The organism is Micromonospora sp. NPDC000316 (genome assembly GCF_042898885.1).
GTDB lineage: Bacteria > Actinomycetota > Actinomycetes > Mycobacteriales > Micromonosporaceae > Micromonospora.
This window is the reverse complement of sequence record NZ_JBIAZG010000010.1, coordinates 167,821-216,263: the sequence shown is the minus strand read 5'-3', so window position 1 is coordinate 216,263 and position 48,443 is coordinate 167,821. Positions and strand designations below refer to the sequence as shown.

At 71.3% G+C, this 48,443-nt stretch carries 44 protein-coding genes and 1 pseudogene (1 of these 45 running past the window's edge); 26 read left to right on the top strand and 19 right to left on the bottom strand.

Annotated features, from left to right (window positions below; all coding sequences use genetic code 11):
- Positions 1–206: 206 nt before the first annotated feature.
- Together ACFY2Q_RS20720 and ACFY2Q_RS20715 are read left to right on the top strand one after the other, a co-directional pair.
- Positions 207–944 (top strand): SMI1/KNR4 family protein, encoded by a 738-nt coding sequence (locus ACFY2Q_RS20720; RefSeq protein ID WP_387132514.1) that lies wholly within the window; start codon positions 207–209, stop codon positions 942–944.
- A gap of 268 nt (positions 945–1,212) precedes the next feature.
- The gene (locus ACFY2Q_RS20715; protein WP_387132513.1) at positions 1,213–2,364 is read left to right on the top strand and encodes an epoxide hydrolase family protein; all 1,152 of its coding nucleotides are present in this window, start codon (positions 1,213–1,215) and stop codon (positions 2,362–2,364) included.
- 308 nt (positions 2,365–2,672) lie between these two features.
- Here the strand turns inward: ACFY2Q_RS20715 and ACFY2Q_RS20710 are convergent, their stop codons facing one another.
- From ACFY2Q_RS20710 to ACFY2Q_RS20700, 3 genes and pseudogenes are all read right to left on the bottom strand, one after another.
- Positions 2,673–3,185, bottom strand: a complete 513-nt coding sequence (locus ACFY2Q_RS20710) for a tetratricopeptide repeat protein (RefSeq protein ID WP_209273232.1) — start codon at positions 3,183–3,185, stop codon at positions 2,673–2,675.
- A gap of 163 nt (positions 3,186–3,348) precedes the next feature.
- Positions 3,349–3,489: pseudogene (locus ACFY2Q_RS20705) on the bottom strand (transposase family protein); the annotation flags it as partial.
- Positions 3,490–3,724: 235 nt separating this feature from the next.
- Complete coding sequence (locus ACFY2Q_RS20700; RefSeq protein WP_387132510.1) at positions 3,725–4,339, bottom strand: TetR/AcrR family transcriptional regulator; 615 nt, start codon at positions 4,337–4,339, stop codon at positions 3,725–3,727.
- A gap of 72 nt (positions 4,340–4,411) precedes the next feature.
- Between ACFY2Q_RS20700 and ACFY2Q_RS20695 the strand changes: the two genes are divergently transcribed.
- Entirely contained in the window at positions 4,412–5,167 is a 756-nt protein-coding gene (locus ACFY2Q_RS20695) for an NADPH-dependent F420 reductase (RefSeq protein WP_387132509.1), read from the top strand.
- A gap of 591 nt (positions 5,168–5,758) precedes the next feature.
- Here the strand turns inward: ACFY2Q_RS20695 and ACFY2Q_RS20690 are convergent.
- Together ACFY2Q_RS20690 and ACFY2Q_RS20685 are read right to left on the bottom strand one after the other, a co-directional pair.
- Positions 5,759–6,226, bottom strand: a complete 468-nt coding sequence (locus tag ACFY2Q_RS20690; RefSeq protein WP_387132507.1) for an NUDIX domain-containing protein — start codon at positions 6,224–6,226, stop codon at positions 5,759–5,761.
- An 80-nt stretch (positions 6,227–6,306) separates the two neighbouring features.
- Positions 6,307–7,380 carry a glycoside hydrolase family 43 protein gene (locus ACFY2Q_RS20685; protein WP_387132506.1) on the bottom strand — a complete coding sequence of 358 codons (1,074 nt, stop codon included), beginning with the start codon at positions 7,378–7,380 and terminating at the stop codon, positions 6,307–6,309.
- A 77-nt stretch (positions 7,381–7,457) separates the two neighbouring features.
- Here ACFY2Q_RS20685 and ACFY2Q_RS20680 point away from each other — a divergent pair, with 77 nt between their 5' ends.
- The 8 genes from ACFY2Q_RS20680 (at position 7,458) to ACFY2Q_RS20645 (ending at position 14,048) form a co-directional block, all read left to right on the top strand.
- Positions 7,458–8,144: a Type 1 glutamine amidotransferase-like domain-containing protein gene (locus tag ACFY2Q_RS20680; RefSeq protein ID WP_387132504.1), complete on the top strand. Its 687-nt coding sequence runs from the start codon at positions 7,458–7,460 to the stop codon at positions 8,142–8,144.
- Between the two features lie 135 nt (positions 8,145–8,279).
- Entirely contained in the window at positions 8,280–9,278 is a 999-nt protein-coding gene (locus ACFY2Q_RS20675; RefSeq protein WP_387132502.1) for an RNA polymerase subunit sigma-70, read from the top strand.
- A gap of 116 nt (positions 9,279–9,394) precedes the next feature.
- Positions 9,395–10,879 carry a hypothetical protein gene (locus tag ACFY2Q_RS20670; RefSeq protein ID WP_387132500.1) on the top strand — a complete coding sequence of 495 codons (1,485 nt, stop codon included), beginning with the start codon at positions 9,395–9,397 and terminating at the stop codon, positions 10,877–10,879.
- Positions 10,880–10,959: 80 nt separating this feature from the next.
- Entirely contained in the window at positions 10,960–11,583 is a 624-nt protein-coding gene (locus ACFY2Q_RS20665) for a DUF6518 family protein (protein ID WP_387132498.1), read from the top strand.
- Between the two features lie 119 nt (positions 11,584–11,702).
- Positions 11,703–12,176 carry a hypothetical protein gene (locus tag ACFY2Q_RS20660; protein WP_387132496.1) on the top strand — a complete coding sequence of 158 codons (474 nt, stop codon included), beginning with the start codon at positions 11,703–11,705 and terminating at the stop codon, positions 12,174–12,176.
- Positions 12,173–12,928, top strand: coding sequence for a hypothetical protein (locus tag ACFY2Q_RS20655; RefSeq protein ID WP_387132495.1), 756 nt, complete (start codon positions 12,173–12,175; stop codon positions 12,926–12,928). Before ACFY2Q_RS20660 ends, ACFY2Q_RS20655 begins: the two co-directional genes overlap by 4 nt.
- Positions 12,925–13,242, top strand: coding sequence for a hypothetical protein (locus ACFY2Q_RS20650; protein ID WP_387132493.1), 318 nt, complete (start codon positions 12,925–12,927; stop codon positions 13,240–13,242). Before ACFY2Q_RS20655 ends, ACFY2Q_RS20650 begins: the two co-directional genes overlap by 4 nt.
- A gap of 17 nt (positions 13,243–13,259) precedes the next feature.
- Positions 13,260–14,048, top strand: a complete 789-nt coding sequence (locus tag ACFY2Q_RS20645) for a hypothetical protein (RefSeq protein WP_387132491.1) — start codon at positions 13,260–13,262, stop codon at positions 14,046–14,048.
- A gap of 43 nt (positions 14,049–14,091) precedes the next feature.
- On the opposite strand, the gene ACFY2Q_RS20640 is transcribed toward ACFY2Q_RS20645, so the two are convergent.
- The 4 genes from ACFY2Q_RS20640 to ACFY2Q_RS20625 all read right to left on the bottom strand — a co-directional run bounded on the left by ACFY2Q_RS20640 (position 14,092) and on the right by ACFY2Q_RS20625 (position 18,453).
- On the bottom strand, positions 14,092–16,146 hold the full coding sequence (locus ACFY2Q_RS20640) for a glycogen debranching N-terminal domain-containing protein (RefSeq protein WP_387132489.1): 2,055 nt from the start codon (positions 16,144–16,146) through the stop codon (positions 14,092–14,094).
- Positions 16,143–16,505, bottom strand: a complete 363-nt coding sequence (locus ACFY2Q_RS20635) for an SCP2 sterol-binding domain-containing protein (protein ID WP_387132487.1) — start codon at positions 16,503–16,505, stop codon at positions 16,143–16,145. Before ACFY2Q_RS20635 ends, ACFY2Q_RS20640 begins: the two co-directional genes overlap by 4 nt.
- 207 nt (positions 16,506–16,712) lie before the next feature.
- Positions 16,713–17,921: a WD40/YVTN/BNR-like repeat-containing protein gene (locus ACFY2Q_RS20630; protein ID WP_387132486.1), complete on the bottom strand. Its 1,209-nt coding sequence runs from the start codon at positions 17,919–17,921 to the stop codon at positions 16,713–16,715.
- Positions 17,908–18,453 (bottom strand): sigma-70 family RNA polymerase sigma factor, encoded by a 546-nt coding sequence (locus ACFY2Q_RS20625; protein WP_387132483.1) that lies wholly within the window; start codon positions 18,451–18,453, stop codon positions 17,908–17,910. Before ACFY2Q_RS20625 ends, ACFY2Q_RS20630 begins: the two co-directional genes overlap by 14 nt.
- 312 nt (positions 18,454–18,765) lie before the next feature.
- Between ACFY2Q_RS20625 and ACFY2Q_RS20620 the strand changes: the two genes are divergently transcribed.
- Entirely contained in the window at positions 18,766–19,719 is a 954-nt protein-coding gene (locus ACFY2Q_RS20620; RefSeq protein WP_387132481.1) for an SRPBCC family protein, read from the top strand.
- Between the two features lie 26 nt (positions 19,720–19,745).
- A complete protein-coding gene (locus ACFY2Q_RS20615) occupies positions 19,746–20,918 on the top strand; it encodes a zinc-dependent alcohol dehydrogenase (RefSeq protein ID WP_387132478.1) in 1,173 nt (390 codons plus the stop codon).
- 670 nt (positions 20,919–21,588) lie between these two features.
- Here ACFY2Q_RS20615 and ACFY2Q_RS20610 read toward each other — a convergent pair.
- On the bottom strand, positions 21,589–23,067 hold the full coding sequence (locus ACFY2Q_RS20610; RefSeq protein ID WP_387132475.1) for a glutamate--cysteine ligase: 1,479 nt from the start codon (positions 23,065–23,067) through the stop codon (positions 21,589–21,591).
- Between the two features lie 181 nt (positions 23,068–23,248).
- On the opposite strand from ACFY2Q_RS20610, the gene ACFY2Q_RS20605 reads away from it, so the two are divergent.
- Positions 23,249–23,587: a DUF3817 domain-containing protein gene (locus ACFY2Q_RS20605; RefSeq protein WP_387132537.1), complete on the top strand. Its 339-nt coding sequence runs from the start codon at positions 23,249–23,251 to the stop codon at positions 23,585–23,587.
- Positions 23,588–23,646: 59 nt separating this feature from the next.
- On the opposite strand, the gene ACFY2Q_RS20600 is transcribed toward ACFY2Q_RS20605, so the two are convergent.
- Complete coding sequence (locus ACFY2Q_RS20600; protein WP_387132535.1) at positions 23,647–24,195, bottom strand: hypothetical protein; 549 nt, start codon at positions 24,193–24,195, stop codon at positions 23,647–23,649.
- A gap of 142 nt (positions 24,196–24,337) precedes the next feature.
- Between ACFY2Q_RS20600 and ACFY2Q_RS20595 the strand changes: the two genes are divergently transcribed.
- Complete coding sequence (locus tag ACFY2Q_RS20595) at positions 24,338–25,462, top strand: Vms1/Ankzf1 family peptidyl-tRNA hydrolase (RefSeq protein WP_387132473.1); 1,125 nt, start codon at positions 24,338–24,340, stop codon at positions 25,460–25,462.
- Positions 25,455–27,209 (top strand): thiamine pyrophosphate-binding protein, encoded by a 1,755-nt coding sequence (locus ACFY2Q_RS20590; RefSeq protein ID WP_387132470.1) that lies wholly within the window; start codon positions 25,455–25,457, stop codon positions 27,207–27,209. Before ACFY2Q_RS20595 ends, ACFY2Q_RS20590 begins: the two co-directional genes overlap by 8 nt.
- Positions 27,210–27,226: 17 nt before the next feature.
- On the opposite strand, the gene ACFY2Q_RS20585 is transcribed toward ACFY2Q_RS20590, so the two are convergent.
- On the bottom strand, positions 27,227–27,400 hold the full coding sequence (locus ACFY2Q_RS20585) for a hypothetical protein (protein ID WP_387132469.1): 174 nt from the start codon (positions 27,398–27,400) through the stop codon (positions 27,227–27,229).
- An 852-nt stretch (positions 27,401–28,252) separates the two neighbouring features.
- Here ACFY2Q_RS20585 and ACFY2Q_RS20580 point away from each other — a divergent pair.
- Together ACFY2Q_RS20580 and ACFY2Q_RS20575 are read left to right on the top strand one after the other, a co-directional pair.
- Positions 28,253–29,641 (top strand): hypothetical protein, encoded by a 1,389-nt coding sequence (locus tag ACFY2Q_RS20580; protein ID WP_387132533.1) that lies wholly within the window; start codon positions 28,253–28,255, stop codon positions 29,639–29,641.
- Between the two features lie 221 nt (positions 29,642–29,862).
- Positions 29,863–31,005 carry a SigB/SigF/SigG family RNA polymerase sigma factor gene (locus ACFY2Q_RS20575; protein WP_387132467.1) on the top strand — a complete coding sequence of 381 codons (1,143 nt, stop codon included), beginning with the start codon at positions 29,863–29,865 and terminating at the stop codon, positions 31,003–31,005.
- A gap of 73 nt (positions 31,006–31,078) precedes the next feature.
- Here ACFY2Q_RS20575 and ctaD read toward each other — a convergent pair whose 3' ends face one another.
- The 5 genes from ctaD to ACFY2Q_RS20550 form a co-directional block, all read right to left on the bottom strand.
- A complete protein-coding gene (gene ctaD / locus ACFY2Q_RS20570; RefSeq protein ID WP_387132466.1) occupies positions 31,079–33,070 on the bottom strand; it encodes a cytochrome c oxidase subunit I in 1,992 nt (663 codons plus the stop codon).
- A gap of 125 nt (positions 33,071–33,195) precedes the next feature.
- On the bottom strand, positions 33,196–33,924 hold the full coding sequence (locus ACFY2Q_RS20565; RefSeq protein WP_387132465.1) for an ATP-binding protein: 729 nt from the start codon (positions 33,922–33,924) through the stop codon (positions 33,196–33,198).
- Between the two features lie 137 nt (positions 33,925–34,061).
- Positions 34,062–34,520 carry a DUF4383 domain-containing protein gene (locus ACFY2Q_RS20560; RefSeq protein ID WP_387132463.1) on the bottom strand — a complete coding sequence of 153 codons (459 nt, stop codon included), beginning with the start codon at positions 34,518–34,520 and terminating at the stop codon, positions 34,062–34,064.
- Between the two features lie 84 nt (positions 34,521–34,604).
- A complete protein-coding gene (locus ACFY2Q_RS20555) occupies positions 34,605–35,762 on the bottom strand; it encodes a glycosyltransferase (protein WP_387132461.1) in 1,158 nt (385 codons plus the stop codon).
- A gap of 181 nt (positions 35,763–35,943) precedes the next feature.
- Entirely contained in the window at positions 35,944–36,927 is a 984-nt protein-coding gene (locus tag ACFY2Q_RS20550) for a glucosyl-3-phosphoglycerate synthase (protein WP_387132532.1), read from the bottom strand.
- Between the two features lie 225 nt (positions 36,928–37,152).
- On the opposite strand from ACFY2Q_RS20550, the gene ACFY2Q_RS20545 reads away from it, so the two are divergent.
- From ACFY2Q_RS20545 to ACFY2Q_RS20515, 7 genes are all read left to right on the top strand, one after another.
- The gene (locus tag ACFY2Q_RS20545) at positions 37,153–38,160 is read left to right on the top strand and encodes a Gfo/Idh/MocA family protein (RefSeq protein ID WP_387132458.1); all 1,008 of its coding nucleotides are present in this window, start codon (positions 37,153–37,155) and stop codon (positions 38,158–38,160) included.
- Positions 38,153–39,241 carry a zinc-binding dehydrogenase gene (locus ACFY2Q_RS20540; RefSeq protein ID WP_387132456.1) on the top strand — a complete coding sequence of 363 codons (1,089 nt, stop codon included), beginning with the start codon at positions 38,153–38,155 and terminating at the stop codon, positions 39,239–39,241. Before ACFY2Q_RS20545 ends, ACFY2Q_RS20540 begins: the two co-directional genes overlap by 8 nt.
- Positions 39,242–39,282: 41 nt before the next feature.
- Positions 39,283–41,061: an ABC transporter ATP-binding protein gene (locus ACFY2Q_RS20535; protein WP_387132454.1), complete on the top strand. Its 1,779-nt coding sequence runs from the start codon at positions 39,283–39,285 to the stop codon at positions 41,059–41,061.
- An 87-nt stretch (positions 41,062–41,148) separates the two neighbouring features.
- Complete coding sequence (secA2, locus tag ACFY2Q_RS20530; RefSeq protein ID WP_387132453.1) at positions 41,149–43,440, top strand: accessory Sec system translocase SecA2; 2,292 nt, start codon at positions 41,149–41,151, stop codon at positions 43,438–43,440.
- Positions 43,441–43,636: 196 nt separating this feature from the next.
- A complete protein-coding gene (locus ACFY2Q_RS20525) occupies positions 43,637–44,377 on the top strand; it encodes a GAF and ANTAR domain-containing protein (protein WP_387132530.1) in 741 nt (246 codons plus the stop codon).
- Between the two features lie 233 nt (positions 44,378–44,610).
- A complete protein-coding gene (locus ACFY2Q_RS20520; RefSeq protein WP_387132452.1) occupies positions 44,611–45,102 on the top strand; it encodes a DUF2231 domain-containing protein in 492 nt (163 codons plus the stop codon).
- 333 nt (positions 45,103–45,435) lie between these two features.
- On the top strand, positions 45,436–46,194 hold the full coding sequence (locus tag ACFY2Q_RS20515; protein ID WP_387132450.1) for a class I SAM-dependent methyltransferase: 759 nt from the start codon (positions 45,436–45,438) through the stop codon (positions 46,192–46,194).
- 667 nt (positions 46,195–46,861) lie between these two features.
- Here ACFY2Q_RS20515 and ACFY2Q_RS20510 read toward each other — a convergent pair.
- Both ACFY2Q_RS20510 and ACFY2Q_RS20505 read right to left on the bottom strand, forming a co-directional pair.
- A complete protein-coding gene (locus tag ACFY2Q_RS20510) occupies positions 46,862–47,788 on the bottom strand; it encodes a DUF3500 domain-containing protein (RefSeq protein ID WP_387132529.1) in 927 nt (308 codons plus the stop codon).
- A 56-nt stretch (positions 47,789–47,844) separates the two neighbouring features.
- On the bottom strand, positions 47,845–48,237 hold the full coding sequence (locus ACFY2Q_RS20505; RefSeq protein WP_387132449.1) for an ankyrin repeat domain-containing protein: 393 nt from the start codon (positions 48,235–48,237) through the stop codon (positions 47,845–47,847).
- A gap of 63 nt (positions 48,238–48,300) precedes the next feature.
- On the opposite strand from ACFY2Q_RS20505, the gene ACFY2Q_RS20500 reads away from it, so the two are divergent.
- Positions 48,301–48,443 carry the start of a signal peptidase I gene (locus ACFY2Q_RS20500; protein ID WP_387132447.1) on the top strand. The gene runs 235 nt beyond the window's last position, so only the first 143 of its 378 coding nucleotides appear in the window; the start codon lies at positions 48,301–48,303; its stop codon lies beyond the right edge, outside the window.

Here is a 48,443-nt window from a genome sequence, read left to right as displayed (position 1 = left end):
TTGGGCTGCCGCCGTGTACGGGCACTCTACGACACGGCGGGCGGACCAGCCGTTTTCCGCCTCTGGCGGGACGAGGACTGAGCACATGACCGCTCCTCGGCATGTCCGGACACTCCGAGGGCTGCTGGGTGGTCACACTTCGCAGCGCGCGGATCGCGGCAGATGAGGCAGGTGCGCCTGCGGTGGCGATGTCTAGAGTCTGCGTCGTGACAGACACTGGAGCCGGCGTCGACAAGGGCGTTACCGAGGCGTGGAGGCGGATCGAGGCTGGCCTGAGTCGCGTCCTGCCGGCATCCCTACGGCAGCTCAAGGCCCCGGCCCCGGTACAGGCGATCGATGCGGTGGAGGCCGCGTTGGCCGTGCCACTGCCGCAGGATTTCCGCGCCAGCCTCCGCATCCACAACGGAACCAAGTGGAGGTACGACTCGGGTCAGCTCCAGCCCAGCCCGGTGCCGCTGGATTACCTCTACGACACCAACGAGATCATCGAGATGACCCGGATGTGGCGCGACAACTATCACCCGGAGCCGGAATGGGACGATCCTCAGGTCTGGGCATACCTGGTGGACCAAGGCGAACATCTCTGGCTGAACGGACCGGTGCGACCGATCATCGGTTCGCCGGGCGCAGTGGTCGTGGGCGACATGAATGGCGACGTGCGGTGGCTGCTCGACTTTGATCCGGCACCGGGGGGAACGCCCGGACAGGTGGTTCGGGTCGATGTCGAATGCGCCACGTGGGACGTGCTGGCTCCGTCCTGGACGCAGCTGCTCGTCCGCTACGCCGAGGATCTGGAGCTGTTCGCGGCTGATCCTGACAAATCCCCTCTAGAGATCGATCCCCTCGCGGGACCAGAGTGCGAATGGGGCAGCACGCCGTCGGACTCTTGGGGGGTGCGTCCGGCATGGCTGCAGAACGTTCAAGCTCGCAGTCCATGCCCGTGATGACGGCCCCGCTGTACGGCTGTCCTCACGGACGAGTGCGCCGCCGACCGTGAGGCAGCCGATGCCCTCGTGTCGGCACGTCCGGACGGCACTCAGGCCAGCTCGGCGGGCGCGCGCTTCGCGGCAGAAGAGGATGTGTACAGTGACCCCTGTCAGCGATGAGGGGAGGTGAGCCCGGTGAACACCCAATGTCACGTCTGGGCGCTCCACCCGGCTATCCCTGTCCGCTGACCTCGCGTCGGGGAGCGCCCTCCTAACCGGAGGAACAATGACCTTCTCCCCGTTCCGTATCGATGTATCCGACGAGGTACTCGACGACCTTCGGGCCCGACTGGCCCGTACCCGCTTCACCGACCGCAGCGGCGACCAGCCGTGGCAGGCCGGCACCGACCCCGACTACCTGCGACACCTGCTGTCCTACTGGGTCGACGGGTTCGACTGGCGTGCCCGGGAAGCCGAACTCAACGCACTGCCGCATTACCAGGCCCAGATCGGCGGCCGGCGCCTGCACTTCCTTCGCGTACCCGGAACGCGTCCGGAAGGCGCACCCGCACCACTGCCGCTGATCCTGAGCCACGGCTGGCCCAGCAGCTTCGTCGAGATGCTGCCGCTGGCCGATCGCCTGACCAACCCCGCTCGCCACGGGGGCGACCCCGCCGACGCGTTCGATGTGGTGGTTCCCTCGCTGCCCGGCTTCCTGTACTCGGAGCTGCCGAAGGGCCCGCTCACCCGCGCTGCGCTGGCGCAGACGCTGCACCTGTTGATGACCGACGTCCTTGGCTACCAGCGTTACGGCGCCTTCGGTGGCGATGTCGGCGGCGTGGTCACCGGTTGGCTGGGCGCTCTGTACCCCGAGCAGGTGGCCGGCATTCACATGATCCACCCACCGTTCCCGGCCAGCTTCGACTCCCACCCGCTGTCGCCCGCCGAGCAGGCGTATCTCGACGCCGAAGCGGCGTACGACCAAACCGATGGCGGCTACGGCGCCATCATGGGCACCCGGCCGGACACCATCGCCGCGGCGCTGGTCGACTCGCCGGCCGGACTGGCCGCCTGGCTCGTCGACAAGTACCGAGACTGGAGCGACAACCACGGGGACCTGGAAAGCCGGTTCGACCGGGATACCCTGCTCACGACCATCACTCTGTACTGGGCGAGCGGCGCGATCGGCTCCTCGTTCCGGCAGTACTTCGACTTCGACCACAACAGTCCACGACCTGACATCACCGTGCCGGCCGCGTTCACGGTGAGCACCGAACCGTCGCAGGCCAACTTCCCGCGCGAGATCGCCGAACGCGCCTGCACCGACATCCGGCACTGGAGCGAGCCAGGTAGGGGAGGACACTTCATGCCGCTGGAGGAACCGGACCTGCTCGCCGACGAACTGAGGCAGTTCTTCACGTCGCTCCGCCCGTACTGATCAGCAAGGGAGCCGGGTCACACCGGCCCGGCTCCCGCTGCCGGGTTCCGCATGCATCGATCGAGAAGCTACCCGTGAACGCCGTCCCGTTCAACGCACCTGTCAAACGCCCTCAACTCGGCATGTCCGGACACTCCGAGGGCTGCTGGGTGGTCACACTTCGCAGCGCGCGGATCGCGGCAGAAGCGGATATCTAGCCGCTCCGCCGTCGATCACTGCCGTATGCATGCCGGTCGCGGTCGCGCCCACCGGCCAAGGTCACCACGTGTCAATCCCCCTGGGCTGGCCTTGTGCAGGGTAGATGCTTCCTATTCGGGGCGGCCGTCGGCGAGCCACTGGGCGAGGCCGCGCAGCCCGACCGCCCACCGCCCGAGGTCGGTGACCTCCGCGTGCCCGGTGACGACGGTGAGCAACTCGGCCACCGCCTCGTCTGGCCGCTGGGCGTCGTTGAGGGTCAGGGCGCGGAAGACGCGCACGGAGTCGGAGTCGGGGAACTCCCTACGGGCGCGGTCGAGCACCGCCAGCGACTCGTCCAGCTCGCCCAGCCACTTCAGCGTGCTGGCGTACTGGCACAGACACCGGCGCAGGACGTCGCCGTCGAGGCCGAGAGCGAGCGCCCGCTCGTAGTAGCCGCGGGCGGTCTGCTCCTGGCCCGCGGTGTCGTAGGCGCCACCCACCTCGTATACGAGGACAGGGTGGTCAGGGTGTTCGGCGAGCAACGCCTGGAAGTAGGCGATCGTCGGCGCCATGTTCGCGCGGTCGCGCTGGTCGTAGCCGCGCTGGATCGCCTCGGTCAGTTCCGGCGTCACATCGGTCGTCACTCCGGTACCCCTCATGCGTACGGGCCTAAAGATCAATTCACCCTATCGCAGCCTCGTCCGCAGGCGCCTACCTGTGGGCCGGCCTAGCATTTGCAGCGTTTGTATCGGAATTTGACGGGTTGCCTCCTTGCCGCCACGTCGACGGTCGAGCGCAGCGCGCGCAATAGTGCAGTACGAGGATGGCCTGCACGATCGCGGTGGCTCGGCGTGGAAGGCAGCGCAATTTGATCAGGATCTTCCAGGTCTTGAGCGTGGCGATTACGCGCTCACCGCGGGCGCGGATCTTCGCGTGTGCCCGGTTGACCTCCAGTTCTTCTACCTCTTCCGGGTCGCCGAGCGGTTGGCGGCCGCGGCGGACGACGTCGCCGCGGCGGTGCGCGACGGCGCGATGGGAGTGGGCGAGGAGCACGGGCTGCCGCTGCTGCGCTTCCCCCTGGCCGAGACTGCGGCGGCGCACCTCGCCGCGGAGAACGGCGTGGTCGGTAAAGCGCTCGTCGATCTCACGTGACAAGCGTCGCGGGCCCGGCGGCCCGCGACCGTCACGGTCGGGGCCGGGGTGCTGACGGGTGTGCGTCGAAGTGACACACGGAGAGAATGGGCCAGGTCAGCTTGGCCATCTCCGACGGCGTGTGGGCGCAGTCGCGCTGCAGCCAGTCGGCGGCCACCCCGACGATCGCGCCCGCGACGAACGCGGCGGGCACATTGTGCGGATCGTCGGGCGTGGCCGTGCTCTTGCCGGTCGACCTCTGCAACGCGGCGGCCGCCATGCGGCGCCGGATGTGGTCGATGACGCGGGCACTTCCCTGCGGTCCCAGCAAGCTGCGATACAGGCTGGCGTGCTCGGCGAGAGCAGCGAAGAACGTCTGCAGCGATCCGAGCGGGTCCCCGGTCGCCGGGTCGCCGCCCAGGGCGGTCATCACGTCGACCAACTCGTCGATCATCCCCGTGCAAGCGGCCTCGGCCAGCTCGTGCACGTCCCGGTAATGGTCGTAGAAGGTCGAGCGGCTCACGCCCGCCTGCCCGGCGACGTCGGCGACGCTGATCTGCGACAACTCCCGGTCCTCGGCCAGGCGGATCAGCGCACCTCGCAATGCCGCATGGGTACGCCGTACCCGGCGATCGCCCGCGGCGGGGACGCCTTCCGTCCTGGACACATGAGCCAGCCTACATTGCCTACGACTGTAGGTTAACCTACAGTCGTAGGGAAACGTCGACTGGAGGAAGCCATGACCCCCACCCTCGGACTGATCGGCGCCGGCATGATCGGCTCCACTCTGGCCCGCCTAGCCGTGGCCGCCGGCCTGGACGTCGTACTGAGCAACTCCCGCGGCCCCGAGACCCTCGCCGACCTCGTCGCCGACCTCGGCGACCACGCCCGCGCCGGCACCCCCGCCGACGCCGCGCGAGCAGGCGACCTCGTGGTGGCCACCATCCCCCTGAACGCCTACCGTCGGCTCCCCGCGGCGGAACTGGCCGGCAAGATCGTGATCGACACGCTGAACTACTATCCGCAACGCGACGACCGCATGCCGGAGCTGGACTCCAACGAGCTGACCTCAAGCCAGCTCGTGCAACGGCACCTGGCCGGCTCGCGCGTGGTCAAGGCGTTCAACAACATCACCTACCTGAGCCTCGGCAAGCTGGCGCGGCCCGCGGGCGACCCCGACCGCAGCGCCCTGCCCATCGCCGGCGACGACATCGCCGCCAAGGCGGAGGTGTCCGCGCTGCTTGACACCCTGGGCTACGACGCCGTGGACATCGGCACCCTCGCCGACAGCTGGCGCAGCGAACCCAACACCCCGGTCTACGTCCAGATCTACTTCGCCGGAGAGGCACCCAAGGGCCTCGACCGGGAGGAGGCCTACCGGTGGCACGTCACCAACCCCGGCGCCATAGTTTCCGCCGACCAGATCAGAAAACTCACCGAATCGCCCGTACGCGGCACCGCCGGCGGGTACCTGCCCGGGCTGGACGCCACATGAGCGGCGGGACACCGCGCGGCAGCAGAGTGCCGTGATGCTGACTTCACCGGCCAGGCCATCATCATCACCGGCGCGGGGTCGGGAATCGGGGAGCTTGGCGATGTTGACCATGAAGCCCGTCCAACCCGTCCCGTAAGACGATCCGTAACCGGACACGGCGTGCGGGTCACGACGCAGCTCGGAGGGTATCGAGCCGGCGCAGGTCATCGTCGGACAGGCTTAGGTCGGCCGCGGCGACGTTGGAACGCAGGTGGCGGACGCTGGTGGTCCCGGGATCGGGATGACCGGCACACCGTGTACCTGCTGCCGGTGGTGCACCCAGGCCAGTGCGACCTGCCCGCTCGTTGTGGTCGTCTGACCTCAGGGCTCGGCAGGCCGTTCGTGAATCGTGTTAATTGAGGTTGGTTGGCTGGCGGGTGTGACTGACTCGGATGGGCCGCAGGTACGATTACGCCTCGTTGTACGCCTGAATCGGGCCACCGCCCGCCACGCCAATCACGATTCCAGAAATAGTCGGAATGCTCGGCGGGATTCGTCGCGCGGTTCCACCTGAGCCGACGCCATTACGCCAGCCAGCGGCGTTGACCGCCGTCACGTGGCGAGGTGGCCGGTGGCCAGCAGCAGCGCCCGGGAGAACCGGTTGAGATCAACTCCGGGCAGATGCGGCGGGCTGAACCAGCCCAGCTCACTGATCTCCTCGTGATCGGGGACGGGTGTCCCTTCCGCGACGCCAGCCTGGTAGACGGCGGTGACGTAGGCGACCCGGTCGCCGTTGGAGTAGGTCACCTCGTAGTCGGCGCCACCGAGCACGTCTAGCAGTCGCGGCTTGCTGATCTGGATTCCGACCTCCTCGCGGATCTCACGCACGGCAGCCTGGGCCGGGGACTCGCCGATCTCGACCGCGCCGCCGGGCACCGCCCACCCGTCCCGGTCCTCGGCATGGCGCACCAGCAGGAGCCGTGCGTGATCGTCGACGACGATGACCGATACCGACGGCATCTGGATCAACTCGTTGCCGATCATGGTCCGTAGCCGGGCGAGGTGCGAGGAAATGGCCATCGGGAAACGGTAGCCGCAGCCCCCAGAACCACCGAGTGCTGCGCCGAAGATGGGTGCCGACGACACGTGCACGGGACGGATCACTCGAAGAACTTGAGGCTGAACCCGGTGTCGGCCGTCGGGCCGGGCACGTTGGCACGGCGGTAGGTGGTGTTGCCCCACCAGCAGAACGTGCCGGTGTACCAGTATCGGTTCGCCCACGAGTAGGCGGTGCCCTTGGGTACGGCGTGGAACATCAGCGGGAACCTCGGCCCGGCGGGTGGGCTCGTGGCGATGTCGCCGTTGAGCAGCACGAAGCTGTGGTGACCGGGGCCGTTGACGTGCAGTGTGGGATCCCAGCCGGCCATCATGGTGGCCCGGTTCGAGCCGAACAGGCAGCCGTTCGACTTGTACCAGTCCCACACGTACGTGGGGTCGCCGCCGGCGCGCAGGCGCAGGTCGGCCAGGCAGTACTGGTCACTCCAACTGCCGTTGGCGGAGTAGACGATGTGGAGCTGCCCGTTCGGGTCCCTGATCGCCTCGGGGGACTCGTTGATGAACGGGTTGCCCACGACGCGTTCCCAGCTCTCCCGTGGTTGGGAGATGACATACCGGTTGCCGGTCGGGGTGAGCGGGTCACTCATCCGGCTGAGGTAGATGTTCTGTTCGACGTTTGTGTCGCCGGCCCAGCCCGACCAGACAAACCATCGCTGCCCGTTGAAGGTGAACAGGCTGCCGTCGATGGCCCACTTGCCGCCGGGCAGCGCGAGCTGCCGCTCGGCCGTGTAGCCGCTGGCCGGCGACGCCGAGTGGATCGCGTACATGCGGTGTGCGGCACCGCGCCCGGCCGAGAAGTAGATGTAGTAGCGCCCGCCATCGATGACGATCTCCGGGGCCCAGACCTCACCGAGGTTGCGGCTGTCCGTCCACACCTGCCGCGCGGGTGCGGCGGCAAGCGCGCCCGGGGAGGCCGCCTGCCGCACGGCGATCCCGCCGTTGAGCGACTGGACGGAGATGTAGGTGGCACCGACGCGGATCACGCTCGGGTCGGCAGCCCGCAGGCTGGTCTGCCCGGCGGTCGCCGGTCCGGCACCGGCGGCGGACAGGCCGGTGGCGAGCACGGCGGCCAGCAGGGCGGAGAGGATTCGCGGGAGGGTTCGGTTACCGACGTTCACGATCGGGATCCTGTCCTCGGCATGAGCTGGCAGTCAGCATAGACCTCTGTAGATTAGCTTCGGGAGGGCGAATCTTTATGAAGTTTCTTCTCACGTCGGGGGGCATCAGTAACCCGAGCATCTCCGACGCGCTCGTCGACCTGCTGGGCAAGCCGATCGCCGAGTCCACGGCCCTGTTCATCCCCACCGCTGTCTACCCCTTCCCTGGTGGATCTGAGAAGGCGTGGAAGGCGATTCACGGCCACGCCTCCATCCCGCTGTGTCAGCTGGGTTGGAAATCCCTGGGGGTGTTGGAGCTCACCGCGCTGCCGACCATTCGAGAAGAGAACTGGGTCCCGGCGGTCCGGGAGGCCGATGCCCTCCTCGTCTGGGGCGGCGACGTGCTGTACCTGACCCACTGGCTGCGCCAGTCGGGCCTGGCCGCCCTCCTGCCCTCGCTCGGTGACACGGTCTATGTGGGGGTCAGCGGCGGGAGCATCGCGGTCACCCCCTACAACTGCGACGCCGAATTCAACCTCGGATTCGTCCCGGACGGCAGCGGCATGGCGCAGGACGCCGACCGGGCGCTGGGGCTGGTGAACTTCACGCTGTACCCCCACCTCGATCATCCGGACATGGAGGACACCACGCTGCCCAACATCCAGAAGTGGGCGTCCGGAATCCCGGTCCCGACGTACGCCATCGACGATGACACCGCGATCAAGGTGGTCGACGGCGCAGTGGACGTCGTCTCCGAAGGCGAGTGGAGACTGATCAACCCCTGAGGGGATGAACGCCTGCCATCAGGCAACCACCCGTCACCGCGTCCGCTCGCTCCCCCGAGCGGACGCGGTGATGAGTTGTCGCGCCCGCCCCCGTCACACCTACGACAGGACACGACGAGGCGGAAGGATGACGTGATGAGTGCGGACACACGGCTGACGGAACTGGGCGTGAGTGATCTGGGCGAGGTCGACGAGCCGGCGTTCACGGGGATGGCGAATCGGCACCGGCGGGAGCTGCACGTGCACTGCTACCGGATGCTCGGGTCCTTCGAGGACGCCGAGGACACCGTGCAGGAGACGTTCCTGCGTGCCTGGCGGCGGCGGGAGACCTTCGAGGGGCGGTCGACGTTCCGGGCCTGGCTGTACCGGATCGCCACAAACGCCTGCCTGGACCTGCTCGCCAAGCGCCGCCCGAAGCCCGCGACCGGCGGCGAGGTGCTGTGGTTGCAGCCCTACCCGGACCGGCTGCTCGACGAGCTGCCAGCGGGCGACGCGGACGAGCCGGAAGCCGTCGCCGTCGCGCGGGAGACGATCGAGCTGGCGTACCTGGTCGCCGTCCAACACCTCGCGCCGCGCCCCCGGGCCGTGCTGATCCTGCGCGACGTGCTCGGCTGGCCGGCCAAGGACGTCGGAGAGCTGCTCGGGGACTCCGTCAACTCGGTGAACAGCGCGTTGCAGCGGGCCCGCGCCGGTATGCGGGAGCACCTGCCCGCCGAGCGGCAGGACTGGACCGGCGGCGAGGAAGACACCACTACGCGCGAGCTTGTCCGCCGCTACACCGAGGCCAGCGTGGCCACTGACGTCCCGGCGCTCGCCGCGATGCTGCGCGACGACGTCCGGTCGTCGATGCCGCCCACGCCGGGCGTGTGCGTCGGGCGGGACGCTGTCGTGGACAGTTGGATCGAGGGCGGCTTCGACAGCATGACGGGTCTGCGCGGCGTCCCCACCTCCGTGAACCGGCAGCCCGCCGTCGCCTTCTATCACCGGCGGGAGCCCGAGGGCGCGTACCTGCCGCTGGCGATCGACGTCCTGCGCGTCACCGGCGGGGCGATCACCGAGATCACCACCTTCCACGACGACCAGTTCCCGCGGCTCGGGCTGCCGGAGCGCCTGCCGGCGGACGGCACGGAGTAGCCCGGTGCGCGTGCGGCACGATCGGTGCCGCACGCGTCCCGGTCCACAGCTCAGGCATACTGCTGAGGCTGTTGGACGGTCTCGTGTCGGCGACTCACGGGGGAGAGCGTTGCCGGATGATCATGCGGTCCACCGAGAACCCGGATGACGCGAAAGGTCCTCGACTGACCGTCCGCCGACGTCGCCTGCTCCTCGGCGGTTCCGTCGTCGCCGCGTCGCTGCTGGGTCAGGGCCTCGTCGGCAGCTCCGCACCGGCGGCGGGCACCGAACTGTCGGTCGGCAAGGTCGACATCACTCCGCCCGCCGGCACCTACCTGGCCGGCTACGTCGCGGACGCGCCACGCCTGTCCGCCGGGACCGCCGCCGCGCTGTTCGCGCGGTGCACCATCTGGTGGTACGCGGGAGAGCCGCACGTCCTCGTCAGCGCCGACGTCCTCGGATTCGCACGCGGCCTGCACCAGTCGATCCGCCGCCGGGTGCTCGGCCTCGGGCTGGCGTCGGAGAACGTCGCGCTGACCGCCATCCACACGCACAACGGTCCCGTGCTCAGCGACAAGCCCGATCCGTTCATCGCGTACGGGATGGACGCCGACCAGCAGGCGCAGGTGCGTACCTACAGCGACTGGTTGGCCGCCCAGATCGTGCGACTGGTCCGCGACACGCTGCGCGGCCCACGCCAGGCCTGCACCCTCGACTACCAGGTCGTCGACCAGCACTTCTCCTACAACCGGGAAGAGCTGCCGCACGTCGAGTCGGACGTGCCCGTCCTGACCGCCCGCACCCCGCGCGGCGAGCCCCTGGCCGTGCTGTTCAGCTATGGATGTCACCCGGTGACGGCCGGGTCCCAGACCATGTTCGACCCCGACTACCCGGGGTACGCGATCTCCCAGATCGAGCAGACGACAGGCGTGTTCGCCCAGTTCCTCCTCGGGCCGGCCGGCGACCAGGACCCCATCGGCGCGCGGAACTGGGAGCAGCGCACCCGGCGGGGCAATGAACTCGCGCAGGTCGTCACGGACGCGATGACACGGCCGGGCCGGCCGATCGTCGGCCCGACGGCGACCCACTACCGCGAGGTGGACCTGCCGCTGGACGTGACACTCACCGACGACAACCTCACGCGGATGACCGAGGCGCACACCGCGCGCCTGACCAACGCTGGCCTGCCCGGCTTCTACCGCAGGCACGCGCACCAGATGATCGCGCAGGCCGAGGCCGGCACATTCGCGACGTCGATTCCCCTGCCCATCCAGGCGTGGAGGTTCACCGGCAGCCCCGGCCTCCGGATGCTGCTGGCCGGCGGCGAGATCGTGTCCGGCTACGCCGTCGACGCCCGGGAGCGATACGGCGGCACGTCGAGTCAGGTGCTGGTCGCCGGCTACGCCAACGAGGTGCCCGCGTACGTGCCCAACGACGAGGTGCTCCGTCGACCGATCACGTATGCCGGGGGCATCGCGGGTGACTTTCCGGGCATCGCCGGCGGCTCGATGACTGTCTACGGCTGGCCGGGTCACTTCAGGGGGAAGCCGACCACGGATTCGCCCGCCGGAGTGGAGCAGACCCTCAACGCCGCGATCAGGGCGGCACTCAAGGCGGTGTAGCGAACCCGGGGTCGGACGACGTTCCGGATCGAGTAGGGCCGTCGGGGAGGCAGCGGGCATACTCGGTATGCTCTGCTGCCATGCGACCTGGTGATCGGACGGTGGCGCTCGCCTCCGTGGTGGGCGGCTTCCTGCTCGGCGTCCTGGACTTCTGCTGGATCAAATGGTTGCCGTTCCCCGTCGCCGAACTCGGCAACTCCACAGCGACCTGGGCGGTTGCCGCCTTCCTCTTCGGATACTGGGTGCGGTCCGGCTGGCTACGCGCCGCGATCGGTGCCACAGTTCTGCTCGTCGTCGCCGTACCCAGCTACTACCTCGCGGCGGCACTCCTGCAAGGCGACGACCTCGCGGTGCTCTGGGCGCCGTCGTCGCTGGTCTGGATGTTCTTCGGCGTGCTCGCCGGGGTGGTCTTCGGCACCGCGGGCACCTGGGCGCGGGGCACGGGTTGGCGGCAGGTGGTCGGGGTCGCGCTGCCGGCAGCCGTGTTCTTCGAGGAGGCGGCCCGGTTCGCCGGCAAGGCCAACGACCCCGACTACTCCTCCGGCGCGTGGTGGAACGTCGCCATCGACCTCGCGCTGGGCCTGCTGATCGTTGCGCTGACCGGCGGGTCGAACCGTCGGCGGGCGCTCGCCGTCGCTGTGGCCGTCCCGCTGGCCGGCGCGATCCTGGTGGCCTTCGCGGTGGCCGGCGGGGCCCTCTCATAGCACGGGACCGCGCCGGCCCGGTGTTTCGCGTGCTCCGGCAGTCCGGCGGCTACTTGATGTCCATCAGTGACCTTGGCTGGACCTGACGGTTGAGACATGAACCGATACGCTCGCTGACCATGAGTGAAGGACTGACCGGCCCGCGTGGGCGGGACGCGGGCCCGGTATGGGGGCTCGTCGCCGCGTTCTGCGTCGCGCCGGCCCTCTACGCGTGGCTCCGGTCGCCCGACGCGGCGGGCCAGGCGGTGTTCGGCCGGGCGCTCTCGCTGACGGTGCTGCTCGTCGCGCTGGCGCTGACGGCGGTCGGCGCGGTCGTGTCGGTAGTCGTCTGGTACGGGGCGCGGCAGTGGTCGCGCGGTCGCCGGTGGACCGTCGCCGGGCCGCTTCTCGCGTTCGCGCTCCTCGTTGTCGTGCTCGGGATCGGCTGCCTGGCAACGGCGGAGGCGAGCACCGATGTCCTCCTGGGCGTGCTGCTCGTGGTGGGTGCGGCGGCCATGGCGGCGGTGGCCCGGCAGGTGGTCCGGGTGGGCGCGACGGCCGGTGGCGACCGGTTGCGGGAGCGGTTCGAGCAGCTACGAGAGGATCGTTCGTGACCGACGACATCCTCCGGTCCTTTCAGCAACTGCGAAGCTACGCCCTCGACCTCCAGGGCATCCTGACCGACGCTCAGGCGAGCGCGCCGGAGCAGGTGGTGGCCACCGATGCCACAGGCACCGTTCAGGTGGTGCTGGGCGCCGACGGATCGACGGAATCCATCGCGGTGGCGACGGGCTGGCGGCGGCGACTCGCCGCTGAGCAGCTGACAGCGGCGGTGCTGGAGGCCTGTGAGGCGGCTGCCGTCGAGCGGATGGCCGCGGTCTCCGAGGCGCTGCCCGACGCCGGGGCAGACCCAGGAGCCGACCGGCCCTTCGCCGAGCCCGGGCCTGTGGCACCCGCCGACCCGCTGCCCGCCGACATGCGGGAGCAGGTGGACCGCGCGCAGCCCCGCCCGCTCGACGAACTTGTCGAAGACGTGCTGCGTGCCGCCGACAACATCGACGAGTACGCCGCACTGTCACCGATCGCCGTCACCGGCACCGGCACGGACGCCTCCCGCCAGATAGTCGTCACCGTCTCCCGGGCCGGTCTGCTGTCGTGCGAGGCGGAGCCGTACTGGTTGGACACGCAGGGCGGCGCCGACCTGACCGCCGCGCTTACCGAGGCCGTCGCGGCGGCCCGCGCCGACCTGGCCGACGCGACCCGACAGGCAGCCGGCACCAGCGAGCTGGACCAACTGTTCGTCGAGACCCTGGCAACCCTCAACGAACTGCAACGATCGGCTCAATCCGCGAAGGACCAGACATGACGCCGCCCCCCAGCAAGAAGGACGTCGAGGTCGCCACCGACACGCTGCGCGTCGAGGCGGGCATGTGGCTGCGGCACAGCGACCAGATGGCGGTCATCACCAGCATGGCCGAAGGGCTGCGGATGACCGCGCTGGAGGCCGGCCTCTTCCAACTCATCGTGACGCCGTACGACGAGGCGGCCGACCAGATCACCGCCCGCTGCCGGGAGGGCCAGCAGCGGATGACCGAGATCGCCACCACGCTGCGCAAAGTCGCTGACACCTACGACGCCGAAGAGGCGAACAACGCCCACCAGCTCAACAACCTTTACTGACCTGGGGATCGATCCGGATGTCATTCAGCCTCGCCCAGTACGAAGCCACGATGGACAAACTCTCGTCCAAGATGACGGACCTCTCGGACAAGCTCGACAAGGTCGATCCGACGATCCGCAGGGCCGCCGATCGGTGGTTCATCACCCAGGGCATCGCCGATCGCCTGGTCTGGGTGGGCAACAAGCTCCTCGAACTCGGCTCGGCGATCCTGGACAAGATCGCTGAACTGCTCAAAGGCGCCGCCGCGCCGGTGACGTTCTTCTTCACCGCATCGGAGTGGCAGGGCCTGCGAGGGCTCGCCACAGGCGTGGCCGGCGAACTCAAGCCGGAACAACTCGGCGTGGCCCGCGTGTGGAACGGGCAGGCCGCCGAGTCGTACATCAAGCAGATCAAGCCCCAGTCCGAGGCCGCAGCCCGGATCGGAGTCATCGCCGACAAGACCGCCACCGCCCTGAACACCTGCGCGGTGGCCGGCCTTGCCTTCTACGTGGCGCTCGCCGTCATCCTGACCAAGTTCATCATCGCGACAATCGCCGCGCTGGCGGCCCTGGGCAGTGTGGTCTTCTCCTGGGCCGGCGCCGCCCTCATCGTCGAGGAAGCCGCCGTCAACACCGGAATGATCATCGCGGCGGTCAGCACGCTGATGGCCGTGCTCGGTGCGCAGGCCAGCCAGATGGTGATGCTGCACGGCGAAGCGATCGACGCCAGCGCCTTTCCCGGCGGCAAGTGGCCGGACGCCGCCCCCGGGCACTTCAGCGACGCCACAGTCAAAGACGGCGACGCCGACTGGTCCCTCAAGCCCTGACCACGCCGGCCGGCGTCACCGTCGTCACCAGCACCACCGGCCCTCAGCCGGACCGTTCGGGACGCTGGCGGGCGAAGGCGTCCACCCGGCCCCAGCGGCCCGGAATGTCCAGCAGCGCGATCCGACCGAAGACGGACGGCAACGCCGGCTCCACGGCGAGGTGGTCCTCGTGCGGCGAGATGCCGAGCATCGTGCGGATGAGCAGCATGCACGCGCCACTGGACCAGGCCTGCGGGCTGCCGGCCGTCGGGTACCGGACCGGGTACCGGGTGGTGTGACGGTCGTACCCGCCGAACGCCTCCGGCAGCCGCCCCTGGAAGTAGGTGGCGGCGGAGAAGATCCCCTCCGCGATGCGACTCGCCTCGGCGCGGAAGCCGTACCGGCGCAGACCCCACGCGATGAACGAGTTGTCGAACGGCCACACAGTGCCGTTGTGGTAGCCGAGCGGGTTGTAACGGCCCTGCCCCTCGGCGAAGGTGCGTACCCCCCAACCGGAGAACAGCGCCGGCCCCATCAGGTGCTCCACGACGCTCGGGGCTCGCTCCGGCGGCACGATGCCACTCCACAGCAGATGCCCGATGTTCGACGACAGGCTGTCCACGGGAGTCCCGTCGCCGTCGAGCGCCAGCGCGTAGTAGCCCCTGTCGTCGAGCCAGAAATCCCTGTTGAAGCGGTCGTACAGGGCCGCCGCCTCGCGTTCCAGCCGGTCGGCGTAGTCCGGGTCACCCCAGACGGTACGCGCGAGGCGCGCACCTCGGATCTTGGCGTCGTAGGCGTACCCCTGGGTTTCGCATGTCGCCCTCGGGAAGCCCGGCAGCCTCCCGTCGACGTACGAGATGCTGTCCCAGGAGTCCTTCCAGCACTGGTTCTCCAGGCCGGTGACGCGGTTGCGCCGCTCGTAGGAGATGTAGCCGGTCCCCGTCAGGTCCGCGTACCTGTCGATCCACTCCAGGGCCGCACGGGCCTCCTGCTCCAACTCGACCACGAGCGCCGTGTCGCCGCTCCACCGCTCGTACTCGTCGAGCAGCACCACGAACAGCGGTGACGCGTCGACGGTGCCGTAGTAGGGGGAGTGTGGCTGCTCCTCGAACGCCGCCGACTCCCCGTAGCGCAACTCGTGCAGGATCCGACCGGGGTCCTCCTCCAGCAGGTCGTCTCTGCGGGCACCCTGGAGCGAGGCGAGGATCCGCAGCGTCGGCGGGGTCAGCGACGGCGTGACGGCCAGTGTCTGTAGGCAGGTCAGCAGGCTGTCGCGGCCGAACAGGGTCATGAACCAGGGCAGCCCGGCCGCGGGTACGGCGGCGCCGCCGAGCGAGAGCGGGGCGAACCGCAGCGCCGCCAGGTCCACAAGGCTGCGCTCGTACACCTGCTGGACCGGGACGCTGTCGGTGTCCAGCTCCGGGGCCTGCGCGACCCACTCCCGTACGCTCTCGGGCAGGGTGGAATCATCCGGCCGCAACGCCCGCACGGCGGCCCGGAGGTCGACACCGTCGGGGCGCATCGCCCGCATGACCAGGTGCAACCGGCTTGACCACTGCTCGTTGGGGCGCAGCCGCACCGTGAACCGCAGCCCGTGCGGGTCGAAGGTGGCCGGTTCACTCGCCGTCACGGAAACCTCGCGGCGGAACGTGCCACGGCGGTAGCCCAGCCGCAACTCGGTCGGCTCGATCTCGGTGTAGTGGCAGCCCACCTTGTCGTGGAGGTCGAACTTGATCTCGAAGATGTCGGCGAAGTCGGCGGCCACCTCGAGGCGTACATCCAGGTCGAGGTCCTTGTCGCCGTAGTTGAAGATCGTCAGCGACTCGGTCAGATCCGGGCCGATCCGTCGCCGCCGGATCGCCGACACGTCCGCCTGCACGTAGTCGACCGCCCCGCCCGGCACGACGAAGAACGTGACCTCGTAGTACTTGCTGTCGTCCACCGACAGCGCTGTCAACCGCTCCCCGTTGATGGTGAGCACCCAGCGGGACAGATAACGCGTGTCGGCGGCGAACAGCCCCACCGGCGCGCTGGACGACGACTCCACGTCGCCGCTGGCGTCCGACACGATGAATGTGTTGCCGTCGAGGCACGACACGGTGCCCGGGACGTCCCTCACGAGGTGTGCTTCGTCGTCGGCGGGCCACCGGGGTCGGACGCCGACGGGAACAGCCGGCCGACCCGCAACGCCAGGGCGAGGTCACCGTCGACAAGGATCTCGCCACGGGTGATCGCCGCCAGACCGTTCACCTCACCCCGCGCCATCGCGTCGGCGACCTGCGCGGACACTCGGATGACAGTTCCGGCGGGATCGGCGGCCCGCGTGACGCGCAGATCGCCGCGATCAATTGTCAGCAGCCACTGCTGCACCCGATCACCGTCCCGGATGTCGAACCGGACGCTGCCCCGAACCTTGTTGAATCGCGGATCGTGGCCGCCCGCTGTCAACCGCTCGAAGAAGGCACTGGTCGCCGTCATCCGACCTCCGCAGGCGCTGGTAGGAGAGCAGATCGGCTACCCGCTGTGCGCGGCCGCTAACCTCGGGCGTCCCGCACCCCGCCCGGACGGACACCTCAATGCGGATCTCCGTGCCGGTCGGTACGTCGACGTCCGGGTGTTCACGACGAAGATTCCGCCGGCCGTGTCCGTGACCCAGGTCGAGGCGGTGGCCGCACCGCCCACGGCTCACGGCGCGAGCGTGACGCGCGACCAAGTGATCCCGTCGGTGGTGACCAGGGCGTGGTCAGGCTCTCCAGTCGACCCGTCGTCGCGCCCGAAGAGCCAGGCGTAGCCGGGCGCGACGCTGACCGAGCCGACGAGCCGGCCGTACTCCCGCGCGACCGTGAAATGCCGCCCGCTGTCCCGGCTGACCAGGAGCTTCGCGCGCCGTTCAGGCTCGGTACCCCCGCCCGGGGTGATCACCAGTAGGGATCCGTCCGACCCGACAGTGAGGTCGTAGTATGTCTCCGCCGGCAGGTCGGCGCCGGTGTCCGTCCACGTCTTCGCACCGTCCGTGGTCCTCAGGAGCTTCACCCCACCGGAAGTCTCCCGCGGGGCGACCAGCAGGTACCCCTCCCGGTCGTTGAGCCCGACCACCGACACAGCGCGCGCGTCGTCTCCCACCTCCCAGGTGGTCCAGGTAGCGCCCCGGTCGACGCTGCGGGCCACCGTCGATCCCGAGGCGCCTCCCATCTGGTAGATCGCCCAGATGCTGCCGTCTGCTGCCGGGTAGAGGCTGAACAGTGGACGCCAGGAGGGCGCCTTGGCGGTGAGCCGATACACCGTTCCACTCGACGGGTCCACCGCCAGCGGCTCCGCCAACGGTCCACAGCCGAACCCGCAGAGGACGGGTCGGGCCGTCGCCGGGAACGTGGGTACGGCGACGATCGCGGAGTTTCCGTCCCGCCAGGTACGGCCGTAGTCGGTGGAGAGGCGGGGCAGCCCTGAGTCCGTGACCAGGTAGGACCGCTCACCGAGTACGGAGAAGTCAAGGCTGCTGCCCAGCGTCGCGGTGGTGGAACCGGCCGTACATCTCGTGCCCTCGAAGCGCGCCGCGTCCCAGTCCGACCAGCTCCGGCCGCCGTCGCCGGTGTACGTGAAGTGCAGGACGCAACCGTCCTGCCGCACGTCGACCCCGGAATCGGGCCCGGTCAGTGTGAGTTCCCTGAACTGCGCGGGCGACGGTTTCGCCGGATCGACTGGGGCGGCCCGGTCTGGCTCGCCCACCAGCGGTACGACAGCGATACCGGACAGCGCGACAAGGGCGACCGCTACCATCGCGATCGACCGGTGTCGGCGGGACCGGGCCGCGGATCGCAGCTCTTCGACGGGCGGCTGCCGGACGGCCTCGGCGACAACGTCCACGTCGAATCCGGAGAACTCACGACCGGACATCGATCCTCCCGGTTTCCGTGGTGTCGGTGTCGGCAGCTTTCTCGGGTTCGGCTCTCTCGGTTTCGGCGAGCAGCGCCGCCAGGGCGTTCCGTCCCCGAGACAGCCGGGACTTCACCGTTCCAGCCGAGACACCCAACGTGGCGGCGACCTCGTCCACCGGCAGGTCGACCAGGTAATGCAGCGCCAGGGCGTGCCGCTGCCCCTCGGGCAGTACGCGCAGGGCGGCGAGCAGGGCGAGGTGGTCCGGGGAGCGGTCGGCGACGGCCGGCGGCGGGCCGATGCGGCGCAGCAGGCCGTCGAGCACGCGGCGGCGGCGGTACCGGCTGCGGGCCCAGTTCACCGCGACCCTGCGCAGCCACGCCTCCGGGTTCTCCAGCCCGGCGAACCGCCGTGGCGACACCAGTGCCCGGGTGAACGCTTCCTGGACCGCCTCCTGCGCCTCGTTCAGGTCACCGGTCACCGCGTACAACTGGACCACCAGCCGTCGGAAACAGCCGGCGTAAAGCTCGGAGATCAGATCGCCGTCCGACACCGTCACCTCCCTTCTCCACCACTCCCACCAACGGGCTGGGAAGAAGGTTCCAGTGGCCGGTCAGGATATGACGACGCGCGCGGCCGCCGGACCTTTCGGATGAGCCCAGGTCGAAGTCGACCACGACGGGGGCCCGTCCGACAGGCACGGGGGTCGCCGCGTTTCTGCCCAGAACGTCTCCGCGCCAGGGCCGAGAGACGTTCTGGGCAGAAACGGACACCGGAGGCGGGACTACGGCATAGCGTCACGGTGGCGGATGCACCGCCCGTGCCGCCGCGACGACGGCGGTCCGCCGAGCGGAAGGGGCCGGACGTGGATCGTGTCGACGGGGTACGCCTGCCGGAACTGGAGAGGGCGGAGCCGGGTAAGGCGCTGCCGCGGGCGCTGGGCGGGCTCAGCCTCGCGCTCGGCGTCGGCGCGCTTGTCGAACCCGTGCCGCTGGCCCGCCTCACCGGGGTCGACGACTCCCCGGCGGCGGTGGCGGTCATCCGGGCCGTCGGCCTGCGGGAACTCTCGCACGGCGCCGCCCTGCTCGCCGGCCGCCACCCCGGCGGCTGGGTGTGGACCCGGGTGGCCGGCGACGCCATGGACCTGACGCTGCTCGGTCGGGCGCTGGCAGACCGGCGCGGCGAGCGCCGTCGACGGCTCGCGCTTACCACCGCCGTGATCGCCGGCATCACCGCCGTCGACCTGGCCGTCGCCATCGCCGCGACCCGCGCCCGCCGAGCCCGCGACCGCATGATCCGGGTCAGTCTCGGCGTCACCGTCAACCGCTCGCCCGCCGAGGCGTACCGGTTCTGGCGTGATCTGGAGAACCTGCCCCGGTTCATGGCGCACCTTGAGTCGGTGCGCGCCGACGACCTGCGCCGCTCGCACTGGATCGCCCGCGGCCCCGCCGGCCGGCACATCGAGTGGGACGCCGAGATCGTCGACGACAAGCCCAACCGGTCCATCGCCTGGCGGTCGCTGCCCGGCGCCCGAGTGCCAAACGCCGGTCGCGTCCGCTTCCTGCCCGCGCCGGGCGACAGGGGCACCGAGGTACGCGTCCAGCTCGGCTACGCGCCACCCGCCGGGTCGCTCGGCCGCGCCGTGGCGAAGCTCTTCGGCGAGGAACCCGAGCAGCAGGTCCGCGACGACCTGCGCCGGTTCAAGCAGATGCTGGAGGCGGGCGAGGTGGTCCGCTCCGATGGCAGCCCCAACGGCATCTCCGTGCGCCAGCAGGTCATGCAGCGCCCGGCCCAACCGCTGCCCGACACCCGCCGCTGACCACGACCCACCACAGAGGACTCCGCATGAAGGCCACCGCCTGGATGGGCACCGACCGCGTCAAGGTGATCGACGTACCCGAACCGAAGATCATGAATGCGCGGGACGCGATCGTGAAGATCAGCACCACCGCGATCTGCGGCTCCGACCTGCACCTCTATCACGGCTACATCCCCGCGATGCGCAAGGGCGACATCCTCGGCCACGAGTTCATGGGCGAGGTCGTCGAGGTCGGGCCGCAGGTGCGCAACCTCGCCCCCGGCGACCGGGTGGTGGTGCCCTTCCCGATCGCCTGCGGGCACTGCTCGTCCTGTCAGCGCGGCCTCTACTCGGTCTGCGAGAACTCCAACCCCAACGCCGGCGTCGCCGAGCAGGTCATGGGCCACTCACCGGCCGGCATCTTCGGGTACTCCCACCTGCTCGGCGGGTACGCGGGCGGCCAGGCCGAGTACGCCCGCGTGCCGTTCGCCGACGTCGGCCCGCTCAAGGTGCCCGACGAGGTCCCCGACGACCAGGCGGTCCTGCTCGCCGACGTGTTCCCGACCGGCTACATGGGCGCCGAGATGTGCGACATCAAACCCGGGCAGGTCATCGCGGTCTGGGGCGCGGGGCCGGTCGGGCTGCTCGCAGCGGCAAGCGCCCGGCTGCTCGGCGCCGAACGGGTGATCGTCATCGACCGACTCCCGTACCGCCTGCGGCTCGCCGAGGAGCACGCCGGCGCCGAGACGATCAACTACGAGCACGCCGACGTGCTGGACACCCTCAACGAGATGACCGCCGGCCGAGGGCCCGACGCGTGCATCGACGCGGTAGGCCTGGAGGGCCACCACGGAAACGCCGCCATCTACGCGTACGACAGGGCCAAGCAGGCCACCCGGACCGAGACGGAACGGCCGTTCGCGCTGCGCGAGGCGATCCTGGCCTGCCGCTCCGGCGGGGTGGTCTCGGTCATCGGCGCGTACGGGGGCGTCGTCGACAAGTTCCCGATGGGCGCGTTCATGAACCGGTCGCTGACCATGCGCACCGGCCAGTGCCACGTCCAGCGCTACACCCGGCCGCTGCTGGAACGCATGCAGCGCGGCGAGATCGACCCGAGTTTCGTCGTGAGCCACCGGATGCCGCTGCGCGACGCCCCGAAGGGCTACAAAATCTTCCAGAAGAAGCAGGACGACTGTACGAAGGTGCTGCTCAAGGTCTGACAGCCAGGACCGCAGCGATGATCGACTCCGTTTCGGCGACATCGGGGTATCCGCCTCAACGGGACACCGCGATATCGCCGATCCCGTGTCGATCTCGCATGTCCACCAACCCTGCCCGCGCACAGCCTTTGGAGCTGATGTCGTAGGAGTATCGGGTGGTCCGGGGTGTGGGCCGGCGGACTGGTTGTGGTGGCTGGCGGGTCGGATGCGCATCCTTTGGAGCTGATGCCGTAGACGATTCAGCTACCTGTGCGCTGTGGGTGAGTCTGCTGCCGGGCGAGCTGCTGCCGGGCGAGCTGGGGCCGGCGAGCGCGGGAGTGATGTCGCAAACAGTTCAGCTCCAGAGTCGCCTGGGTGCGTGGTGGGTGGGTCCGCTGCCGCGACGCGTGGGCTGCCGCCGTTGATGTGATGTCGCAAACGGTTCAGCTCCAAAGGAACCGAGCAGCACCCGCCCGCCCTCGCTGGCCTCGTGCACGCTGCGCCTCGTGCACGCTGCGCCGCCCTCGTGCACGCTGCGCCGCCCTCGTGCACGCTGCGCCGCCCTCGTGCACGCTGCGCCGCCCTCGTGCACGCTGCGCCGCCCTCGTGCACGCCGTCCCGTCCGCGCCGCCCGCGTGCCGTCCGTGCCTCGCGGGCGCCGGGACCTGGGTTGTTGGGGGAGTTGTGGCGGTTACGGGATTGGCCACTCGTGGACCGGGCGGTTGCTGTGCATCAGCGTCACGTAGTGGCGGACCACCTCGCGGAGCGCCTCCGGCCGGTCCAGGTGGTCGGCGGACTCCAGTCGATGCAGTGTCTCGACCTGCCAGCTCGCCCCGTTGCGACCAGTAAGGCAGCGCTGCTCGATGATGCCCAGCAGCCGGTCGCGCTCGGCTGGGTCGAGCCCCCAGCGGTCCAGGCCGTGGTGCGCCATCGGCAACAGTCGGCGCAGCACCAGCTCGGTGACCGGCAGGTAGCCCAGGCCCGGCCAGAAGACCTGCGCGTCGATGCCGTAGCGGGCGCAGCTGGTGAAGTTCTCCTCGGCGGCGCTGAACGACATCTGCGACCACAGCGGCCGGTCCGATTCGGCAAGGGCCCGGACCAACCCGAAGTAGAAGGCGCCGTTGGCGATGGTGTCGACGACTGTCGGCCCGGCGGGCAGCACTCGATTTTCCACACGCAGGTGCGGGCGGCCGCGCGACACGTCGTACACCGGGCGGTTCCAGCGGTAGATCGTGCCGTTGTGCAGCCGCAACTCGGCCAGGTTGGGCACCTCGCCGGCCGCGAGGGTCTGCGCCGGGTCCTGCGGGTCGCACACCGGCAGCAGCGCCGGGAAGTAACGTACGTTCTCCTCGAACAGGTCGAACACGGTGGTGATCCAGCGTTCGCCGAACCAGACTCGGGGTCGTACCCCCTGGGCTTTTATCTCCTCCGGCCTGGTGTCGGTGGCCTGCTGGAACAGCGGGATGCGGGTCTCGCGCCACAACTCCCGGCCGAAGAGCAGCGGCGAGTTCGCGCCGAGCGCCACCTGGACGCCTGCGACGGCCTGCGCGGCGTTCCAATAGTCGGCGAACTGGGCTGGGCTGACCTGGAGGTGGAACTGGGTGCTGGTGCAGGCCGCCTCGGGGGTGATCGTGTCGGCGGTGACCGACAGCCGCTCCACACCGCTGATGCTGATCGGCAGGTCCTCGCCCCGGGCGGCGAAGATCTGCTCGTTGAGCAGCTTGTAGCGGGGGTTCGCCGAGAGCGTCTCGGCGGTCAGGTGCTCGGGCCGCAACGTCGGCAGAATGCCGATCATGACCATGTGCGCGCCGACAGCCCGCGCCTTCTCCTCCGCGGCGTTGAGGCTGGCCCGCACGTGCTCCTCGAAACTGGCCGTGCCGGTGCCGGTGAGCCGGCGCGGCGGCACGTTGATCTCGATGTTGAACTGGCCCAACTCTGTCTGGAAGTGCGGGTCGGCGATGGCCTCCAGCACGTCGGCGTTGCGCATCGCCGGGTTCGACGCCTCGTCGACGAGATTCAACTCGATCTCCAGCCCGGTCATCGGCCGGTCGATGTCGAACCGCGACTCGCGCAGCATCTCGGCGAAGACGTCCAGGCAGTTGCGGACCTTCTCGCGGTAGCGGGCCCGATCCTCACGACTGAAGGTGCGTACGCCGACATCTTCGCCCATGGTCACCACCCTGTCACCGCTGGTTCCCCTAACCTTGCACGGCTGCGCGGGCGGGGGAAGACCCGACGCGCCTTTCCTACCCACTGGCGGGCCGGGTGATCCCTGTCGCGTCCGCGTGGTCCGTGCGGGATTGACCGACCCGCACCGCTAGCATTGCCGCCCGAGAGGTGGTGGCGTGGGGATGCGCGAAAAGGTGACCCGACTGTTCGTCGCGGCGGCGATCGCCGAGGCGTGCTCCTGGCTGGCTCTGCTGATCGGCATGGCGGTCAAGTACGGCCCGCCGGACAACGAGCTGGGCGTCAAGATCTTCGGCCCGATCCACGGCGGCCTGTTCGTCGCGTACGGGCTGCTGGTGCTCGCTGTGGCCCGCCTGCACCGCTGGAGCATCCCGGCCACCCTCGTCGCGTTGGCCTGTGCTGTTCCGCCGTTCGCCACCCTGATCTTCGAGCGGTGGGCGCTCCGTCGGGGCATGCTCGGCACCGCCGATCGTCCGACCCGCGAGCCCGCCCCGGTCGCCTGACCCTCCCGTACCCATATCTCGCCCCCGGCCCGGCCCGGCGCGGCCACGCCGCCCGGCGGTCAGGTCAGCGCGGAGCAGGCCACCACGCCGGCGAGCAGCAGCGCGCCCACCACGGCCTGCAACAACAGCGGCGGGCCGAGGTGCGACCAGAGCGTCGCGGTACGCGGAGTGAGCAACTGCCCGGTGGTGAGGTTGACGATCCGCTCGATCCGAGGTGGCAGCTCCGGGTCGCGTTGCGGACGCAGGGTGAGCTGGACGTCGTCGGCCGGGTGCAGGGCGCTCTGCGGCAGATGCCCGTGCAGCTCCACCTCACAGAGCTGGCCGGCGGTGTTGCGTAGTCGCACAGGCGTGACCAGGTATTCCGGGCCCTGCTTCAGCTGCTTCCAGCGGCGACGGGTGCCGCCACCGCCGAACGAGAAGAGCGCGCGCAGCAGCAGGGCGGGCAGCCGGGCGAACGCCGCCGCCGTGAGCACCGCGACCAGCACCGGTTGACCGACGCGTACCTCACGGGTGTAGCCGTCGAGGAGGCGGACCAACCGCCCGGTGACGATTCGCTCCGTCGGGTGCACGATCCGACGGGTGTGGAGCCCGCTGTCCATTTCCACCACCGAGAGTCCGCGTGTGTTCACTCATCGTATAGACATCCTCGGTTGAACGACGTGAATGAAACCTGGTCACGGGCTCACGGCTGCGAGGTGACATCCCGGGCGACCCGGGTAAGCGGGGGGTCGAGCTGGAAAGGGGTCGAGCATGCAGCTGTCCTTCCTGCGCCCGCTCTACGACCGACCCGGGCCGTGGTGCTCGGTGTATCTGGACGCCTCCGCGGACACGGAGGACGCCCACCCCGCACTGGACCTGCGCTGGCGTGCCTTGGAACGCAGCCTGGCCGAACAGGGGGCGGACGAGGCGAGCATCGCCGCGTTGGACCGGGTGATCCGGGGCCACGATCCGATGGCCGGGGACTACGGCCTGGCGGTCTTCGCAAGCCACGGTCGAGTGGTGCTCTCCGAGTATCTCTCCGCGCCACCGCTGCGCGACCTGGCGAGTTTTGGGCCGTTGCCGCACGTGATGCCACTGCTCGCCCAGCGGGGTGAACAGGTGGCCTGGGTACGGGTGCTGGCCGACCGCGCCGGCGCGGACGCGATCGCGATCAGCGCCGGCGGGGTACCCCGGCGGGCGCAGGTCGCCAGCCGGGATTCCTTCCCGCTGCGCCGCGTGCACCCGGGTGGCTGGTCCCAGTCGCACTATCAGCGAGCCGCCATGGAGGCGTGGCACCACAACGCGGGCGACGTCACGGCGGCGACAGTGGAACTCGCCGAGAAGGTCGGCGCGGAGGTGGTGGTCGTCGCCGGTGATATCCGGGCAACCGGGATGATCGCCGCACAGATGCCCGAGCGCTGGCAGGACGTCATGGTGCGTACCGACGCGGGCTCGCGGGCCGCCGGGGCGGACCAGACCCTGCTTGACGACCTCACGGTGCAGACCATCGCGGAGGTCGCCGACCAGCGGATCACGGCCGCGCTGGACAAGTTCGGCGTCCAGGAGGACGTGGGCGCCGGCCTCGACGCGGTCGTCTCGGCGCTGCAACGCAACCAGGTCGACACGATGCTGATCGTGGACGACCCGTCGGCCAACGGCGAGCTGTGGATCGGCTCGGAGCCGACCGAGATCGCCGTCGACCCGGGCCAGCTCGCCGCCATGTCGGTGGGCAACCCGCAACGGGTACGCGCCGACGCGGCGCTGGTGCGGGCACTTGTCGGCACCGATGCGGCGCTGACCGTGCTCGGCCCGGACGAGGCGCCCGACCTCACCGACGGCGTCGGCGCGGTGCTGCGCTATGTCGACGAGAGCACGCCGGGGCGCGGCAATGGCTGAGCGTCGGGTCGCCGACCTCGTGGTGGAGCGGCTTCGCGCCTGGAGGGTGCCGCGTGTCTTCGGCTACCCCGGTGCGGCGATCGCCCCGCTGCTCGACGCGCTGGACGATTCCGGGGGCGACCCGGCGTTCATCCCGGCCCGGCACGAGGAGACAGCCTCGTTTATGGCGACCGGGCACGCCAAGTTCACCGGCGGCATCGGGGTCTGCCTGGCCACCCAGGGGCCGAGCGCGGTGCAGCTGCTCAACGGCCTGTACGACGCCAAACTGGACAGCAAGCCAGTGGTGGCGATCGTCGGTGAGGACATCGCCGGACCGCTGGGCGGCGCACACCAGCAGATCGGGTTGAGCCGGCTCTTCGGCGACGTGTGCAACCAGTTCGTCCAGTACGGCCGCAGCCCGGAGGCCGTGGCGTCGTTGCTGGACCAGGCGTTCCGCACGGCGGCGGCGACCCGCAGCCCGACGTGTGTGGTGCTGCCCCGGCATCTGCAGGAGGCCCTCGTGCCCAGCCTGCAGGGGTATCCGTCGGGCGTGATCACCGCGACGCCGGGCGAGCCGCTGGCCCGGGTGCTGCCGCACGAGGCGGACCTCGACGCCGCCGCGCAACTGCTCGGCAACGGTCAGCGCACCGCGATCCTCGTCGGTCAGGGTGGTCGCGGTGCGGCCGAGGAGATCATCGAGCTGGCCGACCGGCTGGGTGCCGGGGTGGCCACGTCACTGCTGGGAAAGCCGGTCCTCGATGAGCGGCTGCCCTTCCACACCGGCGTGCTCGGTGAGGTCGGCACCCCGGCCGCGGCGGAGCTGATGGGCGGCTGCGACACGCTGCTGCTCGTCGGCACCAACGACCCGTGGACCGACTACTTCCCGATGCCCGACCAGGTGCGAGCGGTGCAGATCGACATCGACGGCACCCGCATCGGCAGCCGGTACCCGGCGGACGTTCCACTGGTCGGCGACGCCGCCGAGACGTTGCGGGCGTTGCTGACCCGGGTGCCGGCCCGGCCCAACCAGCAGTGGCGGGCGACGGTGGAGGGCGGGGTCGACCGCTGGCGGGCCACCGCTGCCGACCGGGCCGCCGCGCCCGCCGAACCGATAAACCCGCAACTGGTGCTCCAGGAGCTGTCCGCCCGGCTTCCGCACGACGGTTCGGTCGCGGTCGACGTCGGCTCGGTCCTCTTCTGGTACGCCCGGCACCTCGTCCTGCCACCCGGGGTGAACGCGCAGCTCTGCGGCACACTCGGCTCGATGGGCTGCGCCCTGCCGTACGCGGTGGCCGCCAAACTCGCCGCGCCCGACCAGCCGGTGATCGCGCTTGTCGGCGACGGTGCCATGCAGCTCAACGGCCTCGCCGAGCTGATCACGGTGTCGCACCACTGGCAGAAGTGGGCCGACCCACGGCTTGTGGTGCTGGTGCTCAACAACCGTGACCAGTCCGGCATGGGCGGCGGTCGGCCGGTGTCAGCGGACCCGACCGACCGCCGCCCCGACGTGCCGTACGCCGGCTGGGCCCGGTTGTTGGGGTTGCACGGTGTTCGTGTGGACCGGCCGGAACTGGTCGGTGCGGCCTGGGACGAGGCGCTGGCAGCGGACCGTCCCTGCGTGCTGGAGGCGGTGGTCGACGCCACCGTGCCGCTGGCCCCGCCGGAGCCGGCCTTCGCCGACCTGCGTGGCCTGTACGCCGAGGGGGAGCCGGCCCGGCGGATCCGGGAGCAGGTGGAGCAGGCCGTGGCCGTGCAGGATCTCGTCTAGGCGCAGCCAACGGGGCATCAGCAGCGGCCCGCCCCAGCCGCCGCGCCGTAGCCGCAGCCGCCGCGCCGTAGCCGCAGCCGCCGCGCCGTAGCCGCAGCCGCCGCGCCGCAGCCGCAGCCGCCGCGCCGCAGCCGCCGCGCCGCAGCCGCCGCGCCGCAGCCGCCGCGCCGCAGCCGCCGCGCCGCGGTCACCACCGCGCCGCGGCGGCGTTGTGCCGCGGTGACCACCGCGCTGCGGCGGCCGTGCCGCGGTGACCGTTGCGCCGCGGTGGCCGTCGCGCCGCCGTGACCGTCGGGTTGCGGTGCGGTGACCAGCGTGCTGCGGGCCGTCGCACGACCTGCCGCGTCCGCCGCCTGACCGGTCGGGTCGGGCCCGGCTCCTGACGCGCCCGGGCCGTACCCTCTGCGCGTCCTTTGCTCTGCTTACCTCCACGCAACACCGTGGGGGCGCGAGTGGTGCGTGGAGGTAAGCAGAGCAAAGGACGCGCGGGGTTCCCCAGTGGCTCGGTGGCGAGAGGTGCCCGATCGGCGTTCGAGCCCGGCATGGTCGACTCCAGGTCGGCGATATGGGGGTGTTCTGCCGGGTCGGACACCCCATATCGGCGATCTGGAGTGGATCATCGCGGGCGAGCGGGCGAGCGGGCGAGCGGGCGAGCGGGCGGGCGGGCGGTCGGGGGTTCCGGGCCGATGTGCGCCGACGACGCCAAGGGAACCCGGCCCGCCGACGACGGCCACAGAATCCGGCGCGCCGACGACGCCCACTGAATCCGGCGCGCCGGCGACGCCACGGGAACCGGGCGCGTCGAAAGGCCTGGTGCCGTGCAACCCGACGCCTCGGGTCCGATGGACCTCTGCGGCCCGCTCCCGCCGGGCAGGGGTGATCGTCGCCGAACGCCTTCGATGAGCGGCGCACCCCGGCGACCTGCGGATTGGTGCCGCCGGGTGGGGGATGTGCCGTTTGAACCCCATCGGGACGGGAAGCCGGGCTGCGTGGTGAGCGAACGAGGCAAGGTGGAGCCGGTGCACAAGGTGCGCAAGGGGCTCATGGCCGACGGCGCCGGTCTGGCCGGCGACCGGGTCGTGGCCCTGGGCAGCGCCGCCCGGGTGCTTGTCGCCGCCACCGCCCGGGCGCTGCGCGGCCTGGACTGCGCCGACCTCGGGCACACCGGGCCGATGTCGCGGTTCCCCGGCGCCCCCGAGCCGGTACGCCGCGCGGCGATCAACCGGGCCGCCGGACGGGTCGTGCTCACCGCAGGCCAGGTCGAGGAGGTCGACGGGGCGCGGGTGGCGCGGTGGTTCGTCGACCAGTACCCCCGGCAGCAGTACCCGGGGGTGCTCATCGGCGCGCCACACGGTGCGGCGGCACACCTCGCGGTTGCCCTCGGTGTGCCGTGGCTGCCGGCTGGCTTCGAGATGACCGCGCAGTGGAACGACGGCGCCGTGGACCGACCGGGGGAGGCCCTGGAGCACGGCGGGGCGCTCGCCGCCCGGCTGGTCGCGGGCAACCCGGACCTGCACGTGCGCCAGGTGCACTGCCCGGCCAGCCGAGGGTCGCTGGCCGGGGTGACGGTGTCGCTGGCGGCCCGGTGGCGAGCGCTGCCGGCGGCGTACGCGCAGTTCCTGACCGACCGGTTGAGCGCGGGCGCCCCGGTGCTGCTGGTGCGCGACTCGCGGAGTTGGCCGGTGCTGGAGCGCGGCCTGGGCCACAGCTTCCAGGTCGGTAGCCCGGCCAGCGGGCTGGACCCGGTGGACTTCCACCCGGACAGCCACGCCCTGCGGCAGGTGCTGCGCTCGGCGGGCGGGGACGCCGGCCGGTGGGAGCCGCCCCAGGTGTCCGTGCCGTCCGGAGACGCCGAGCACGGCATGGACTCGGGCTTCGAAGTGACCGCCCGGGACTGGGCTGCCCGCCGGCAACACCCGCTGCACCGGGTGCTGGTGCCACGGCCGGCGGCGCTGAGCGCCGCGGTGGCCGACCTGTACCGGCGGTGGCTGCGCGGCGCCGGCAAGACCGGTGACCGGCTGGTGGTGGAGTGCGGCAGGTTGCTCGATCCGTGGCAGGTGGTGCGGGCGGGGCTGGTGCCGTACTGGTGTGAGAACGCCACCCGGCGCACCGTCGACGGGGCCGAATGGTGGCTGGCCGGCAGCGAGGCGTTCAGCTCGGTGGACGTACTGCCCGAGCCGCCCGGGGTCCGCTCGCCCGCCCTGGCCGGGCTGCCGCAGTGGCTGGCGGTGGCCGGCTTCGGCCGGCGGCGTCGTGCGCTGGACCGGACCTCCGCCCGGGGCTACCCGGTGACGTCGGTGCCCACCCGCCGGGCGACAGAGGTGCTGCGCGCCCAGCCGTACGACCTGCCCGTTCCGCCCCCGCTGAGGGCCGCTGAGGCCCTCGCCGTACTCCGTGACAGTGGGGGCCACCAGGGGTTACTCGTCTCCTGAGGCGAGCACGCCGAAACTTCCTCGCGAACCCGGGGTCCCGTGATTGAGTACCTACGGAGCGGGAACATCGCTGACTGCGACGGCCTGATTGCGCTGCGCAGAGGCGTTGTCGCCCGCTGGCATCCCAGTCACTGACCCACTTTCCGGCCCGGTGCGTGGCTCGACCACGCGCACGACCGGTTTCCCGATCCGGGCGGGGGACCTTCCTGAGGGAGGCGCGGATGTTCGGACAGACGAGCACGACCACGACCACACCACCACCCACCGAGCGTGGTCTGGAGGATCTCGACGCGGCGGCACTTGCGTACGCGGCCCGGATCGAGGGCCTGCCGCCGGAGCGGCGGCAGGAGGCACGGGACGACCTGGTCCGCTTCGCGCTGCCGTTCGCCGGTCGGCTGGCCCGCCGCTACAGGGGGCGGGGAGAGCCGCTGGAGGATCTGGAGCAGGTGGCCCGCCTGGGGCTTGTCAACGCCGTCGACAGGTACGACCCGGAACGGGGCTCGTTCACCGCGTACGCGGCGATCACCATCGTCGGCGAGATCAAACGGCACTTCCGGGACCGAACCTGGGGCGTACACGTGCCCCGCCGGCTGCGCGACCTGATCCTCGAGGTGGGGCAGGCCACCGCCGCGCTGACAAGTGAACTGTCCCGCGCGCCGTCGGTGGCCGAACTGTCGGCCCGATTGGAGACGCCGGAGGCGGAGATCCTCGCCGCGCTGGAGTCGGCGGCCGGCTACAGCCCCGCGTCACTCAACGCGCCGGTGGGTGGGGAGAGCTCCGCGGAGTTCGGTGACCTGGTCGGCGAGTCGGACAACGCGCTGGAATCCGTCGACGACCGGGTGACCGTCAGCGGTCTGCTGCACCGGCTGCCCTGGCGGGAGCGCCGCATCCTGGCGATGCGCTTCTACGGCAACCAGACCCAGGCCGAGATCGCCGCCCGGTTCGGCATCTCGCAGATGCACGTGTCCCGGCTGCTGTCGCGGGCGCTGACCTGGCTTCGGCAGGCGATGCTCGCCGACTCCCCGCCGCCGTGGCAGAACGGCGTCGCCGAGCCGGACCCGGGCAAGACCCGCATTTCGGTGAAGCAGAACGGCGACCGGGTGGTCGTCGAGGTCGGCGGTGAGGTCGACCGGGACGGCGCCGACAAGCTGCGCCGGGCGGTGCTGGAGGCGGTCACCGGCCAGCCGAGCGAGGTCGTCGTCGACCTGGTCGGCGCGGGTGGCTTCGACGCCGGCGGGATCGCCGCGCTGATGGCCGGCCGGGACGCGGCGGAGCGCACCGGTGTGCCGCTGCGACTGACCCGGGTGCAGCCGGCCGTACGCCGCTCGCTCACCGCCGCAGGCATGGCGCCCGTCCGGGACTGACCGGCAGCGCGTACGCACACGCGACGAGGGCCGACACCGTGGTGTCGGCCCTCGCTACGCGTACTCCCGATGGTCAGCGCTCCTCGGGCCCGCCGTCGCTGTGCGGGTGCCGCCACCGCTCGTGCGGCTTCGGTGCCTCGTCGTCGTCCTGCGGCGCGTCGCTCTGCTCGAAGCTCGGGCGGCGCACGTCCTCGGGCTCCGGAACATCCACCGGCCGGGCACCGGACTCCGGCGCGGGCTGGTATTCGGCGGCCTCGGTGGCGCCGTGCGCGCCTTCGGCGGAGGGCGACTCCGGCACGTGGTGCTCCATGTGCAATTCGTCGGCGAAGTGCTGCGGCGGCTTCGTGGTGCGCTGGGGCAGGTCACGGCCCAGGTCGGAGACGAGCGGGCCGTACTTCAGGTCGAACGCCGGGCGCTCGGAGCGGATCCGGGGCATCTTGTCGAAGTTGCGCAGCGGCGGCGGACAGGTGGTGGCCCACTCCAGGGAGTTGCCGAAGCCCCACGGGTCGTCCACCGTCACCATCGCCCCGTAGCGCCAGGACTTCCACGCGTTGTAGATGAAGAACAAGGTGGACAGGCCGAGGATGAAGGCGAAGATGCTGGAGATCGTGTTGAGCGTGGTGAAGCCGTCGCCGGGCAGGTAGTCGGCGTACCGGCGGGGCATCCCCTCGTTGCCCAGCCAGTGTTGCACCAGGAACGTGCCGTGGAAGCCGATGAACATCGTCCAGAAGTGCGCCTTGCCGAGTCGCTCGTCGAGCAGCCGGCCGGTCATCTTCGGCCACCAGAAGTAGTAGCCGCCGAACAGGGCGAAGACCACGGTGCCGAAGAGCACGTAGTGGAAGTGCGCCACCACGAAGTAGCTGTCGTGGGTGTGCCAGTCGGCCGGCGGACTGGCCAGCAGCACCCCGGTGAGCCCGCCGAGCAGGAACGTGACCAGGAAGCCGACGGCGAACAGCATCGGTGTCTCGAAGGTGAGCTGGCCCTTCCACATGGTGCCGATCCAGTTGAAGAACTTCACGCCTGTGGGCACCGCGATCAGATAGCTGAGGATGCTGAAGAACGGCAGCAGCACCTGGCCGGTGGCGAACATGTGGTGCGCCCACACCGTCATGGACAGCACGGTGATCGCGGCGGTCGCCAGCACCAGCCCGGTGTAGCCGAAGATCGGCTTGCGGGAGAACACCGGAATGATCTCGGTGATGATGCCGAAGAACGGCAACGCGATGATGTAGACCTCGGGATGGCCGAAGAACCAGAAGAGGTGTTGCCAGAGCATCGGGCCGCCGGTGGCCGCGTCGTAGACGTGCGCGTTGAGCAGCCGGTCGGCCGAGAGCGCCAGCAGCGCGGCGGCCAGCAGGGGGAAGACCAGGATCACCAGCAGGCTGGTGAACAGCATGTTCCAGGTGAAGATCGGCATCCGGAACATCGTCATCCCGGGTGCGCGCAGGGTGAGGATCGTGGTGATCAGGTTGACCGCGCCGAGGATGGTGCCCAGGCCGGAGACGACAAGGCCGAGGACCCACATGTTCGCGCCCACGCCGGGGCTGTTCGAGGCGTCGCTGAGTGGGGTGTACGCCGTCCAGCCGAAGTCCGCCGTGCCCTGCGGCGTGAGGAAGCCGCCGATCACCATCAGCCCGCCGAACAGGTACAGCCAGTAGGCGAGCGCGTTGAGCCGGGGGAACGACACGTCGGGCGCGCCGATCTGGATCGGCACGATGTAGTTGGCGAACCCGAAGGCCGCCGGGGTGGCGAACAGCAGCAGCATCACCGCGCCGTGCGAGGTGAAGAGCTGGTTGTACTGCTCGGAGGAGAGGAACTGCATCCCCGGGCGGGCCAGCTCGGCCCGGATCAGCATCGCCTCCAGCCCGGCCGCCAAAAAGAACCCGAAGGAGGTCAGCAGGTACAGCAGGCCGATCTGCTTGTGGTCGGTGGTGGCGAGGAACCTGATCAGGGAGTTGCCGGGGACCGGTGCGCGTACCGCCCCGGGGAAGCCCCCGAAGCGAGCCGGTGCCAGGATCGCCGGACCCCGATCGCGACCGGGTTCCGTGGTTACCCGCTTGGGCATGGCTATCTCACCCCGTCGTGACGGCAGAAGGGACGGGCGTACCTACCCGACCCTCTCACCATGTAACCAGGCGAGAGCGGTAATTTCGGTCAGATCGCCGGGACCGGTCGAACTGCCCCGAACCCTCAGGCGGCGGGCAGCATCGCCCAGACGGCCTTGCCCTGCCCGGCCGGCACGCTGCCCCACCGCTGCGCCAGCTCCCGTACCAGCATCAGCCCGCGACCACCCTCGGCCCGCAGGTCGACCCCGGCGGGCTGCGCGGGAGACTCGCTGCCGTCCACCACGGCCAGGTGCAGGTACGGCCGCCGCAGGGTCACCGTCACCTGCATCGGCGTGCCCGCGTGCCGCACGACGTTGCCGACCAGCTCGCTGAGCACGAGGGCAGCGGGGCCGGCCGCGTCGGGCAGGTTCCATCGCGTGCACGCGTCGACGACCAACTCCCTCGCCCGTCGGCAGGCCTCGGCCACCGGCTCGAACCGGGCCCGCACCCGCAACGACGTGGCGGCGCCGGCGAACCGGGTCGCCTCCTCGCAGTCCGCGGACACCGGCACCACCCGGCACGCCGTCGACTCCGCAAGCCAGCGGGCGGCGACCGGTGGCGGGGCGCAGAGCACCACAGGCACGGCCGGCCACTCCTCGGCCCGCCGGGCCGTCGCCGCGAAGACCGACAGCGCCAACCGATCGCGTACGGCGACGTCGGCGAGGTCGATCACCAACGCCTCCGGCTGGGCGGCCAGTGCGCCGTTCAGCGCTTGGTGCACGGTGCGCATCGTGCCGAGATCCAGCGCGCCGCTGAGCCGGATCACCGCCACCGGTGCCACCTCGCGCACCTCGCAGGTGATCCGGTCGGACATGGGGGCCCTCACTTCGGCTGGTGTGTCGGGATCTGCGAACTACCCGACGTCGCGCCGAGCCAAACCGAGCCGACCGAGCCGGCCCGACCAGGGCTCGGCCCGAGTGCGGCGGCGTCGCCGGGCAGCGGGCTCCACGGTCATCGCCGGGCGCGGCCGGTCAGCAGACCCAGCGCGATCATGCCGACGCCGAGGCCGAGGTGCAGCCAGTCGTCGGCGTCGTTCACCGGCAGCACGTTCGCGCCGGTGTCGTGGCCCACGGCCAGCCCGTACACCCAGAGGACCAGGTAGACCGCGCCGCCGCCGACGAGGAACGCCCGCGCGCCGTCGACCGTGCGGGCCAACACCAGCCCGGCCACCCCGAACAGCAGGTGCACCAGGTTGTGCAGCGCCGACACCTGGAAGACCCCGAACAGGTGCGCGCCCGAGTCGTGACCGGCGAACCGCAGGTCGGCGGTGCCGCTGGTGATCCCCGGGACGAAGCCGAGCACGCCGACAAGCAGGAACAGCACCGCCGCGGCGCTGGCCGCCCGGCGTACCGGCGGTTTGCCGTCGGCCGGGTTGGCCCGGGCCCGGGAGTGCGCCATCGGTCCGACCATCACCGGCTCCTCGCTGCGCGGCGGGGCGTGAGCGCTGCCGGCTACCCGGTGGCGCCCACGGCAAACCCGCCGGCTGCGAGGCGCTCAGACGGGCTGCAACCGCGGCGTGCTGGCCAGGTCGCGGACCCGCTGGTACAGCTCGACGTAGCGCTGGGCCATCACCGTCGGCGTGAACCGCTGCGCGGCCACCCGGCGGCACTCGTCCGGGTCGAGCAGTTCGGCGGCCAGGACGAGGTCACCCAACTCCTCCTCGTCGGCCGTGAGCAGCCCGGTGCGGCCGTGCTCGATCAGCTCCGGCAGGCAGCCCCGGGAGGTCGCCACCACAGGCGTACCCAGGGCGAGCGACTCGACCACGGCCGTGCCGCCCGGCTCCTCCCAGCGCAGCGGGAACAGCGACGCGCGGGCGCTGGCGAGCAGGTCGTCGCGCTCCTGACCGGCCACCGTGCCGACCCAGCGGACCAGGTCACCGTCGACGTGGGGCGCCACCTCGTCGAGGAAGAACCGCACGTCCGGGTTCTGCCGGGCCTCGTCGCCCGCCGCCGCCAGGTCTTCCGGGCGATGGTACGGGCCGACAGGCCCCGCCAGCACCAGCGGAAAGCCGACCCGCTGCGCGAGCCGGGCGCCCACGTCCTGCCCCTTGCCGGGATTGATCCGGCCCAGGATGAGCAGGTGCTCGCCCTTGTCGGGTCGCTGCCGGCGGTCGGCGTCCACTGCCAGCGGGGTGGACAGGTGCACGTGACCCACCGAATGCTCGCGCAGCGCCCGGGGGGCGCGGGCCAGCTGCGACGCGGAGACGCCGTTGACCCGGACCCGGTCGCCGCCGTCCAGGCTCCCGTACAGGTCCGGGTGCTTGGCGAGATCCCAGTGCAGGGTGTGCAGGGTCGGCGGCCCGGACGGCCCCATCGCGGCGAGCGTGGCAAGCCCGACCGCCTCCACGTGGTCGTGCACCAGGTCGATGTCGTCGCGGGAGTGCAGTTCCCGGACCACCCCGGCCAGGTGCGCCTGGGCGATTCCGCAGACCTGGTTGTACGGCCGTTGCAGCGACGCGAACTGCCCGTCGGCGAACACCGACACCTGCTCGTCCACCGGCAGGGTGCTGCTCTGCACCGAGGCGAGCACCACCCGCACGCCGAGTCGGCGCAGCTCGGGCACCAGCGTGGCGATCACGTTCTCGATGCCGCCGTAGCCCGGTGGGGGCACCGACAGCCACGGGCCGGCGTTCATCAGCACGGTGAGGCTCATCGCGTCTGTCCCTTCCGGCCGCTCACGGTGCAGCCGGTTCGCGACTGCGGGGCTCGCAAGAGCGGCTCACTCCTCGCGTTCACGGTGCAGCCGGTTCGCGACTGCGGGGCTTGCAAGAGCGGCTCACTCCTCGCGCTCACGGTGCAGCCGGTTCGCGACTGCGGGGCTTGCAAGAGCGGCCTCACGCCGCGGCCACCCGTCGGCGGGGCACCCGGTGGCGCAGCTCGGCCAGCGGCGGACGCTCCTCGATGGACACGTCGCTGACCACGATCTCCCGGTCGAGGTTCGGCAGGGTTTCCGATCCGCCGCGCCGGAACTGGGTGAGCAGTGCCTCCGGCGACGTGCCGGGCGCCGCCCAGCCGCGCCGCTGCAACCGGGACCACGCGGTCAGCATGATCTGGGCGGACATCCGGCCGAGGGCCGCCGTGTCCTGGTGGCGGTGCTTGCGCTCGCCCAGGTCGACCTGCGCCAACGCGTCCAGGCCGACCAGGTCCAGCAGGTCGATGAGCATTGCCGTCTCCACCCCGTACCCGGAGACGAACGGCACCCGGGCCAGCACGTCGCGGCGGCCGGCGTACTCGCCGGCGAGCGGCTGCACGAAGCCGGCCAGCTCCGGCCAGAAGAGGTTGAGCAGCGGGCGGGCCATCAGCTCGGTCACCCGGCCGCCGCCGTCGGGCTCGATGCTGGCGGCGCCCACCAGCGGCCGGTGGTAGAAGCCCTTGACGAAGTCGACTGACGGGTCGGTGAGCAGTGGGCCGAGCAGCCCGCTCACGAAGTGTGGCCGGAACTCCCGCAGGTCGGCGTCGATGAATGCCACCACGTCGCCCTCGGCGGCGGCGAGCCCCGCCCAGAGCGCGTCACCCTTGCCGGTGAGCTGGGGTAGCCCGCGGGTCATCGCGTCCTGACTGACCACCTCCGCGCCGGCGGCCCGCGCCACCTGCGCGGTGCGGTCGGTGGACCGGGAATCCACCACGATCAGTTCGTCGACCAGGGCGACCCGGTCCATCAGGTGCTCCCGGATGGTCGACACGATCGCGCCGACCGTGGCCTCCTCGTTACGCGCCGGCAGCACCACGCTGACCCGGCTCGCCCCCTTGGCGCGCAGCAGGCGGCGCGCCGGCCAGTCCGCTGCCGAACTAGTCCGGTATGTGGCCCACGCCTCCACCACCGGTGACACGGTCGTATCCCGCACGGGCACCCCCTGTTGTTCGTGCGTGGAAATAGCGACAGTGCTACTTCCCACTCGCCACCACGCGCTAACCGTCTCCGACGCAACAGCTTGATCACAGCGGTGACATTGTCGCGTTCCCGGGGCATGAACGTTTGATTGCGCACACGCCAGGGGACTGCTCCCATCGAAGGAGAAACGTTCTCGAAAGAGGTTTGTCGAATGCGGAAATGCCGGGTGGGTCTGATCGGCGCAGGGGGAGTGGCGCAGCGCCATGCCCGGGTGCTGTCCGGGTTCGACGACGTCGAACTGGTAGGGGTCACCGACGTGGCGCCGGAGGCCGCCGCGGCGCTTGTCGCGCAACACGGCGGGCGCGTCCACGCCGACGTCGCCGACCTGCTGGCCGCCGCGCCCGACGCGGTGTACGTCTGCGTGCCACCGTTCGCGCACGGCCCCGCCGAGGAGGCGGTGATCGACGCCGGGGTGCCGATGTTCGTGGAGAAGCCCGTCGCCGTCGACCTGGTCACCGCCGAGCGCATCGCCGACCTCGTCGCCCAGCGCGGGCTGCGCACCGCCGTCGGGCACCACTGGCGCTACCTGAGCGTCGTCGACCAGGCCCGCGAGCTGCTCGCCGACCGTCCAGTGCGGATGGTCAGCGGCGTCTGGCTGGACAAGGTGCCGCCGGTGCCCTGGTGGCCGGTGCGGGGTCGGTCCGGAGGCCCGGTCGTCGAGCAGGCCGCGCACGTGCTGGACCTGATCCGGGTGCTTGTCGGCGAGGTCACGGAGCTCACCGCGTACGGCAATGGCACGCCGCCGCCTGTCGACGGCGCCGACATCGACTCGGTGACCACCGCCGCGCTGCGGTTCGCCGACGGCGCGGTCGGCACCCTCAGCGCGGCCTGCGTGCTGGGGTGGAAGCACCGGGCCGGGCTGGAGATCCTCGCCGACGGGCTGGCCCTGTCGCTCACCGAGGACGGCCTGTCGATCCGGGACGCCGATGGTGAGCGGCACGTGCCCGCCGACCCGGAGGCCGCCCGGGTGGCGGTGGACCGGGCCTTCGTCGACGCGGTACGCGGCATCGGCGACGACGTCCGTGTCCCGTACTCCGAGGCGTTGGGCACCCACCGGCTGGCCCTCGCGATGGCCGACTCGGCGCGTACCGGCACGCCGGTGCGGCTCGCCGCGCCCGGTGCGCCGGCGCTCACCAGTGGGGTGACAGTCGATGCGTGAACGGGTCGTCACGGTCACCGCTCCCGGGCGGGTGGAGATCGTCGAGCAGGAGGCGCCGCCGCTGCGCCCGGGCACGTTCCGCGTCGAGACGCTGTTCAGCGGCGTCTCCGCCGGCACCGAGCTGAGCTATGTCAAGGGCACCAACCCCTACCTCAACGTCACCTGGAACGCCGACCTCGGTCTCTTCCAACCCGGCGAGGCGAGCACGCCGTACCCGGTGACCCGGCTGGGTTACATGCAGGTGGGCCGGGTGGTGGAGAGCGCCACCCCGGCGGTCGCGGTGGGCACGGTCGGCGCGATGACATACGGGCACCGCACCGGGTGGCTCGCCGACCCGGTCGCCGAACGGTTCGTGGCGCTGCCCGACGACCTGGACCCGATGCTCGGCGTCTACGTCGCGCACATGGGTCCGATCTGCGCCAACGGCCTGCTGCACGCCGCCGCCGACCTGCACGGCCCGGACGTCCGGTCACTCGGCGACGGGGTGCGCGGCCGGCGGGTCGCAGTGGTCGGCGCCGGCGTGGTGGGCCTGCTCACCGCCCTGTTGGCACGCCGGCACGGCGCCGCCTCCGTGGTGGTGCTCGACCCCACCGATCAGCGCCGGCAGGTCGCCGAGGCGCTCGGCCTGGAAACCCTCGACCCGGAGGCGGACGACCCGGCGGTGGTGCTCAAGACCCGCTGGGCGCACACGGCCGGTGACCGGGGCGCCGACGTGGTGTTCCAGTGCCGGGGGCAGGCGTGGGCGCTGCAACTCGCCCTTCGGCTGCTGCGCCCGCAGGGCACCGTGATCGACCTGGCCTTCTACCAGGGTGGCGCGGACGCGGTCCGGCTCGGCGAGGAGTTCCACCACAACGGGCTGGCGCTGCGCTGCGCCCAGATCGGTCGAGTCCCGCGCGGGCTCGCGCCCACCTGGGACCGGGAGCGGCTGTCGGCCGAGACCATCGACCTGCTGCGGGCGTACGGCGACGCGATCGGTAAGCACCTGATCTCGGCGGTGGTGCCGTTCGACGAGGCGGCCACCCTGCTCACTGACCTGGCCGAGCGCCGCCGCCAGGAGTTGCAGGTGGTGCTGGCCGGCTGACCCGAGGCGCCAGCGCGCTCGGGGCGGCTACCGTTCCCGACATGAGCACCCCGAAGGACCGGTCGGCAGGCGACACCCCGAAAGACCGCTCCGTGGGCCTGGCCGCCCTGCTGCCGTACCTGCGGGAGCACCGCGGCACGCTCGTCGTGGTCGGCGCGCTGTCGCTGGCCGGCGCGGCGGCGTCACTGGCCCAGCCGCTCCTGACCCGGTCGGTGCTCGACCGGGTCACCGACGGCCTGGGGGTGTCCCGGCTGGTCGCGGTGCTCGTGGTGCTCGTGGTGCTCAGCGCGGCGATCGGCGGGCTGCGCAACTACCTCCTGCAACGCACCGCCGAAGGGCTGGTGCTGAGCACCCGCCGCCGGCTGGCCGGGCATCTGCTGCGGCTGCCCATCACCGAGTACGACAGCCGGCGCACAGGTGACCTGCTCTCCCGGGTCGGCTCGGACACCACCCTGCTGCGGGCCGTGGTCACCTCCGGCCTCTTCGAGACGGTCACCGGTGCGGTGATGGTGCTCGGCGCCGGCACCGCGATGGTGCTGCTCGACCCGCTGCTGTTCGGCGTCACCCTGCTCGGCGTGGGGCTGGGGCTGGGCTTCGCGACCACATTCGCCCGCCGGGTGCGGGTGCTGGCCCGTGCCGCCCAGGAACGGGTGGGCGAGATGACCTCGGCCGTGGAGCGGGCCATCTCGGCGGCCCGGACCATCCGGGCCAGCCGGGCCGAGACCCGGGAGACGGAGACCGTCGGCGGCAGCGCCCGGGAGGCGTACGCGGCGGGCCTGCGGGTGGCGCGGGTGCAGGCGGTGGTCGGCCCCATCGGCTCGGTGACCGTGCAGGGCGCGTTCCTGCTGGTGCTCGGCATCGGCGGGGCGCGGGTGGCCGCCGGAGCGATCACTGTGGGCGACCTGGTCGCCTTCGTCATGTACCTGTTCTTCCTGGCCCTGCCGCTGGCCCAGGTGTTGAACGCGTACACCCAGTTGCAGAGCGGCCTCGGCGCGCTGCAACGGATCGAGGAGATCCTGGCCGTGCCCGCGGAGGGCGCGGCCGACCGGCCGGCGGTTGGGGGCGCCACGGCGACCCCACGCCGGCCCGCCCCGATGATCGAGTTCGACCGGGTGGGGTTCGGCTACCCGGGCGGTGAGGAGGTGCTGCACGACGTCAGCTTCGCGGTGCCCGCCGGCACCCGTACCGCACTGGTCGGCCCCTCGGGCGCTGGCAAGTCGACGCTGCTCGCCCTTGTCGAACGCTTCTACGAGGTGAGCGCCGGCGCGGTGCGGATCGACGGCAGCGACGTGCGGGAGCTGCCCCGCGACGTGCTGCGCGCCCGGCTCGGCTACGTCGAGCAGGAGGCCCCGGTGCTCGCCGGCACGCTGCGGGAGAACCTGCTGATCACCACCCCGGACGCCACCGACGAGCGGCTGCACCAGGTGCTCGACGAGGTCAACCTGAGCCACCTGGTCCACCGCACGCCACAGGGCCTGGACGTGCAGGTCGGCGAGGGCGGCGTGCTGCTCTCCGGCGGCGAGCGGCAGCGGCTGGCCATCGCCCGGGCGCTGCTGGCCAGCCCGCCGGTGCTGCTGCTCGACGAGCCGACAAGCAACCTCGACGCGCGCAACGAAGCCGCCCTGCGCCGCGCCATCGACGCGGTGGCCGTCCGCCGGACCCTGTTGATCGTGGCGCACCGGCTCGCCACAGTTGTCGACGCCGACCAGATCGTCGTCCTCGACGGCGGGCGGGTGGTGGCCGTGGGCACGCACTCCGAACTGACCGCCACCGACCCGCTCTACCGGGAGTTGGCCACCCACCAGCTGCTTGTCGGCTGATCCACCGGCACCCGGTGTCGACTTGCCGGCAAGATGTCCGACCCGCCGGGCGCAGAAGGCGGTTCGGATCGCGTACCGTTGCCGCTCATGGGTGTGTCGCAACGGTTCAAGAGCAAGTTCCGGCGGTTCCTTCAGCGCCCCGGCCACACCGTGGATCTTGCTCCGCTGGAGAAGCTGCTGCCGGCGATCACGGCGCGCGAGGACGACCTCGCCGCGCTTGACGACGCCGAGCTGACCGAGGCCGCCGGCGCCGCCGCCGGGTATGAGGAGATCTGCGCCGTCGGCCGCGAGGCCGCCCGCCGGGGCCTCGACCAGCGGCCGTACGACGTGCAGCTGCTCGGCGCGATGGCACTGCTGTCCGGCAAGGTCGCCGAGATGGCCACCGGTGAGGGCAAGACCCTCACCGCCACGATCGCCGCGTACGGGCACGTTCGGCTCGGCAACGGGCCGGTGCACGTGCTCACCGTCAACGACTACCTGGCCCGCCGCGACGCCACGTGGATGGAGCCGGTCTACACCCTGCTCGGCCTGACGGTCGGCTGGGTCAACGAGGCGTCCACCCCGCAGGAGCGGCGCGACGCCTACTCCTGCGACGTCACGTACGTCTCGGTCAGCGAGGCCGGCTTCGACTACCTGCGCGACCAGTTGGTCACCGACGTGGCCGACCGGGTGCAGCCGAAGCTGACCACCGCGATCGTGGACGAGGCCGACTCGATCCTGATCGACGAGGCCCGGGTGCCGATGGTCCTCGCCGGCGCGGTGCCCGGTGAGCAGGACCCGGTGCACGCCGCCGCCGCGCTGGTCCGCGGCCTGCGTAAGGACCGGCACTACACGGTCGCGGAGGACGGGCGCAACGTCGCCTTCACCGCCGCCGGCCTGGCCGCCGTCGAGGCCAAGCTCGGCATCGACCTGTACGACGAGGAGCACGTCGCGCAGCTCTCCGCGGTAAACGTGGCGCTGCACGCGCACGCCCTGCTGTACCGCGACGTGGACTACATCGTCCGGGACGGCTCGGTCGAGCTGATCGACGAGATGCGCGGCCGGGTGGCCCAGCGCCGCCGCTGGCCGGACGGGTTGCAGGCGGCCGTCGAGGCCAAGGAGGGCCTGGACGCAACCGCCGAAGGTGAGGTGCTCGGCACCATCGCCGTGCAGGCGTACATCGCGCTCTACCCCAAGGTGTGCGGCATGACCGCCACCGCGGTGCTTGTCGGCGACCAGCTGCGGGAGTTCTTCGGCCTGGAGGTCGCGGTCATCCCGTCGAACACCCCGTGTGTCCGGGAGGACGAGCCGGACCGGATCTACGCCACCAGGGCCGAGAAGGACGAGGCGCTCATCGACGAGATCCAGCGCTGGCACGCCAAGGGGCGGCCGGTGCTCGTCGGCACGCTCGACGTCAAGGAGTCCGAGGGTCTGGCCGCCGGGCTCAACGCGGCCGGGGTGCCCTGCGTGGTGCTGAACGCCAAGAACGACGACGAGGAAGCGGCGATCATCGCCGAGGCCGGCGCGTACGGCGCGGTGACCGTCTCGACCCAGATGGCCGGCCGGGGCGTCGACATCCGGCTCGGCGGCAGCGACCAGGCCGACCAGGAGCGTGTGGCCGAGCTGGGTGGCCTCTACGTGATCGGCAGCGGCCGGCACGACAGCCGCCGTGTCGACGACCAGCTGCGTGGCCGCGCCGGCCGCCAGGGCGACCCGGGCGGCTCGGTCTTCTTCGTCAGCCTGGAAGACGACCTGGTCGTCCGGCACGCCGCCGACTCAGTACCGGCGTCGCCGCGAATGAACGCGGACGGCCTGGTCACCGACGAGCAGGTGGAGTACGCCGTCGAGCACGCCCAGCGGGTCGCCGAGGGCGTCAACCACGAGATCCACCGCAACACCTGGCGCTACAGCGTGGTCATCGAGCAGCAGCGCATCGCCCTCGCCGAGCGCCGGGAGCGGCTGCTCACCAGCGACGTCGCCGCGCTGATGCTGCTGGACAAGATGCCCGAGAAGGCCGGCGAGATGGACGAGGACCTGCTCGCCCGGGCCGCCCGGTCGATCGCGCTCTACCACCTGGACCGGCTCTGGGCCGAGCACCTGGCCGAGCTGTCGGAGGTCCGCGAGGGCGTGCACCTGCGTGCGCTGGGCCGGCTCGACCCGCTCGACGAGTTCCACCGGGCGGCGGTGCCGGCGTTCAACAACCTCGTCCCGGAGATCGAGGCCCGCACCCTCGCCACCTTCGACGAGACCGAATTCGACGAGGATTGGGAGCCCGAGGAGAGCACCCTGGTCCGGCCGACCGCCACCTGGACGTACCTGGTGCACGACAACCCGTTCGGCTCCGAGCTGGACCGGCTGATCGCCTCGGTCGGTCGGCGGCTCAGCGGCGCCTCCCGCTGAGGGGCGAGCCCGCCACGACACGGCCTTCGGGGGCCTCTGCCACACCTCTGCGTGCCGCAGGGGCCCCCGGTTCGCCGTTTCGATCCCGGTTTGCGAGGGTAGTAGGGCGGGTCGGTCAAGTCGGAAGAGAGCAGACGATGGCACACGTGACGACGTCGGCGGGACGCATGCGAGCGTGCACGAGGGCAACGCGCCGGTGAACCTGGACACGCGGGAACCGGTGGTCGAACGGCTCGGTGTGCTGGAGACTGCCGCACTGCTGCGGGAGTTGACCGCCGGCCTGATTGCACTGACCGATTTCGATGAGGCGCTGCTGGCGCTGGTCCGGATCACCCGGGACGCGGTGGCAGGGGTCCGCTGGTGTGGTTTCACCGCGCTGCGCGCGGGCGAACCGGCCGGGGTGGCGGCCTCCGACGACCGGCTGGCCGGTCTCGACGACCTGCGGCACGGGCCCGACTCGCCGGCGATGAGCGCCATCCAGCGCCGCGAGATGATCCTCGCCGCCGAGCTGGCCAGCGAGCCACGCTGGCCGGTCTGGACGACACGAGCCCGCGACCTCGGCGTACACGGCGTGATCTCCGCACCTGTCGACATCGACGAGCAGGTGATCGGGGCGATCAACCTGTACGCGGGCGCGCCCGACGTGCTCACCCCGCAGCACCAGTTGACCGCGATGCTTCTCGCCGAACACGCGGGCCTGCTGCTGGCCGCCGTACGCGACCGGGGCCGGCGGCAGGTGCTCGCCGACGAGCGGGACGCCACGCTCCTGCTCGACGGTGTCATAGGGCAGGCCGTCGGCGTGATCATGACGCAGCGTGGCTGCCCGCCGGCCGAGGCGCTTGGCGTGCTGCGCGCCGCCGCCTCGTCGCTGGACATCCCGCTGCGCCAGGTGGCGGAACGCCTCGTCCGCACGGTGTCCCGCCCCCGCGAAAGCTGACCTGCCGTCGCTGGGTGGTTTGATCGACTCGGGTTCCGTGATGTCGGGGTGTCCCGGGCACAGGGACACCCCGTTTTCCAGGACGTCGAGTCGATCACCGAGCCGTCCGCTCTGGACGGTCGACCGCCGTGCCCGTTCTCCCCGTCGGCGGCGAGTCGGGCGAAATCGTTTCACCCCGAGTCGGCCCGGGTAGCACTCTGAACTCGTGAGCTGCACAAACCTGGGGAGGACCGATGCAGAGCCGGCTGCGGGTGCAGGGGCACCCCATCCAACCGATGCTTGTGACGTTCCCGCTGGGGCTCTTCGTCAGCGCCACCGTCTTCGACCTCACCGACGTCCTCGGAGGGCCGGCGTTCCTCGGCGAGGTCGGCTACTGGACGGGCGTCGCCGCCCTGTTCGCCGCCGCGCTGACAGTGGTGGCCGGCATGGTCGACCTGTGGGACGTGCCGGGTGACCGTACCCGCCGGACCGCTATCGCCTTCAACATGACGAACGCGGCGATGGCCGGCATGTTCCTTGTCGCCTGCCTGGTCCGGGCGCAATCCCCACAGCGCGGCGCGTCCGTCGCGATCCTGGTCGCCGAACTTGTCGCCCTGGCCATCGGCGGTGTCGGTGTGCGCCTGGGCGCACGGCTCATGCGGCAGTTCGAGGCCGGCCGGACCGAAGCCAGCACCTTCGACGCGCTCGCCGGCTCCACAGTCGAGATCGTCCGCCCCCGCCCCTGACCAGATCACCGCGAACTCCCTGGGCGGGCCGGGCCATCGGCCCGGCCCGGTTGGGTGTGTGGTCGGTCCGGCCCGGTTGGGTGTGTGGTCGGTCCGGCCCGGTTGGGTGTGGTGGGCGGCTTGATCCGGTCGGGTGTGTGGTCGGCCCGGCCCGGTCGACGGGTGGCCCGCCCGACTGGCCGCCCGGCTCGTTCGACGGGTGGCCCGCCCGACTGGCCGCCCGACGAGGGCGGCGCAAGGCCGGGCCAGCGGCCCCGACCCGGCCGCGTCAAGGCCGCCGGGCCGGCGGCAAATGGCTTGCCGGCGATGCGGCTGCCGGCGACGCTGACCGTCATGAACGCTCAACGCGACGTGGACGAGCTGATCGCCGAGGCGGCCGCCGCGCCGATCGACGGCTGGGGCTTCGACTGGCTCGCCGGCCGGGCCACTGAGGAGCGTCCACCCTGGGGGTACGCGCGGATGGTCGCCGACCTGATGGCCCGCGCCGACGTCGCGCTGGACGTGGACACCGGTGGCGGTGAGGTGCTCGCCGAGGTTCCGCACCCGCCGAAGGTGCTGGTGGCCACCGAGGGTTGGCCGCCGAATGTCGCTGTCGCCCGCCGGGTCCTGCGCCGGGTCGGCGCGACGGTGGTGGCGGTCGCCCCGGAATCGGCGCTGCCGTTCCGCAGCGGCTCCTTCGACCTGGTGGTGAGCCGGCACCCGGTGCGGACGGACTGGGCGGAGACGGCGCGGGTGCTGCGCCCGGGCGGGACGTACCTGTCCCAGCAGATCGGGCCGGGCACCATGCGGGAGCTGAGCGAGGCGATCCTCGGGCCGCTGCCGCGGCCGAAGTGGCGGCATCCCGAGCAGGCGGTGGCCGGCGCCCAGGCTGCCGGGCTGCGGGTGGTCGACATGCGCCGGGCCACGCTGCGGGCGGTCTTCTCCGACATCGGCGCGGTGGTCTGGTTTCTACGCAAGGTGATCTGGACGGTGCCCGGCTTCACCGTCGAGGGCTACCGCTCCGAGTTGCTTGCCCTGCACCGCCGCATCATCACGGAGGGCCCCTTCGTGGCCCGCGCTGAACGCTTCCTCATCAGAGCCACCCGCCCCTGACCCCGGGGCGCGGAGACACCGCCGCTGCGGGTGCCAGAGGCGCCACGACGCCGGAGTCCCTGACCCCGGGCGCGGCGACACCGCCGACGGGGACGCCCAAGTCGCCGCGACGCCAGAGTCCCTGACCCCGGGCGCGGAGACACCGCCGACGCGGACGGCCAAGGCGCCACGACGCCAGAGTCATAGCGCGGCCCGGTAACTGGGGGCGGAACAGCGCCTCATGGATGTCACCGGAGCGAGCGGCGGCACCGGCGAGCCGAGATCAACACGAGGTCGGCGATGTCGTGGTATCCCGAAACCAGGACACCCCCACATCGGCGATGTCGAGTCGATCATCGCTCCCGTCCCGATATGTGAGAGACCGCGACCGAGTGCCGGGAATGCGCCACCTCGGCGGAGCCGATCAGGGCAGCGTGCTCGTCGATCATGGAGTTGTGGTGCCCCGCAAAGGTCTCGTATAGGGATAGTCCCCACCATAACCCCATGATCGACGAGGCGAGGCGAGGCGAGGCGGGGCGAGGCGAGGCGAGGCGAGGCGGGGTGGGGTGGGGTGGGCGAGGCGGGGTGGGGCCGAGCGGCGGGCGGGGCGGGGTGGGGCCGAGCGGCCGGCGGGGCGGGGCGGGGCCGAGCGGCGGGTGGGGAGCGGATTAGTGGGGGTGGGGAGGCGCTAGTGGGGGTGGGTGCGGTGGTGGATGGCTAGGACGTCGGTGCCGAAGTCGCTCGCCGGGCGGCGGAGCACTGTGTGCGCGTGGTTGCCGTCGTCGCTCGTGTTGTCGTACTCGATCAGCAGGTCGTCGCCCTGCACCCGGTAGTAGTGTCGCTGGCCCGGTCGGGTCGGGCCGGCCCAGGCGAAGTGCAGTTGGCCGGCGTCGAGGCGTGCCGCCTCCTGGACGGCCAGCTCGGGTGGCAGCCGGTCCAGGTAGAGGGCGACCACCTGGTCGAGCAGCGCGCGGCCGGTCGGGCCGAGCCGGTCGGCCGGTACGCCGAGTGGCTCGATCGGGCCGTCGACCCGGGCGCGGGTGGCGCTGATGATGTCGGCGGGCGCCTCGTCGGCGATGATCGCGGCGGCCCGTCCGGCTGGCCCGAGCGCGTCGAGCAGGGCGTGGGCCAGGTCCTCCTCGATGCCCAGCGGCCGGGACACGGGGCGTCCGGCGTAGCGGACGGTGGCCGGGTTGGCGCCGAAGAAGATCGGGGCGGGGGAGACCTGGTCGTCCACCAGGGTCATGGTCACCGACAGATGGTGCCCCTCCAGCCGCCACGCCCACCTGTCGTCGCGGGCCGGATCACCGAAGACGGCCACCCAGTAGTCGCCGCTGTGCCGCCCGCGCCGCCACCCCTCGGCCCGGTCGAGGACCTCCTCCAACGCGATGATCGTCATGGCCTGCGCGTACGCCGAGGGGCTGAGGGCGGTGGCCAGGAGCCGATGCGCGGCCTTGCGCCCGGCGGTGTCGAGGTCGGCGAGGCTGACGCCGGGGCGGGGGCGCGGCCGGTACTCCAGCCAGCGGCGGGCGTCCTCGTCGTCGAACGCGTAGCTGGCGGCGGCGCGGGCCGGAGGGGCGAGCGCGGCTAGCAGCGCGGTGCCGGCGGCGCGCATCTGTTCGGGGAGAGGACCTTCCACCGCCTATGTATAGCGGCCCGCCGGGGTCGCCGTCAGCCCGCCCGCAGTAGCTCCGCCATCGCGGGCAGGTTGAAGAACTGCGCGGTGTCGGCCGCCGACGGGTTGCCGTACGCCGGGTCGGCCCCGGCGGCGAGGAGTGCGCGGACCGCGTCGGCGCTGCTGCGGAAGACCGCGGCGGCGAGCGCGGTCTGCCCCCGGTCGTTGGTACGGGTGTGGTCCGCGCCGCGCTCCAGTAGGGCGGCCACCGTGTCCGGGTGGGCGTGGTAGGCGGCCAGGATCAGCAGTGTGTCGCCCTTGTCGTTGGTCAGGTTGACCGGCAGGCCGGCGTCGATCTGGGCGGCCAGTTCCTCGGTGGAGCCGGCGCGGGCCAGGTCGAACATCCGGTGCGCGAATGCCAGGGTCTCGGCGTCGAGGTCGTCGGTCACCGGTCCAGGCTAGCCGTCGGTGTCCTGATAGGTTGCTCGGCCGGCATGCTGGGGGAGGGTCCGATGGGTGAGACGGTCTACGTGGGCAACGCGGGTGTCGACGGCGCCGGCAACGCGGGCTGGCTGCTGGGGCACTTCGCGCCGCCGGGGGAGATCCGGCACAGCACCGACGTCGAGGTGAAGTGGGGCGTGCACCGGCCGGGGGA

Coding starts and splice junctions, on each gene's coding strand:
- ACFY2Q_RS20715 (WP_387132513.1), top strand. CDS start 1,213: ATGACCTTCTCCCCGTTCCGTATCGATGTATCCGACGAGGTACTCGAC.
- ACFY2Q_RS20695 (WP_387132509.1), top strand. CDS start 4,412: ATGACCCCCACCCTCGGACTGATCGGCGCCGGCATGATCGGCTCCACT.
- ACFY2Q_RS20690 (WP_387132507.1), bottom strand. CDS start 6,226: ATGGCCATTTCCTCGCACCTCGCCCGGCTACGGACCATGATCGGCAAC.
- ACFY2Q_RS20680 (WP_387132504.1), top strand. CDS start 7,458: ATGAAGTTTCTTCTCACGTCGGGGGGCATCAGTAACCCGAGCATCTCC.
- ACFY2Q_RS20675 (WP_387132502.1), top strand. CDS start 8,280: ATGAGTGCGGACACACGGCTGACGGAACTGGGCGTGAGTGATCTGGGC.
- ACFY2Q_RS20670 (WP_387132500.1), top strand. CDS start 9,395: ATGATCATGCGGTCCACCGAGAACCCGGATGACGCGAAAGGTCCTCGA.
- ACFY2Q_RS20665 (WP_387132498.1), top strand. CDS start 10,960: ATGCGACCTGGTGATCGGACGGTGGCGCTCGCCTCCGTGGTGGGCGGC.
- ACFY2Q_RS20660 (WP_387132496.1), top strand. CDS start 11,703: ATGAGTGAAGGACTGACCGGCCCGCGTGGGCGGGACGCGGGCCCGGTA.
- ACFY2Q_RS20650 (WP_387132493.1), top strand. CDS start 12,925: ATGACGCCGCCCCCCAGCAAGAAGGACGTCGAGGTCGCCACCGACACG.
- ACFY2Q_RS20645 (WP_387132491.1), top strand. CDS start 13,260: ATGTCATTCAGCCTCGCCCAGTACGAAGCCACGATGGACAAACTCTCG.
- ACFY2Q_RS20635 (WP_387132487.1), bottom strand. CDS start 16,505: ATGACGGCGACCAGTGCCTTCTTCGAGCGGTTGACAGCGGGCGGCCAC.
- ACFY2Q_RS20630 (WP_387132486.1), bottom strand. CDS start 17,921: ATGTCCGGTCGTGAGTTCTCCGGATTCGACGTGGACGTTGTCGCCGAG.
- ACFY2Q_RS20615 (WP_387132478.1), top strand. CDS start 19,746: ATGAAGGCCACCGCCTGGATGGGCACCGACCGCGTCAAGGTGATCGAC.
- ACFY2Q_RS20610 (WP_387132475.1), bottom strand. CDS start 23,067: ATGGGCGAAGATGTCGGCGTACGCACCTTCAGTCGTGAGGATCGGGCC.
- ACFY2Q_RS20605 (WP_387132537.1), top strand. CDS start 23,249: ATGCGCGAAAAGGTGACCCGACTGTTCGTCGCGGCGGCGATCGCCGAG.
- ACFY2Q_RS20595 (WP_387132473.1), top strand. CDS start 24,338: ATGCAGCTGTCCTTCCTGCGCCCGCTCTACGACCGACCCGGGCCGTGG.
- ACFY2Q_RS20590 (WP_387132470.1), top strand. CDS start 25,455: ATGGCTGAGCGTCGGGTCGCCGACCTCGTGGTGGAGCGGCTTCGCGCC.
- ACFY2Q_RS20580 (WP_387132533.1), top strand. CDS start 28,253: ATGGCCGACGGCGCCGGTCTGGCCGGCGACCGGGTCGTGGCCCTGGGC.
- ACFY2Q_RS20575 (WP_387132467.1), top strand. CDS start 29,863: ATGTTCGGACAGACGAGCACGACCACGACCACACCACCACCCACCGAG.
- ctaD (WP_387132466.1), bottom strand. CDS start 33,070: ATGCCCAAGCGGGTAACCACGGAACCCGGTCGCGATCGGGGTCCGGCG.
- ACFY2Q_RS20565 (WP_387132465.1), bottom strand. CDS start 33,924: ATGTCCGACCGGATCACCTGCGAGGTGCGCGAGGTGGCACCGGTGGCG.
- ACFY2Q_RS20560 (WP_387132463.1), bottom strand. CDS start 34,520: ATGGTCGGACCGATGGCGCACTCCCGGGCCCGGGCCAACCCGGCCGAC.
- ACFY2Q_RS20555 (WP_387132461.1), bottom strand. CDS start 35,762: ATGAGCCTCACCGTGCTGATGAACGCCGGCCCGTGGCTGTCGGTGCCC.
- ACFY2Q_RS20545 (WP_387132458.1), top strand. CDS start 37,153: ATGCGGAAATGCCGGGTGGGTCTGATCGGCGCAGGGGGAGTGGCGCAG.
- ACFY2Q_RS20540 (WP_387132456.1), top strand. CDS start 38,153: ATGCGTGAACGGGTCGTCACGGTCACCGCTCCCGGGCGGGTGGAGATC.
- ACFY2Q_RS20535 (WP_387132454.1), top strand. CDS start 39,283: ATGAGCACCCCGAAGGACCGGTCGGCAGGCGACACCCCGAAAGACCGC.
- secA2 (WP_387132453.1), top strand. CDS start 41,149: ATGGGTGTGTCGCAACGGTTCAAGAGCAAGTTCCGGCGGTTCCTTCAG.
- ACFY2Q_RS20520 (WP_387132452.1), top strand. CDS start 44,611: ATGCAGAGCCGGCTGCGGGTGCAGGGGCACCCCATCCAACCGATGCTT.
- ACFY2Q_RS20515 (WP_387132450.1), top strand. CDS start 45,436: ATGAACGCTCAACGCGACGTGGACGAGCTGATCGCCGAGGCGGCCGCC.
- ACFY2Q_RS20510 (WP_387132529.1), bottom strand. CDS start 47,788: ATGCGCGCCGCCGGCACCGCGCTGCTAGCCGCGCTCGCCCCTCCGGCC.